Source organism: Arthrobacter sp. NPDC093139 (assembly GCF_044754165.1).
Taxonomy (GTDB): domain Bacteria; phylum Actinomycetota; class Actinomycetes; order Actinomycetales; family Micrococcaceae; genus Arthrobacter.
In genome coordinates, this window is sequence record NZ_JBIVOO010000006.1 from 161,921 (window position 1) to 217,587 (window position 55,667).

At 66.1% G+C, this 55,667-nt stretch carries 53 protein-coding genes, 6 tRNA genes and 1 riboswitch (2 of these 60 running past the window's edge); of the genes, 22 read left to right on the forward strand and 37 right to left on the reverse strand.

The window, feature by feature from the left end:
• The 9 genes from gltB to hisI all read right to left on the reverse strand — a co-directional run.
• On the reverse strand, positions 1-371 hold the 5' end (the start) of the coding sequence (gltB, locus tag ACIP90_RS11845) for a glutamate synthase large subunit (RefSeq protein ID WP_400579514.1). Its footprint begins 4,246 nt before the window's first position; 371 of the gene's 4,617 nt are visible here — the first part of the coding sequence; the start codon lies at positions 369-371; its stop codon lies off the left edge, out of view.
• Between the two features lie 265 nt (positions 372-636).
• A complete protein-coding gene (gene lgt / locus ACIP90_RS11850; protein WP_400579515.1) occupies positions 637-1,986 on the reverse strand; it encodes a prolipoprotein diacylglyceryl transferase in 1,350 nt (449 codons plus the stop codon).
• A 9-nt stretch (positions 1,987-1,995) separates the two neighbouring features.
• On the reverse strand, positions 1,996-2,784 hold the full coding sequence (trpA, locus tag ACIP90_RS11855) for a tryptophan synthase subunit alpha (RefSeq protein WP_400579607.1): 789 nt from the start codon (positions 2,782-2,784) through the stop codon (positions 1,996-1,998).
• Positions 2,785-2,795: 11 nt separating this feature from the next.
• Positions 2,796-4,121: a tryptophan synthase subunit beta gene (gene trpB, locus ACIP90_RS11860; protein ID WP_400579608.1), complete on the reverse strand. Its 1,326-nt coding sequence runs from the start codon at positions 4,119-4,121 to the stop codon at positions 2,796-2,798.
• Positions 4,122-4,225: 104 nt separating this feature from the next.
• The gene (gene trpC, locus ACIP90_RS11865) at positions 4,226-5,044 is read right to left on the reverse strand and encodes an indole-3-glycerol phosphate synthase TrpC (RefSeq protein WP_400579516.1); all 819 of its coding nucleotides are present in this window, start codon (positions 5,042-5,044) and stop codon (positions 4,226-4,228) included.
• A 2-nt stretch (positions 5,045-5,046) separates the two neighbouring features.
• The gene (locus ACIP90_RS11870) at positions 5,047-5,340 is read right to left on the reverse strand and encodes an HGxxPAAW family protein (protein WP_400579517.1); all 294 of its coding nucleotides are present in this window, start codon (positions 5,338-5,340) and stop codon (positions 5,047-5,049) included.
• Between the two features lie 96 nt (positions 5,341-5,436).
• Complete coding sequence (locus ACIP90_RS11875) at positions 5,437-6,072, reverse strand: Trp biosynthesis-associated membrane protein (RefSeq protein WP_400579518.1); 636 nt, start codon at positions 6,070-6,072, stop codon at positions 5,437-5,439.
• Entirely contained in the window at positions 6,072-7,703 is a 1,632-nt protein-coding gene (locus ACIP90_RS11880) for an anthranilate synthase component I (RefSeq protein ID WP_400579519.1), read from the reverse strand. Before ACIP90_RS11880 ends, ACIP90_RS11875 begins: the two co-directional genes overlap by 1 nt.
• A 66-nt stretch (positions 7,704-7,769) precedes the next feature.
• Positions 7,770-8,213: a phosphoribosyl-AMP cyclohydrolase gene (gene hisI / locus ACIP90_RS11885; RefSeq protein WP_400579520.1), complete on the reverse strand. Its 444-nt coding sequence runs from the start codon at positions 8,211-8,213 to the stop codon at positions 7,770-7,772.
• A 112-nt stretch (positions 8,214-8,325) separates the two neighbouring features.
• Here hisI and ACIP90_RS11890 point away from each other — a divergent pair, with 112 nt between their 5' ends.
• On the forward strand, positions 8,326-8,970 hold the full coding sequence (locus ACIP90_RS11890; RefSeq protein ID WP_400579609.1) for a TIGR03085 family metal-binding protein: 645 nt from the start codon (positions 8,326-8,328) through the stop codon (positions 8,968-8,970).
• Between the two features lie 31 nt (positions 8,971-9,001).
• Here ACIP90_RS11890 and hisF read toward each other — a convergent pair whose 3' ends face one another.
• The 14 genes from hisF to ACIP90_RS11960 all read right to left on the reverse strand — a co-directional run bounded on the left by hisF (position 9,002) and on the right by ACIP90_RS11960 (position 20,240).
• The gene (gene hisF / locus ACIP90_RS11895; RefSeq protein WP_400579521.1) at positions 9,002-9,778 is read right to left on the reverse strand and encodes an imidazole glycerol phosphate synthase subunit HisF; all 777 of its coding nucleotides are present in this window, start codon (positions 9,776-9,778) and stop codon (positions 9,002-9,004) included.
• Positions 9,779-9,854: 76 nt separating this feature from the next.
• Entirely contained in the window at positions 9,855-10,715 is an 861-nt protein-coding gene (gene hisG, locus ACIP90_RS11900) for an ATP phosphoribosyltransferase (RefSeq protein WP_400579522.1), read from the reverse strand.
• 61 nt (positions 10,716-10,776) lie between these two features.
• Complete coding sequence (locus ACIP90_RS11905; protein ID WP_003801526.1) at positions 10,777-11,040, reverse strand: phosphoribosyl-ATP diphosphatase; 264 nt, start codon at positions 11,038-11,040, stop codon at positions 10,777-10,779.
• Between the two features lie 131 nt (positions 11,041-11,171).
• Positions 11,172-11,654, reverse strand: coding sequence for a 6,7-dimethyl-8-ribityllumazine synthase (gene ribH, locus ACIP90_RS11910; RefSeq protein WP_400579523.1), 483 nt, complete (start codon positions 11,652-11,654; stop codon positions 11,172-11,174).
• Between the two features lie 19 nt (positions 11,655-11,673).
• Complete coding sequence (ribA, locus tag ACIP90_RS11915) at positions 11,674-12,375, reverse strand: GTP cyclohydrolase II (protein WP_400579524.1); 702 nt, start codon at positions 12,373-12,375, stop codon at positions 11,674-11,676.
• A gap of 2 nt (positions 12,376-12,377) precedes the next feature.
• The gene (gene ribB / locus ACIP90_RS11920) at positions 12,378-13,085 is read right to left on the reverse strand and encodes a 3,4-dihydroxy-2-butanone-4-phosphate synthase (protein ID WP_400579525.1); all 708 of its coding nucleotides are present in this window, start codon (positions 13,083-13,085) and stop codon (positions 12,378-12,380) included.
• The gene (locus ACIP90_RS11925; protein WP_400579526.1) at positions 13,082-13,756 is read right to left on the reverse strand and encodes a riboflavin synthase; all 675 of its coding nucleotides are present in this window, start codon (positions 13,754-13,756) and stop codon (positions 13,082-13,084) included. Before ACIP90_RS11925 ends, ribB begins: the two co-directional genes overlap by 4 nt.
• Positions 13,756-14,874, reverse strand: coding sequence for a bifunctional diaminohydroxyphosphoribosylaminopyrimidine deaminase/5-amino-6-(5-phosphoribosylamino)uracil reductase RibD (gene ribD / locus ACIP90_RS11930; RefSeq protein ID WP_400579610.1), 1,119 nt, complete (start codon positions 14,872-14,874; stop codon positions 13,756-13,758). The genes ACIP90_RS11925 and ribD overlap by 1 nt, the downstream gene beginning before the upstream one ends.
• A gap of 184 nt (positions 14,875-15,058) precedes the next feature.
• Positions 15,059-15,206: riboswitch (FMN riboswitch) on the reverse strand.
• A 90-nt stretch (positions 15,207-15,296) separates the two neighbouring features.
• Entirely contained in the window at positions 15,297-15,953 is a 657-nt protein-coding gene (rpe, locus tag ACIP90_RS11935) for a ribulose-phosphate 3-epimerase (protein WP_400579527.1), read from the reverse strand.
• A gap of 58 nt (positions 15,954-16,011) precedes the next feature.
• Positions 16,012-17,598, reverse strand: coding sequence for an RsmB/NOP family class I SAM-dependent RNA methyltransferase (locus ACIP90_RS11940; RefSeq protein WP_400579528.1), 1,587 nt, complete (start codon positions 17,596-17,598; stop codon positions 16,012-16,014).
• Entirely contained in the window at positions 17,595-18,515 is a 921-nt protein-coding gene (fmt, locus tag ACIP90_RS11945; RefSeq protein WP_400579529.1) for a methionyl-tRNA formyltransferase, read from the reverse strand. The genes ACIP90_RS11940 and fmt overlap by 4 nt, the downstream gene beginning before the upstream one ends.
• Entirely contained in the window at positions 18,512-19,114 is a 603-nt protein-coding gene (gene def, locus ACIP90_RS11950; RefSeq protein ID WP_400579530.1) for a peptide deformylase, read from the reverse strand. The genes fmt and def overlap by 4 nt, the downstream gene beginning before the upstream one ends.
• A 112-nt stretch (positions 19,115-19,226) precedes the next feature.
• Complete coding sequence (locus ACIP90_RS11955) at positions 19,227-20,072, reverse strand: cytochrome (RefSeq protein WP_400579531.1); 846 nt, start codon at positions 20,070-20,072, stop codon at positions 19,227-19,229.
• A 96-nt stretch (positions 20,073-20,168) separates the two neighbouring features.
• Positions 20,169-20,240 (reverse strand) — tRNA-Val (locus ACIP90_RS11960).
• 319 nt (positions 20,241-20,559) lie between these two features.
• On the opposite strand from ACIP90_RS11960, the gene ACIP90_RS11965 reads away from it, so the two are divergent.
• The 6 genes from ACIP90_RS11965 (at position 20,560) to ACIP90_RS11990 (ending at position 21,504) form a co-directional block, all read left to right on the forward strand.
• Positions 20,560-20,632: transfer RNA gene (locus ACIP90_RS11965), tRNA-Gly, on the forward strand.
• 46 nt (positions 20,633-20,678) lie between these two features.
• Positions 20,679-20,749: transfer RNA gene (locus tag ACIP90_RS11970), tRNA-Cys, on the forward strand.
• Between the two features lie 38 nt (positions 20,750-20,787).
• A tRNA-Val gene (locus tag ACIP90_RS11975) sits at positions 20,788-20,862 on the forward strand.
• A 57-nt stretch (positions 20,863-20,919) separates the two neighbouring features.
• A tRNA-Gly gene (locus ACIP90_RS11980) sits at positions 20,920-20,992 on the forward strand.
• A 52-nt stretch (positions 20,993-21,044) separates the two neighbouring features.
• A tRNA-Val gene (locus tag ACIP90_RS11985) sits at positions 21,045-21,119 on the forward strand.
• A 139-nt stretch (positions 21,120-21,258) separates the two neighbouring features.
• Positions 21,259-21,504: an antitoxin gene (locus ACIP90_RS11990; protein WP_400579532.1), complete on the forward strand. Its 246-nt coding sequence runs from the start codon at positions 21,259-21,261 to the stop codon at positions 21,502-21,504.
• A gap of 106 nt (positions 21,505-21,610) precedes the next feature.
• Here ACIP90_RS11990 and zapE read toward each other — a convergent pair whose 3' ends face one another.
• Positions 21,611-22,651 carry a cell division protein ZapE gene (zapE, locus tag ACIP90_RS11995; RefSeq protein WP_400579533.1) on the reverse strand — a complete coding sequence of 347 codons (1,041 nt, stop codon included), beginning with the start codon at positions 22,649-22,651 and terminating at the stop codon, positions 21,611-21,613.
• A gap of 222 nt (positions 22,652-22,873) precedes the next feature.
• Here zapE and ACIP90_RS12000 point away from each other — a divergent pair, with 222 nt between their 5' ends.
• Genes ACIP90_RS12000 through ybaK form a run of 3 tightly spaced genes read left to right on the forward strand, consistent with a single transcriptional unit; the run spans position 22,874 to position 24,856 of the window.
• Complete coding sequence (locus tag ACIP90_RS12000; RefSeq protein WP_400579534.1) at positions 22,874-23,803, forward strand: sulfurtransferase; 930 nt, start codon at positions 22,874-22,876, stop codon at positions 23,801-23,803.
• 41 nt (positions 23,804-23,844) lie between these two features.
• A complete protein-coding gene (locus tag ACIP90_RS12005; RefSeq protein WP_400579535.1) occupies positions 23,845-24,303 on the forward strand; it encodes a SufE family protein in 459 nt (152 codons plus the stop codon).
• 34 nt (positions 24,304-24,337) lie between these two features.
• Positions 24,338-24,856 carry a Cys-tRNA(Pro) deacylase gene (ybaK, locus tag ACIP90_RS12010; protein ID WP_400579536.1) on the forward strand — a complete coding sequence of 173 codons (519 nt, stop codon included), beginning with the start codon at positions 24,338-24,340 and terminating at the stop codon, positions 24,854-24,856.
• Here ybaK and ACIP90_RS12015 read toward each other — a convergent pair.
• Positions 24,853-26,109 (reverse strand): alpha/beta hydrolase family protein, encoded by a 1,257-nt coding sequence (locus ACIP90_RS12015; RefSeq protein ID WP_400579611.1) that lies wholly within the window; start codon positions 26,107-26,109, stop codon positions 24,853-24,855. The genes ybaK and ACIP90_RS12015 overlap by 4 nt on opposite strands.
• A gap of 251 nt (positions 26,110-26,360) precedes the next feature.
• Between ACIP90_RS12015 and ACIP90_RS12020 the strand changes: the two genes are divergently transcribed.
• The 9 genes from ACIP90_RS12020 (at position 26,361) to ACIP90_RS12060 (ending at position 36,520) form a co-directional block, all read left to right on the forward strand.
• Positions 26,361-26,852, forward strand: coding sequence for a hypothetical protein (locus ACIP90_RS12020; protein ID WP_400579537.1), 492 nt, complete (start codon positions 26,361-26,363; stop codon positions 26,850-26,852).
• Between the two features lie 14 nt (positions 26,853-26,866).
• Positions 26,867-27,328, forward strand: coding sequence for a peptide-methionine (R)-S-oxide reductase MsrB (gene msrB, locus ACIP90_RS12025; protein ID WP_400579538.1), 462 nt, complete (start codon positions 26,867-26,869; stop codon positions 27,326-27,328).
• A gap of 145 nt (positions 27,329-27,473) precedes the next feature.
• A complete protein-coding gene (locus tag ACIP90_RS12030; RefSeq protein WP_400579539.1) occupies positions 27,474-28,877 on the forward strand; it encodes a DUF6421 family protein in 1,404 nt (467 codons plus the stop codon).
• A complete protein-coding gene (locus ACIP90_RS12035; protein WP_400579540.1) occupies positions 28,877-29,668 on the forward strand; it encodes an SDR family oxidoreductase in 792 nt (263 codons plus the stop codon). The genes ACIP90_RS12030 and ACIP90_RS12035 overlap by 1 nt, the downstream gene beginning before the upstream one ends.
• 51 nt (positions 29,669-29,719) lie before the next feature.
• Complete coding sequence (locus ACIP90_RS12040) at positions 29,720-30,859, forward strand: threonine aldolase family protein (RefSeq protein ID WP_400579612.1); 1,140 nt, start codon at positions 29,720-29,722, stop codon at positions 30,857-30,859.
• 95 nt (positions 30,860-30,954) lie between these two features.
• A complete protein-coding gene (locus tag ACIP90_RS12045; RefSeq protein WP_400579613.1) occupies positions 30,955-31,611 on the forward strand; it encodes a DUF3000 domain-containing protein in 657 nt (218 codons plus the stop codon).
• A 59-nt stretch (positions 31,612-31,670) separates the two neighbouring features.
• A complete protein-coding gene (locus ACIP90_RS12050; RefSeq protein WP_400579541.1) occupies positions 31,671-32,993 on the forward strand; it encodes an HRDC domain-containing protein in 1,323 nt (440 codons plus the stop codon).
• 114 nt (positions 32,994-33,107) lie between these two features.
• Entirely contained in the window at positions 33,108-34,367 is a 1,260-nt protein-coding gene (locus ACIP90_RS12055) for a thiolase family protein (RefSeq protein WP_400579542.1), read from the forward strand.
• Positions 34,364-36,520, forward strand: a complete 2,157-nt coding sequence (locus ACIP90_RS12060) for a 3-hydroxyacyl-CoA dehydrogenase NAD-binding domain-containing protein (RefSeq protein ID WP_400579543.1) — start codon at positions 34,364-34,366, stop codon at positions 36,518-36,520. Before ACIP90_RS12055 ends, ACIP90_RS12060 begins: the two co-directional genes overlap by 4 nt.
• 181 nt (positions 36,521-36,701) lie before the next feature.
• On the opposite strand, the gene ACIP90_RS12065 is transcribed toward ACIP90_RS12060, so the two are convergent.
• Together ACIP90_RS12065 and ACIP90_RS12070 are read right to left on the reverse strand one after the other, a co-directional pair.
• Entirely contained in the window at positions 36,702-37,493 is a 792-nt protein-coding gene (locus tag ACIP90_RS12065; protein WP_400579544.1) for a TIM barrel protein, read from the reverse strand.
• Positions 37,490-38,611, reverse strand: coding sequence for a Gfo/Idh/MocA family oxidoreductase (locus tag ACIP90_RS12070; protein ID WP_400579545.1), 1,122 nt, complete (start codon positions 38,609-38,611; stop codon positions 37,490-37,492). Before ACIP90_RS12070 ends, ACIP90_RS12065 begins: the two co-directional genes overlap by 4 nt.
• Positions 38,612-38,737: 126 nt before the next feature.
• Between ACIP90_RS12070 and ACIP90_RS12075 the strand changes: the two genes are divergently transcribed.
• Positions 38,738-39,733 carry a LacI family DNA-binding transcriptional regulator gene (locus ACIP90_RS12075; RefSeq protein ID WP_400579546.1) on the forward strand — a complete coding sequence of 332 codons (996 nt, stop codon included), beginning with the start codon at positions 38,738-38,740 and terminating at the stop codon, positions 39,731-39,733.
• On the opposite strand, the gene ACIP90_RS12080 is transcribed toward ACIP90_RS12075, so the two are convergent.
• From ACIP90_RS12080 to ACIP90_RS12125, 10 genes are all read right to left on the reverse strand, one after another.
• Positions 39,730-41,361 carry an ABC transporter ATP-binding protein gene (locus ACIP90_RS12080; protein ID WP_400579547.1) on the reverse strand — a complete coding sequence of 544 codons (1,632 nt, stop codon included), beginning with the start codon at positions 41,359-41,361 and terminating at the stop codon, positions 39,730-39,732. The genes ACIP90_RS12075 and ACIP90_RS12080 overlap by 4 nt on opposite strands.
• Positions 41,358-42,116, reverse strand: coding sequence for an energy-coupling factor transporter transmembrane component T (locus ACIP90_RS12085; RefSeq protein WP_400579548.1), 759 nt, complete (start codon positions 42,114-42,116; stop codon positions 41,358-41,360). The genes ACIP90_RS12080 and ACIP90_RS12085 overlap by 4 nt, the downstream gene beginning before the upstream one ends.
• A gap of 3 nt (positions 42,117-42,119) precedes the next feature.
• Entirely contained in the window at positions 42,120-42,941 is an 822-nt protein-coding gene (locus ACIP90_RS12090; RefSeq protein ID WP_400579549.1) for an ECF transporter S component, read from the reverse strand.
• Between the two features lie 151 nt (positions 42,942-43,092).
• A complete protein-coding gene (locus ACIP90_RS12095) occupies positions 43,093-44,121 on the reverse strand; it encodes a nucleoside hydrolase (protein WP_400579614.1) in 1,029 nt (342 codons plus the stop codon).
• Between the two features lie 58 nt (positions 44,122-44,179).
• Positions 44,180-45,157: an aldo/keto reductase gene (locus ACIP90_RS12100; protein WP_400579550.1), complete on the reverse strand. Its 978-nt coding sequence runs from the start codon at positions 45,155-45,157 to the stop codon at positions 44,180-44,182.
• Between the two features lie 21 nt (positions 45,158-45,178).
• Positions 45,179-45,739: a hypothetical protein gene (locus tag ACIP90_RS12105; protein WP_400579551.1), complete on the reverse strand. Its 561-nt coding sequence runs from the start codon at positions 45,737-45,739 to the stop codon at positions 45,179-45,181.
• Positions 45,740-45,842: 103 nt separating this feature from the next.
• Positions 45,843-47,816, reverse strand: coding sequence for a 1-deoxy-D-xylulose-5-phosphate synthase (gene dxs, locus ACIP90_RS12110; RefSeq protein ID WP_400579552.1), 1,974 nt, complete (start codon positions 47,814-47,816; stop codon positions 45,843-45,845).
• A gap of 189 nt (positions 47,817-48,005) precedes the next feature.
• Positions 48,006-50,816, reverse strand: coding sequence for an aconitate hydratase AcnA (gene acnA / locus ACIP90_RS12115; RefSeq protein ID WP_400579553.1), 2,811 nt, complete (start codon positions 50,814-50,816; stop codon positions 48,006-48,008).
• Positions 50,817-50,972: 156 nt separating this feature from the next.
• Positions 50,973-52,355, reverse strand: coding sequence for a class I SAM-dependent RNA methyltransferase (locus ACIP90_RS12120; RefSeq protein WP_400579554.1), 1,383 nt, complete (start codon positions 52,353-52,355; stop codon positions 50,973-50,975).
• Positions 52,352-54,328, reverse strand: a complete 1,977-nt coding sequence (locus ACIP90_RS12125) for an APC family permease (protein ID WP_400579555.1) — start codon at positions 54,326-54,328, stop codon at positions 52,352-52,354. Before ACIP90_RS12125 ends, ACIP90_RS12120 begins: the two co-directional genes overlap by 4 nt.
• 92 nt (positions 54,329-54,420) lie before the next feature.
• Here ACIP90_RS12125 and ACIP90_RS12130 point away from each other — a divergent pair, with 92 nt between their 5' ends.
• Positions 54,421-55,092: a potassium channel family protein gene (locus tag ACIP90_RS12130; RefSeq protein WP_400579556.1), complete on the forward strand. Its 672-nt coding sequence runs from the start codon at positions 54,421-54,423 to the stop codon at positions 55,090-55,092.
• Positions 55,093-55,667 carry the 5' portion of a potassium channel family protein gene (locus ACIP90_RS12135; protein ID WP_400579557.1) on the forward strand. Its footprint extends 175 nt past the window's final position, so the window shows 575 of its 750 coding nt (coding positions 1-575); the start codon lies at positions 55,093-55,095; the stop codon falls past the right edge of the window.

Consider the following 55,667-nt stretch of genomic DNA (forward strand, 5'->3'; position numbering starts at 1 on the left):
TGCTCTGCGGGGAGGAAGGCGGTGCCCACGACGTACTGCCCGGGTGCCGGGAGTTCGAATTCGGTGACGGCCCGGAAGAACTCGTCCGGCACCTGCATCAGCAGTCCGGCGCCGTCGCCCGTTCCCTCATCTGCGCCCACAGCTCCGCGGTGCTCAAGGTTGCGCAGGGCCGTCAGCGCGGCGTCAACGATGTCGTAGCCGGGTTCCCCGCGCAGCGTGGCGATGATCGCAAGACCGCAGGCGTCCTTCTCCTGCTCCGGGTTGTAGAGCCCGGACGCCTCCGGGAGCGCCGCGAATCGCTTGAACGGCGACATGGCGGCGTCTGGCTGGTTCGGTTCAGACCAGCTGGGGCTGTGAAGAGTTTGGGTCATGGGAGACGTCCTTCCTCCTGATCGTGCGTATGGAAGGGACAACGTTGGCCCCACTCAGAGCGCCGGTGTGATGGGCACAACAAAGTGTTAATTTACTGGAAATTGTAGGGCAGAGAGGACTGCAGGACTAACAGTTACGCAGGCTCCCGGCCCGGGCTTGACCGGCTGGCAGCTCTGTGCTGACCGGCAGGGCCCTGATACCACGACGTTGTGGTCTTGGGCGCTCCAAGCGGTAGCTCTGGCTGCCCTGGTTGCCTGTGCTGAACTAGCGGGTGCCGTCAGCTTTCGGCACGGCTCCGGTTGCTGTTGCACCGGATTTTCCGGTGTCCGGCGAATCCGTGGCGGACGTGTCGCCGCGACTTGGCGCCGGCACTGCTTCCGTTGGGGCAGAAGAGTGGCCTGGACCGTTTTTGTTATTAGGGAGATTACCATGCCATTCACTATCTGAGACAGCCGGGTCCGGATCACGGACGGGATCGACGGCGGAGCGGCGGCCGCTTGCCGGCTTCCCTGCCTGCTCTGGCGAGCTCCCGACGTCGTCCGTTTTCTCGGCTACCGCAGCCGTCCCGACGGCGGATTCGTTGCCGGCCGGTTCGACGGCGGCTTCGTCCGCGGCCGCGTCCACGGCAGCTTTGTTACCGGCCGTGTCAGCGGCTGCCTCCTCAGCGGCATGTGCAGCGGCGGGCTCGCGGCCGGGAAGGTAGACGTTCTCGTCATCCGCCTTCTTGCGCAGCCCCAGCACGATGAACACTGCCAGCGCGGCGACGAACACGAAGATGCTGGTCCAGACGTTGAGCCGTGTGGTGATGCCGAAGAGGCTGATCTGTTCGGCGTCGTCAATCCGCATGGCTTCGATCCATACGCGGCCCAGTGTGTAATACATGGCGTACAGCCAGAAGAGCCGGCCGCGGCGGAAGTGGAAGCGCCGGTCCAATGCCAGCAGAATAAGCACGCCCGCGATGTTCCACAGCGACTCATAAAGGAATGTGGGGTGGAACAGCGTGTCAGCGGCGTAACCCGACGGGAAGTTCGCGTTGTCCGCGTCCACCTGAAGGCCCCACGGCAGGGTGGTGGGGCCGCCGAAAAGCTCCTGGTTGAAGTAGTTGCCCCACCGGCCCACGGCCTGCGCGAGAAGCAGTCCCGGCGCCGCGGCGTCCAGGAAGGCCGTCAGCTTCACGCCGGCCCGGCGGCAGCCGATCCAGGCACCGAAAGCACCCAGCACAACAGCGCCCCAGATTCCGAGGCCGCCGCGCTGGATCTGCGGGATTAGGGAGAGGTCGCCCGTGCCGTCGAACCCCGGGCCGAAGTAGGCGTCCGGGGACGAAAACACGTGGTAGAGCCGGCCGCCGATGATGCCGAACGGTATGGCCCAAATGGCGATGTCCCACACGCTGCCCTCTGGAGCCCCGCGCCTCGCCCACCGCACTGACGTCAGCCAGAGGCCGACGATGATGCCCGCGAGGATGCACAGGGCGTAGGCATGGATGCGCAGTGAGCCCCACGGCAGCGGAATGTCGAAGCCGGACCAGTCCGGGCTCGGAATGCTGGCCGGGATCATGTTCGCCGGAACAATGTTTGCCGGTAGCAGGGCGGCCGCGGAGTGGAACATCTGCATGATGGAGGGCTACTTCCTGGTCAGTCCGGTGCTGAGGTCTCTGGTGAGGCTGGCCACGGCGTCCGCGCCGCCATCGCGGATGGCGGCGACGAGGGCCGTTCCCACGATCACGCCGTCGGCATAGGCGGCGATTTCCGCGACGTGCTCCGCGTTCGATACCCCGAGGCCCACGCACACGCGTTCTGCGCCGGCTTCCTTGGCCGCAGCCACGACTCCCTCGGCCGCGGCGCTGACCGAGGACCGGGCACCTGTGACCCCCATGATGGAGACTGCGTAAACGAAGCCCCGGCTGGCTTCGACCGTGCGCCGCATGCGTTCGGTCGAGGAGGACGGCGCGACGAGGAACACACGGTCCAGGCCGTACTTGTCGGAGGCTTCCATCCACTCCGCGGCCTCGTCCGGAATGAGGTCCGGCGTGATGAGCCCCGCTCCCCCGGCTTCGGCCAGGCGGCGGGAGAATTCCTCCACGCCCATCCGGACCACCGGGTTCCAGTAGGTCATGACCAGGACGGCGGCGTCGGTTTCGGCCGTGATGCCCGCGACCACGTCGAAGACCTGGCGGACGGCGAAGCCCTTGGCCAGCGCCTCGGTGGTGGCGGCCTGGATCACCGGGCCGTCCATCACTGGATCGGAGTAGGGAATGCCGATCTCAATGAGGTCGGCGCCGTTGCGGGCCAGGGCAATGCCTGCCGCGATGGTCTCCTCGACGGTGGGAAAGCCGGCGGGCAGGTAGCCGATAAGGGCCGCCCGTCCTTCTGCGCGGGCCTTGTCGATGGCGATTGCGGATTTGCTGGTCATCTGCGCAGTGCTCACAGCTGTTCCCCTTCCTTGCCGATGGTTGCCTCTGCGGAATTCTTGTCCAGGAGGTCGAACCATTCGGCTGCTGTTGCCACGTCCTTATCGCCCCGGCCGGACAGGTTCACGATCACGATCTTGTCGCTCGCTTCTCCGGTTCCGCTTTCTGCAGCCAGCCGCTGGCCCACCTTGATGGCACCTGCCAGCGCGTGGGAGGACTCGATCGCGGGAATGATGCCCTCGGTGCGGCAGAGAAGCCGGAAGGCGTCCATGGCTTCACTGTCGGTGATGGGCTCATAGCTGACCCGTCCAATGTCCGCGAGGTAGGAGTGCTCCGGTCCGACTCCCGGGTAGTCCAGGCCTGCGGAGATGGAGTGGGACTCGATCGTCTGCCCGTCGTCATCCTGCATGAGGTACGACCGGGCGCCGTGCAGTACGCCGGGCTTGCCGAGCGTGATGGTGGCTGCGTGCCGGCCTGTGTCCACACCGTCGCCGCCTGCCTCGAAGCCGTAGATCTTGACCGAAGGGTCATCCAGGAAGCCGTGGAAGATGCCGATGGCGTTGGAGCCTCCGCCAATGCATGCGCAGACGGCATCCGGCAGGCGGCCGGCCTGCTCAAGGATCTGCGCGCGGGCCTCTTCGCCGATGACCTCGTGGAAGTAGCGGACCATCGCCGGGAAGGGGTGTGCGCCGGCAGCCGTTCCCAGCAGGTAGTGGGTATGTCCGACGTTCGCCACCCAGTCGCGGAGGGCCTCGTTGATGGCGTCCTTGAGGGTCTGCGAACCGTTGGTCACGGGTACGACGGTGGCCCCGAGGAGCTCCATCCGGGCCACGTTCAGGGCCTGGCGGCGGCAGTCCTCGGCGCCCATGTACACCACGCACTCGAGGCCTAGCAGTGCAGCGGCAGTAGCGCTGGCCACGCCGTGCTGGCCGGCACCGGTCTCGGCAATGACGCGGGTCTTGCCCATGCGCTTGGCGAGGAGCGCCTGGCCCAGCACGTTGTTGATCTTGTGCGAGCCGGTGTGGTTCAGGTCTTCGCGCTTAAGGAAGATCCGCACCCCGCCGGCATGCTCGGCGAACCGCTTCGCTTCGGTCAGGAGCGAGGGCCGGCCGGAGTAGTTTTTGTTCAGCTCGGCGATCTGGGCGGTGAATTCGGGGTCGGCCTTGGCCTTCTCGAAGGTGTCCTCAAGCTCGTCCAGGGCAGCGATCAGAGACTCGGGCATCCATCGGCCGCCGTACGAGCCGAAGTAGGGTCCCGGGGCGTGACGCAGCGATGTGCCTCCCTGCAGGAACGCATCCACCGAGCCTTCATCAGAGCCGGCTGTCGGCGCTTCGGCCATCAGTCTCACCATCCTGTTCACTTTTCACTGATTGATGTCAGGCGGCATCCCGTCCGCAACTGCCTGTGGCAGCTGCGGGATGGCGCCGTGGTTTTAGGCGGGGTTCAGACGCGGGCAGCGATCGCCGCTGCGCCGGCTGCGGTGAACTCCGCAATTCGTTCACGCGGCGTAGCGTCGCTGACCAGCGCCTCTCCCACGAGGATGGCGTTGGCGCCGTGCGCCGCGAAGTGTGTGACGTCGTCGGCATTCCGGACGCCCGACTCGGCCACCACGACGGCCCCGGCCGGAATGCTTCCGGCCAGGCTGCCGAAAACAGACCGGTCGACGTCGAGCGTCTTGAGGTTGCGTACGTTGACGCCGATGATGCGGGCATCTGCCGCCACGGCCCGTTCAACTTCCTCCGGCGTGTGCGTTTCCACCAGGACGTTCATGCCGAGCTCGCTGCTGAGGGCGCTGAACTCGCGCAGCTGCTGGTCGGACAGGGCCGCCACGATCAGCAGGATGAGGTCGGCGCCGTGGGCACGGGCTTCCCAGATCTGGTACTCGTCAAGCGTGAAGTCCTTGCGGAGCAGCGGGACGTCCACGCGGGCGCGGACCGCGTCCAGGTCCGCGAGGGAGCCATTGAAGCGGCGCTGTTCGGTGAGCACGCTGATCACGGCGGCACCGCCGTCGGCATACTGTTCCGCCAGCGACGCCGGGTCCACGATGCTCGCGAGGTCGCCCTTGGAGGGGCTGCGGCGCTTGATTTCCGCGATGACCTTGAGCTGGTCGCGGGTTGCGGACGGACCGCCCAGGGCTGCCCAGGCGTCGCGCGCCGGAGCGGCCGCCAGGGCGCGGTCCTTCAGTTCCGCGAGGGACACAAGGCGCTTGCGGGCCTCCATGTCCTCCCTGACACCGGCATTGATGTCATCGAGAACCGTCACGGTCAGTGGCCGGTGTTCTTAATCTTGCTGCCGCCCACGCCGTAACCCGCCTTGCGCATGATGTAGCCGGCGAGGAGGCCGACGAACATGACCGCGATGCCCGCCCAGAAGATCGGGGAGCTGGCGATGACAAACGCGATGGAGGCGATGAGGGCACCGATCAGCATGACGATGACGCAGGTCCATGCGGCCGGGCTGTTGCCGTGGCCCAGGTCGATGCTGTGATCGATGCCGTGGTGGGTCTTTCCGGTCTTTCCGGCCGCTGGCTGGGTGCCGGAAACTGTGGCTTTGCTCATGTGAATCTCCTCAGGATCAATACTGCTTACATTCTGCCATTTTTTGGCGCGGGCTTAGGCATCGGCAGCTTCGCCGCGCACCTCGAGGCTTCGCGCTCAGGTGGGATCGTCGCCGCGGGAGAGCCGGTCCCAGCTGTCGATCTCGTCCACCGGGCCTACCTTCGCCGCCGGTGTTCCAGGCGCCGCGGTGTCGTACTTAGTGCGGATCTTCCAGTGCCTTCCCGCGGGGATGACCAGCAGTCCGCCCAGTGCCAGGAGGGAACCGGCGACGACGGCGAGGACGGGGAACGCCGTAACGCTCACGTCCGCTGTGCTCCCCGAAACACCCGTAGCGGCCGCGATGGATCCCTGGGCAGCCGCAAGCGGGTCGGCGAGCACGGTCGCGGCAGCCGCGACAATACCCACGGCCGCCAGCACGATGATGGCCGTGATGACCCAGCGGGCGATCCTGCCGGCGATGGAAGCCGCCAGGCCGCCGGCCAGTGCGACGAGCGCAAGCGCCGTCACCGTCGTGGCCGCCTTGCTCCCCTGGACCTCGAGTCCGTCCTGGACGGCGGAGGTCTGTCCCAGCTGCTGCGGGTCCAGGTGGACGGTGAGCCAGGTCTGTGTGGTGGCGCCGAAAACTGCCAGCGCCAGCACAGCGATGAGCAGGACCACCGTGGATTTTCGGGCCCACGTTGGGGCGCTGCTGCGGGATTTGGCCGGGGTGGCCGAACCTGCCGGAACCGCCATCAGGACTCTGTTCCGGTTTCTGCTCCGGCGTTCGGTCCTGCCGCGGTTTGGGGGGCAGCGGGCTTGCGTGCAGCTGACTCTGCGGTGGCGACCGATTCGGGCGTGATGTTGTGGAGCGAGCCCGCGGTGTGCACGGCGCGCAGTGGAGCAGCTGCCTTGTTCACCGTTTCCAGCGCCTCGGTCGGGTTGACCGAGTCCGCCACGATGCCACCGCCGGCCTGCACATACGCCCGGCCTTCGCGCAGCAGTGCCGAGCGGATGGCGATGGCCATGTCCATGTCCCCGGCGAAGTCCAGGTAGCCCACCACGCCGCCGTAGATTCCACGGCGGTGGGGCTCCAGCTCATCGAGCAGGCGCAGGGCACGCGGCTTCGGCGCGCCCGAAAGTGTTCCTGCCGGGAAGGTGGCCTTCAGGACGTCGTAGGCCTTGGCCGTGGGGGCAAGCTGTCCGACGACGGTGGAGACCAGGTGCATGATGTGGCTGAACCGCTCCACCTCCATGAACTGCGTGACGTCCACCGATCCCGCGACGCAGACCTTGGACAGATCGTTGCGGGACAGGTCCACCAGCATCAGGTGCTCGGCGCGTTCCTTCTGGTCCGCGAGGAGTTCCTCGGCGAGGGCTTTGTCCGCCTCCACGGTCTTGCCGCGCGGACGGGAACCCGCGATGGGGTGGGTGATGACGTCGTCTCCGGTGACGGTGACCAGCGCCTCCGGGGACGAACCGACGATCGAATACTCCCGGCCGTCCGCATCCTCGAGGCTGAAGATGTACATGTAGGGGCTGGGATTCGTGTTGCGGAGCACCCGGTAGACGTCCAGCGGGGACGCCCCGCACTCCATTTCGAAGCGGCGGGAAATCACCACCTGGAAAACTTCCCCGTCCACGATCGCCTCCTTGCCGCGGTCAAGGGCGGCAAGGTACTCCGGTTCGTCCCAGCGTTCCTGGACACTGGATGCGAAATCGAGGGCTGCGGGTTCCAGCACAGACACCGGCTGGGTCACCGGGGTGCTGATGCGGGCCAGCAGTTCCTTCACACGGGCCACCGCGTCCTGCCAGGCCTCGTCCACGCGGTCGGGGCTGTTGTCGAAGTTGATGGCGTTGGCGATCAGCAGGACGGTGCCGTCCATGTTGTCATGGACTGCCATGTCCGTGACGAGGTTCAGGGCCATTTCGGGAAGCTGAAGGTCGTCCTCGGGAGGGCTGGTGAGCCGTTCCCAGTGCCGGACGGTCTCCCAGCCGAGGAAGCCAACGAGCCCCGACGTGAAGGGCGGCAGTCCGTCGAACCGGTCGGTGCGCAGGGCGGCGACGGTGTCCCGGATGGCGTCCACGGGGTTGCCGTCCACCGGAACGCCTGCCGGGGGTTGGCCGAGCCAGTGAGCCTGGCCGTCCTTGGTGGTCAGCGTGGCGCGGGACCGTGCGCCGATGAACGAATAACGGGACCAGGCGCCGCCGACGGCCGCCGACTCCATCAGGAAGGTGCCGGGCTGGCCCTGTGCGAGTTTCCGGTAGAGGCCGATGGGGGTTTCGGCGTCGGCCAAGACCTTGAGCCGGACGGGGATGACACGGCTATGGCCGGCGAGTTCCCGGAATTCTTCCAGGCTCGGGCTGATGATTCCGAGGTCCTGCATGGCTATTGGTTCTCCGTCTGTTCTGGGGTGTTGCCTAATTCAATAGACCTGTTCAGCGGGACGCGGCTATCCGGCTGTTCCGGTCACGACCTCGAGGTCGCGGCCGTCGAAGCACGTGCGCGTTCCGGTGTGGCACGCGGCGCCTACCTGGTCGACGCGCACCAGCAAGGCATCGCCGTCGCAGTCCATGGCCACCGACTTGACCCACTGCACGTGGCCCGAGGTGTCCCCCTTGCGCCAGTACTCCTGGCGGGACCGGGAGTAAAAGGTCACGCGCCCGGTGGTCATGGTGCGTTTCAGGGCTTCGTCGTCCATCCAGCCGAGCATGAGCACCTCATTGGTGTCGTGCTGCTGCACGATCGCGGCCACCAGGCCGGCGCCGTCCCGCTTCAGCGCGGAGGCAATCTCGGCGGGCAGCGGACTTTCGGAAACGGCTGTGTTGTCACCGGCGGAGCCGGGGGTTCCGGGGGTTCGGCCGGGAGTGGGGCTGGGGGCGGGCTGCTCAGACATCAGGTCAAGTCTAGTGCCTCGCCACAGCCCCTTGATCAGTGTGAAGAACGGCACGAAGTCACGGGCCGATACACTGCGCAACTCCCATGGCGACGTGCTAGTTTCACAAGTGATGCATTTCGTCGAACCGTCCCGAGAAGTCCTGGCCGAAACCCTGCTGGCGGCCGGTCCTGATTCCCCCACGCTCTGCCGCGGATGGAAGACCAGAGACCTGGCGGCGCACTTGTACCTGCGCGAAAGGAAGGCCGCGGTCGGCCTCGGGCTGATCATCAAGCGCCTGTCGAAGGCCTCGGACAAGGCGACGGCCAAGCTCGCATCCAAGCTCAAAACCGCCGACGACTACACCGAACTCGTGAAGGCCTTCCGCTCCGGGCCTCCGGCGCTGTCTCCAATGAAGATCAAGGCGCTGGACGAAAGCTCCAACCTGATCGAATACTTCGTCCATACCGAGGACATCCGTCGGGCCGTCGACCGCTGGGCACCCCGTGCGCTCGATGAGGAATACTCCGAAGCGCTCTGGGACGAATTGATCAAACGTGCTGCCATCCTGTACCGCGGGGTTGACCTTGGCATTGTCCTGGTCCGGCCCTCCGGCCCGAGGCACGTCGCACGGCGCGCACCCGTGTCCGTGGCCATCGTCGGCGAGCCGGGCGAGCTGCTGATGCACGCTCACGGCCGCACGCGCCATGCCCTCGTGACCTTCGAAGGCCAGGCGGACGCCGTCGCGCTTCTGCAGTCCGCCGAGGTCGGCCTGTAAGAAGCGGTGACCGGCCAAACCAGCGGTCTGGTCAGCGGACCTCGAAACCGGCTTCGCGGATGGCGGTTTTGACCTGGGACATCATGTCGTCCGGGCCCCAGTGGAAGATGGAGGCGGCCAGCACAGCGTCCGCTCCGGCCTCGACGGCGGGCGGGAAGTGGGCGGGTTCGCCGGCACCACCGGAAGCGATGATGGGCACCTTGACGGCCGCACGGACCAGCCTGATCAGCTCAAGGTCGAAGCCGTCCTTCGTGCCGTCGGCGTCGATCGAGTTGAGCAGGATTTCCCCCACTCCCCTGTCGGCGGCTTCCTTCGCCCACGCAACGGCATCGATTCCGGTGCCCTGGCGGCCTCCGTGCGTGGTGACCTCAAAGCCGGACGCTGTGGGCTCGGATCCTGGGCGGGTACGGCGCGCGTCAACTGACAGCACAAGCACCTGCGAGCCGAAGTGCCGGGTGATTTCGTCAATGACATCGGGGCGGGCCACCGCGGCCGTGTTGATGGACGCCTTGTCAGCGCCGTAGCGGAGCAGCTTGTCCACTTCGGCGACGCCGCGGACACCGCCGCCCACGGTCAACGGGATGAAGACTTCCTCGGCAGTGCGGCGGACGACGTCGAACGTCGTTTCCCGGTTGCCCGACGACGCCGTCACATCCAGAAAGGTAAGCTCGTCCGCGCCGGCGTTGTCGTAGCGGTGCGCCAGCTCCACCGGATCTCCGGCGTCGCGGAGCCCTTCGAAGTTGATGCCCTTGACCACGCGGCCGGCATCTACGTCCAGGCACGGAATGACGCGTACGGCTACAGCCATGATTCTCCTGATGTCCTGCAAAATGGTGCTGTGTGAAGGGGGCCCGCGTGGGGGGACGGGGCGTTGGAAGACCGGCTCAGATGCGGCAGGCGTGGATGCTGCTGACCAGGATGGCACGGGCGCCAAGGTCGTACAGCTCATCCATGATCCGGTTGGTTTCCTTCTTCGGCACCATGGAGCGGACGGCCACCCATTCGGAGTCACGAAGCGGTGACACCGTGGGCGACTCGAGTCCGGGGGTCAAGGCCGCGGCCTGTTCCACGAGATCCTTGCGGATGTCGTAGTCCATCAGCACGTACTGGCGCGCCACGAGGACGCCCTGCAGCCGGCGGATCAGGATCTCGATTTCCCTGGCGGTGCCGTTCGCGGCGCCGCCCTCACCGGTCCGTCGGATCAGGACGGCCTCGGACTTCAGAATAGGCTCGCCGAAGATCTCCATGCCGGCGGCCTTGAGCGTGTTCCCGGTTTCGACAACGTCGGCGATGGCGTCGGCCACACCGAGCCGCACGGACGATTCCACGGCGCCATCCAGGCGGACCACTTTCGCTTTGATGCCGCGCTCGGCGAGGTAGCCGCGGAGCAGGCCGTCGTAACTGGTGGCGAGGCGCTTGCCCTCAAGTTCTTCGACTTTGCTGAAATCGCCCACCGGACCTGCAAAGCGGAAGGTGGAAGCGGCAAAACCCAGCGGCAGCAGTTCCTCGGCCTCAACCTCGGCGTCCAGCAGCAGATCGCGGCCGGTGATGCCGACGTCGAGCGTTCCCTGCCCCACGTAAACGGCGATGTCGCGGGGACGAAGGAAGAAGAACTCGATCTCGTTGTCCGGGTCCACCATGACCAGTTCGCGGTTGTCCCGGCGCTGGCGGTAGCCCGCCTCGGAGAGCATGGCGGAGGCGGCTTCGGACAGGGATCCCTTATTGGGTACAGCTACTCGCAGCATTTGTGGGTCTTTCTGGGTGTGGAAGTCTTCAGTTTAGGCAAGCTGGGCCACGCGGACGCGGCTAGAGATGCTTGTAAACGTCTTCCAGGCTGAGTCCCTTGGCAAGCATCAGGACCTGCAGGTGGTACAGGAGCTGCGAGATTTCTTCGGCAGCCGCCTCGTCTGATTCGTACTCTGCAGCCATCCAGACTTCGGCGGCTTCCTCGACGACTTTTTTCCCGATGCCGTGGATCCCGGACTCCAATTCGGCGACGGTGCGGGAGCCCTCCGGACGGGTGGCTGCCTTCTCACTCAGTTCTGCGAACAGCGTCTCGAAATTCTTCACGCCCTCCAGCCTACTTGCTCGGGGCCGGACCTCGCCTTTCGGGCCCTTCCATGACGGCGGGGGTGTGACTGAATACACATGGTCTGCGGTCGGTCACATCCCCGCCCATCACCAACAAATAGCGGCAGGGATCAGTACTGCGCGAGCAACACCGCGGTGGCCAGCGCGGCCGTAACAGCCTCGTGCCCCTTGTCCTCCGAGGAGCCCGGCAGGCCGGCCCGGTCCAGGCCCTGCTCTTCGGTGTCGCAGGTCAGTACGCCAAAGCCAACCGGCACGCCGGTGTTGACGCTGACGTCCGTGAGCCCCGACGTTGCGGCATGGCAGACGTAGTCAAAATGCGGCGTGCCGCCGCGGATGACCACGCCGAGCGCCACGACGGCGTCAAAGTGCGGTGCCAGCCGCGCGGCCGCGACCGGGAGCTCAAAGCTGCCGGGTACGCGCAGCACGGTGGGCTCGCTGATGCCGGCGTCCTTGGCGGCGCGCAACGCACCGTCCAGGAGTCCGTCCATGATCTGGGTATGCCAGCTCGCCGCCACGATGGCAAGCCGCAGCTTTGAGGTCTCTGCGGGATTGAGTGTGGTGAGGTCGATCTGGGGTGCGCCGTGTCCGCTCATGAATTAGTTCCTGATCCGTTCAGTCTTGTTCGTGGTCAAAAGTGTCCGCGCCGCTTCCCGGCACGCCTGCACCCTGTGCATCCAGGGTCAGCATGTGGTCCATGCGGTCTTTCTTGGTCTGCAGGTAGCGGATGTTCTGTTCCCGGGAGGGCACCTCGGTGGGAACCATTTCCACGACCTTGACGCCCGCGTTCGCCAGGCGGTTCTGCTTGTCCGGGTTGTTGCTCAGCAGCCTGATCTCGTGCAGTCCCATTTCGGCAAGGATCTGGGCGGCGGCCTTGTAGCACCGGGCGTCCACAGGCAGGCCGAGCTGCTCGTTGGCCTCAACGGTGTCGAACCCGGCTTCCTGCAGGGCATAGGCCTTGATCTTGTTGGCCAGGCCGATGCCCCGGCCTTCCTGGCCGCGGAGGTACAGGAGTGTTCCGCCGTTTGCCTCGATCATTTCCAGGGCGTAGGCCAGCTGCTCGCCGCAGTCGCAGCGGTAGGATCCGAAGACGTCGCCGGTGAGGCATTCGGAGTGCAGCCGGACGAGCGGCGCCTGGCCATCCTTCGGAGGATTGGGCGAGCTGACAGCGAGGTGCTCGGCGCCCGTGATCAGATCGGTCCACGCCTGTGTCACGAAGTTTCCGAATGCGCCGGGCAGCTGCACCACAGGACCGCCGCTTACCGGGTGCGGCACCCGGCCGTTGCCGCTCGCCTGTGCAGCTTGAGATCCGCTCATTGTCATTTCCCTTCTCCAGCCGGACTGGGCTCCGGCCTGTTCTCCTGTGAAGATACACTGTCGCTCGCTTCCATATAGGCCACGAGATCCTCGATCGAAACCAAGGGGCAACCGTGCTCCGCAGCGAACACCCGCAGGCCGTCCAGCCGCATCATTTCACCGTCGTCGTACACAACTTCCGCGATCACGCCCACCGGCTGCAGACCGGCGAGCCGGCACAGGTCCACGGCCGCTTCAGTGTGGCCGGGGCGTTCACGCACTCCCCCATTAACTGCCCGCAATGGGAAAATATGCCCGGGCCGGGTCAGCGCAGCGGGTTCGCTGCGGGGATCCGCGAGGACCCTCGCCGTCAAAGCACGGTCTGTGGCGGAGATGCCGGTGCTGACGCCGGCGGCGGCGTCACAGGAGACGGTATAGGCGGTGCCCTTCGAATCCTGGTTGACCTCCACCATCGGAGGCAGGTCCAGGGCGTCGGCGCGGCCGCCGTCGAGCGGAACGCAGACGACGCCGGAACTGTAGCGGATGGTCCAGCCCATCAGCGCCGGGGTAGCATGCTCGGCCGCGAAGATGATGTCTCCTTCGTTCTCGCGGTCCTCATTGTCGACCACCAGGACGGGCCGCCCCGCCGCGATTGCACGGATAGCGTCCTCGATCGGATCGAGCGCCACGGTGGTGCCGGTTGCGGCCGGTTCCAGCTTTGCCGCGCTCATGCCTGGCCCTCCATTCCGGCGGCAGAGCCTGTTCCGGTTGGCGAGCCCGTTCCAGCAACAGGGCCGCTGAAGGCCAGCAGCCGTTCGGTGTACTTGGCCAACACGTCGACTTCGAGGTTCACATTTCCGCCGACCGGCTTCGCACCAAGTCCGGTCTCAGCCAGGGTGGTCGGGATGAGCCCCACTTCAAACCAAGGCGACGCTTCCGGCGCGGGGCTGACGGCCGTGACAGTGAGGGAGACGCCGTCGATGGCGATGGAGCCTTTTTCGGCGATGTAGCGTGCCAGCCGCTGCGGCACTCCGAAACGGAGCCGTTCCCAGTTGCCCTGGGCCTCGCGTTCCAGCAGCTCGCCGACGCCGTCCACGTGGCCCTGGACAACATGGCCGTCCAGCCGGCCGCCCGCCGGAACGCAGCGTTCCAGATTGACGGCGTCGCCGGCGGCGAGGTCGCCGATAGTGCTGCGAATGAGGGTTTCGCCCATGACGTCGACGCTGAAGTCCTTCCCGTCAATCGCGGTCGCCGTGAGGCATACGCCGTTGACGGCGATCGAGCCGCCCAAGGGCAGGCCGTCGGCCGTGCCGGGGGCGTGCAGGCGCAACGTTGCGCTCGTGTCCCCGTTCCGGTCCACGGAGAGGACCTTCCCTTGCTCGGCGATAATTCCGGTGAACATCAGTAGCCTCCCATGGCTGCGCCCGCTGCTGTGCGGGCTGGTTGTGAATCAATTGGCGTTGCTGAACGTGCCGCTGTGGACACGGGGTCTTCGTTTGCGGGCGGCCCGGACGGCCGTTCCGGCAGGAGGTGCAGCCGCAGGTCCCTGCCCAGGGTCTGGACGGCGCCGCCGGAGGCCGCATCCCACTCCCACCGCTGGGCATCGGCAAGGGTGGCGATGCCCAGGCCGTTGAGGGCCGGGGTTCCGGATCCGAGCAGCGTGGGCGCCAGGTAGACGACGAGTTCGTCCACCAGGCCTTCGGACAGAAAGGCACTCAGGATCCTCGAGCCGCCCTCCACCATGACGTGCCGTACCCCTGCCGAAAACAGCAGGTCCAGCGCTTCGCGCGGGTCACGGGTGGGAAGGTGGAGAACCTTGCCGTCGTCCCCGCGCACGGCGGCGTCTTCCGGGATTTCACGAAGGCCCATGACCGCCCGGAGCGGCTGCTCGCCGAAGGCGTCACCCTGTGCGTCCCTTGCCGTGAGCCGCGGGTTGTCCACCAAAACTGTCTGCGTGCCGACGAGGATGGCGTCGATCCGGCGCCGGATGGCGTGGTTGTCCGCCAGCGATTCCGGGCAGGAAATCCACTGGCTCGTGCCGTCTTCTGCGGCGATGCGGCTGTCCAGCGTCTGGGCGATGTGCAGCGTGACGAACGGGCGCTTGTCCCCGACAGCCTCGAACCAGCGGCGGTTGAGTTCCAGAGCGCGCTCGGCTGCCAGCCCGCTGCGGACGCTGACCCCTGCGGCGCGGAGAGTTGCTGCCCCGCCGGCCGCGGGATCGTGGGGGTCGTCAACGGCGTACACGACATTGGCTATTCCGGCCTCGATGATCGCCTGCGCGCACGGCCCGGTGCGTCCCACGTGATTGCAGGGTTCCAGCGTGACCACCATTGTGGCGCCATTGAGGTCCACCCCGGCGGCGGCGGCGGCCGCTATGGCATCGGCTTCTGCGTGCGCCGTTCCGGCGCCGCGGTGGTGGCCCGTCGCCAGCTGACGGCCGTCGGGGCCGACGACGACGGCACCCACCAAGGGATTGGCGCCTCGCGGTCCCTGCAGGGCAGCTTCCAGGGCAGCGTCCATTGCGAGGGTTTCGGAGGCACTGAAGGCGTGAATCGGCTGGATGGTCACGTGGCTACCGCCGGATCCGGCCACACGGTACGGGCGTCCATGCGTATGTGTCGTTCCTTCCCTCTAGAACCGCTAAGGCTCCGGGGGTATACGACAGTGCAATGCTGCGACGCTGGCAGGCGCCGCAGATACAGCCGTACGTGCTTCTCTCATCCAGACTTTAACTGTCGGTACCGGAATTTCACCAGTTCAACCGTCCGCCGGGTCCTCCTGGGAGAACACCGGCTCGCGGGTCGCGGACTGTCACCGCCGGTTCGGACTTACACCGACCCCGGAGCACGTATTGTGTGTTGCTATTCTGACACAACCCAGAGCATGCTCCGGGTATTCCCTGCCATGGACCGTCACGGAACGACCGTGGCGGGAGCTTGCGGCTACAGCGAGCCGGCCTTGCGCAGCCGGTCGATGGCATCGGCCGGATCGGCAGCGCCGTAGACGGCCGAGCCCGCGACAAACACGTTGGCTCCGGCCTCTGCCGCACGCAGGATGGTCTCCTCCGTGATGCCGCCGTCCACCTGGAGCGCCACTCCGACGCCGGAGCCGTCGATCGCCGCACGCGCGCGCCGGATCTTCGGGAGCGTAAGGTCCAGGAAGGACTGTCCGCCGAATCCGGGCTCCACGGTCATGATCAGCAGCATGTCCAGTTCAGGGAGCATGTCCAGGTACGGTTCCACGGCAGTTGCCGGCCGCAGCGCCATGCCGGCCTTCGATCCGCGGGCCCGAAGCTCACGGGCCAGTTTCACCGGCGCTATGGACGCCTCCGCGTGGAACGTCACCGAGGCGATGCCGGCGTCTGCGTAATCCGGAGCCCACCGGTCGGCGTCGGAAATCATCAGGTGCACATCCAACGGAACCGGGCTCACGGCCTGGATCCGCTGCACCACCGGGAGTCCGATGGTCAGGTTCGGAACGAAATGGTTGTCCATCACGTCCACGTGCACCGAGTCGGCGTTGCTGATGCGCTGCAGCTCGGCTTCGAGATTCACGAAATCTGCGGAGAGGATGCTCGGGTTGATGCAGCACTGGGGCATGCGGGTCCTTTCGCGGAGAGGGATTTAAACGCTCTGAGTGAATCGGGTTTCTTGCGGATCAGCGCTTTTTGCGGATCAGGGCCAGGAACATGGCGTCGGTGCGGTGGATATGGGGCCACAGCTGGGCCGTCTGTTCGTGGCCGGCGTTCAGCTGCCCGGTCAGGCTGACCGCATCCAGGGCGCTGCCGGCGTCCAGGAGCTCGAGGTCATCACGCTCGCGCAGCGCGTCACTGACCACCGCGGTGGTCTCCGCGGGGTGCGGCGAACAGGTCACGTACGCGACGACGCCGCCGGGCTTCACCGCGTTCAGGGCAGACTTGAGCAGGTCCCGCTGCAGCGGACCGAGGTCGGTCAGGTCTTTCGGCGTGCGGCGCCAGCGGGACTCGGGCCGGCGGCGCAAAGCGCCGAGTCCCGTGCAGGGGACGTCAACAAGCACACGGTCAAAGCGTTCCGCCTGCTCCTCGCCGACCTCCCTGCCGTCCCCGGTGCGCACCTGCCACACCTCCCTGGGAACGGCGCCCAGGGCTTGCCGGACAAGTTTGGCGCGGTGGGGTGCGGGCTCGTTGGCTAAAAGCGTGGCTCCGCGCTGGTGGGCAAGTGCGCCGAGGAGTGCAGCCTTGCCGCCTGGCCCGGCACACAGGTCAAGCCAGGATTCGCCTGACTCCGCAGCGGCTCCGCCCGCCTGGCTGCCGGTATTTCCAAGGTCGACGGCGGCGAGGGCGCGGGCCACGAGCTGCGAACCGACGTCCTGGACGCGCGTTGTTCCCTCCCGGACCGAGGACAGACGTCCGAGGTCACCGCCGCTGGACAGCGCGGAGCCTTCGACGAGTTCACCCGCCGCCGCACCGTTCTCGAGGGCCTCATCCAGGCTGCCGAGCCCGGGCAGCGCCACCAGGTTGACCACCGGGGCTGCGTTGTCCGCTTCGAGCAGATCGTCGATCTCGGTAACGGGCCTGCCGTGAGCCACCAGCGACTGCCTGAACGCACGCACAATCCACTCAGGATGGGCGTGGCGTACAGCCGCCACTTTGACGGCGTCCGTCTCGTTCACGACCAGCAGGTCCAGCCAATCCTCGAGTGTGTGGGCAGCGACCTTACGCAGCACGGCGTTGATGAGCGTGGACGGCCCGGCCCCGATCACGGCGCGTGCCAGTCCCACCGTCTGGTCCAGCGCCGCATGGGCGGGAACTCGCATGGCGAGCAGCTGGTGCGCACCAATCCGCAGGGCGTCGAGGACGGCGGGGTCGAGCTGGTCCAGCGGCCGGTCCACGCAGCGGGCCAGGACGGCGTCGTACGTCCCCTGGCCGCGCAGTGCGCCGTAGCTCAGTTCCGTGGCGAACCCGGCGTCCCGCTTGTCCAGCCCGTGGTGCCGGATCCGCGCCGGGAGGACCAGGTTGGCGTAGGCGTCCTCGGAAGCGACGGCGCGCAGCACTTCGAATGCGACAAGCCTGGCGGGGTCGGCGCGCCGGGTGCGCTGGGAGGGTGCGTTTTCGGTGTAGCTGCGCTGCGGGCCGCGGTTGCGCTCCCTGCCCTGGGCGTTCCGGCGGCTGCCGTCCCTGCCCCGCTGGATCCCGCGCTGGCCGCCTTGTCCGGCGCGTTGCGGGCCTTTCCCACGGCCGCTGCCGCTTGTTCCGGACTCGCTCATTCGAACACCACGCTTTCAAGGGAGGCCTGTCCGCGGGCCCAGTCGGCCGCAGACATCATTTTCTTGCCCGCAGGCTGGACACGGGTCAGCTGCACGGGGTGCGATCCGGTTCCCACCAGCACGCTTTTCCCGTCGAGCGCCACTGCTCCAGGTGCCAGCGCAGGACCCTCGGGCCGCGGCACCACGGGCTCGAGCTTCAGCCGCTGGCCGGCTAGGGTGGTCCACGCTCCCGGTTCCGGAGTGACCCCCCGCGCCCGCCGGCCGATGGCAAGGGCAGGCTCCGACCAGTTGATCCGGCCGTCCTCGATGGTCAGCTTCGGCGCCAGCGACACCTCACCCTGCTGCGGCCGCGGCGACGCGGCGCCGGAGCCGACGGCGGACAGGGTCTGGGCAAGCAGCACGGCTCCGCTGCGGGACAGCCGGTCCAGCAGCGTTCCGGAGGTGTCGTCGGACCGGACCGGTTCGGTGAGTGTTCCAATGACAGGACCAGTGTCGAGCCCCTCCTCAAGCTGGAAGGTCACGGCGCCGGTGATGTCGTCCCCGGCAATGACGGAGCGCTGCACGGGTGCAGCACCGCGCCAGGCAGGCAGAAGCGAGAAATGGAGGTTGATCCAGCCGTGTTGCGGGATGTCCAGGGCCGCGCGCGGCACCAGGCCGCCGTAGGCGACAATGGCCGCGACGTCAGGACGGACTGCCGCAATTCTGGCTGTGACCTCGGCGTCCACGCGGGCAGCGTGGATGACGTCGATCCCCAACTCCGCCGCGCGGGCGGCAACGGGCGACGGCGTGAGCACGCGTTTCCGGCCGATCGGCGCGTCCGGCCGGGTCAGCACCGCGACGACGTCGAATCCGGCATCGACCAGTGCATCCAGCGACGGCACGGCTACGGCCGGTGTTCCAGCGAAAAGGACCCTCATTCGGCGGCGCCGAAGCTGCCTGCACCGGAGGTTCCGGCCCCAAAACTGCCGCCCCCGAAACTGGAGCCGACAGTCTTGGCACGCTTCGCCGTCGTCCGCTCAGTAATGGCGTCATAGTTGGCGTTGCGGATGGAGCGCAGCGCAGCCTTGCGGTCCTCTCCTTCGAGCCGGTCGGTGAAGAGAATGCCGTCAAGGTGGTCGGTTTCGTGCTGGAAGCAGCGGGCCAGCATCCCCTCCCCCTCAAGCGAGACCGGGTTTCCGTTGATGTCGACCCCGGTTACACGGGTGGTCCGAAAGCGCCGGACGGGGAAGCCGAGGCCTGGAATGGACAGGCAGCCTTCCACTTCGTCGGGCTGGACGTCCTCACTGTTCTCCAGCACGGGGTTGATGACGTGGCCTTCGACGCCGCCAATCCGGTAGGTAAACACCCGGAGGCTGACGCCGATCTGCGGCGCGGCGAGGCCGGCGCCGTCCACGTCCTCCATGGTTTCGGTCATGTCGGCAACGAGCTTGGCCAGCTCCGGCCCGAATTCCGTGACAGGCTCAGCAACCGTGCGCAGCACGGGATCGCCGATGATACGGATATTCAGTATTGCCATCTGCAGTCATTTCCTCACGGTGAACGGTAACGGATCCAGACCAGTTTAGTTGCTGCCGCCCTGCCCGGGCCGCCCCGGCCCTGGTGGTCTACCGCAGCCGGTGAACTTCCGCTCAGACAAACACCGGCGGCGCCACCGGGAGCAGGGCGGGCCCGGCGCTCAGGGTGTCCGCGGACATCTCCCAGACACGGCGCAGCGCGCAGAACTTCCACCAGTGATGCCGCAGCACCTCGGGGTTCGCCCGCACCGGACGAACCTCGGTTTCGCCGATGGCGACCGCCAGCAGCACCGGAGAGTCGCCATGCCGCCACGGTTCCCACTCCCCCGCCACGGCGTCCACGAGGCTCTCCTCCGCCTTCATTCCGGCAACGAGCTGCATGACCACCTTGTCATCCAGCGGCTTAACCTGGCCGTCCCGGGTAGTCCCTTTGGTCTTGTAGTCAATGAGGCAGGTCCGCCCGTTGATTTTGGCCACGAGGTCCAGGGTTCCGGCGTATCCCACGGTCTTGTTCCATACTGTGATCTCCGGAGCCACGGGCTCCACACGGAACAGCTGCCACCACTCGTCGAAGCGGGCCGCGAAGGCCTCCTCGCCATTGGCCGCCAGGGCCTCCCGGGCTTCCTGCATCTGATGAGGACGGCCCAAGGCCCGCAGGGCCACCTGTTCGCAGTAGTTGTGGACGCGGTCGCCGCGCTGGGCAGCCTCGTCGCGGTAAGCCTCCGCCGCCTTGGCCGCCCGGTTCACGGCCTGCCGGACCTTGGCCGGACTCCCAAGGATCTCGGGCAGCGAAGGATCCTTCGCCAGGCTGCTCGCCCCCATGTACCCAAACCAGCCGTCCAGGCCGTGCGGCTGCTGACCGATCACCGTGGTGATGGAAGGAACTGAGAACGCCTCGGTGGTGGAGCGCGCGTACATCCGGCCATATTCCGTGGCGTGGGCGAGGAGTGGATCAGTCATGGCAAGACTCTTTCACAGGGGGCTGACAGTAAGGTCCGGAAACAGAAAAGTCCGCCCCGCGCAGGTTTTCCCTGTGCGGAACGGACCATCCATCGGTGGGCGATACTGGGTTCGAACCAGTGACCTCTTCGGTGTGAACGAAGCGCGCTACCACTGCGCCAATCGCCCCGATGCATTTGAATGCTAGCGGACGATGTGGCGTTTACGGAAATCGGACGGCACCCGCGGGGAAGAGCCGGCGATGACGGACGGAACAGCGAGCCAAGAGGCGGGGATATGGAAGGCAATCCCGCAGAAAGCCGTGGCGCAGGAACGCCGTGAACTACACCTCTGTAATTCAAAAATTTCCCTAGAATTCAGGGAAGTAGGCCGGTTGACGAAGCTGCAGTGGAGGACGATTTGGAGATTCCCTGAACCTCCTATAGAGTTTTTACTCGTTGGAACGCGAGGAAATGCCGCTTACGGCAAGGAATCACCGCTCCAAAATGCGGACGTAGCTCAGCTGGTAGAGCACCACCTTGCCAAGGTGGATGTCGCGAGTTCGAATCTCGTCGTCCGCTCGCAGGACACTGTCACGGCTGGATTCCGAGGAATTTATGCTTACACGGTGGGTTGGCCGAGAGGCGAGGCAGCGGCCTGCAAAGCCGTATACACGGGTTCGAATCCCGTACCCACCTCGGTGAAAACCATGGTTTCCGGTGCTGCCGGATTCAATGGGCGATTGGCGCAGCGGTAGCGCGCTTCCCTGACACGGAAGAGGTCACTGGTTCGATCCCAGTATCGCCCACCAGAGCAAGGAAACTTGCTTGTTGTTGAACGTCCGGATTTTCCGGATCGTGCTTCATGTGCGGACGTAGCTCAGCTGGTAGAGCACCACCTTGCCAAGGTGGATGTCGCGAGTTCGAATCTCGTCGTCCGCTCTCTTACATCCTTACGGATTCGAACCCCAGGATTAGCCGGTTATCCGGTTCCGGGCGATTGGCGCAGCGGTAGCGCGCTTCCCTGACACGGAAGAGGTCACTGGTTCGATCCCAGTATCGCCCACCATAAAGCAGCTCCCTCGGGAGCTGCTTTTTTCATGTCTTCATACCGTGTGACAAAAGTTGTCAACTGGACCTTGGCATATGTCCTCCCGAGGGCTAGGATCGACTGCGGAGGAGCGAACTGGCTCCGCGATTGAAGGGAGGTGCTCGTGGGATTAATTGACGATCTAAAGGGCAAGGCTCAGGGTCTGATCCGCGGCAACGAGCAGGCCATCAAGGACGGCATCCAAAAAGGCGGCGACTTCGTCGACTCGAAGACGGGCGGCAAGTATGCCGGTCATGTAGATAAAGTCCAGAATGGCGCTTCCAACTTCGTTGACAATGCAGACGGAAAGCCGAATGAGACCCAGGCACGCACTGCCGTGCCGCCGGTCGACAAGGCTCCGTAACAAAGGATTTGCCCGGGCATTTGCCCCGACACGTCAACCAGGGCACCGGTCCTGCCGAGAGGCGGCACCGGTGCCCTTGGCGTTTAAGGCCTGTGTCGAAGGTGCTCTAAAGAGCCGGTTCGTGGTTCTGGCCTTCGCGGGCCAGCGCGGTGAGGCGGGAGACCGCCCGGAAGTACTTCTTCATGTAGCCGCCGGTCATCATTTCCTCGGTGAACAGCTTGTCGAACGGAACCCCGCTGGCCAGGATCGGAACATCCTTGTCGTACAGCCGGTCGGCCAGAACCACGAACCGCAGCGCAACGGCCTGTTCGGTGATGGTTTCCACATCCCGCCAGACAACGCCGTCCACGCCGTCGATGAGCTTCCGGTAGCGGCTCGGGTGGACACCGGCCAGATGCGCGATGAGTGACTTGAAGTCGTCCTCGGCCACCGTCTGGCCATCGAACTCCGCCTTCATGTGGGCGTGGAGCTCGCTGTTCCGCAACGGAGAAGGCGCTGCGGGCAGGCCGCGGTGCCGGAAATCCTCTCCGTCGATCCTGATGACGTCGAACTGGTCGGCCAGGACCTGGATCTCCCGCTGGAAGTCGACGGCGGCGAACCGGCCGTCGCCCAAGGACCCCGGCAAGGTATTGGACGTGGCGGCCAGCTTGACGCCCGCATCCGCGAGTTCGCGCATGAGCCGTGACATGAGCACGGTGTCTCCCGGATCGTCCAGCTCGAACTCATCGATGCACACCAGTTTGTAGGAGCTCAGCGCCTCAACCGTTTTCCGGAAGGACAGGGCGCCCACGAGATTGGTGTACTCCACAAACGTGCCGAAGGCCTTCGGCCCGGGGGAAGCGTGCCACAGCGATGCCAGCAGGTGGGTCTTGCCGACGCCGAACCCGCCGTCGAGGTAGATTCCGGCCCTGGACACATCCTTCTTGGCGAAGAGCCTCTTGAAAAGTCCCGCCCCGTCGCCGGAGCCCACGCCGCCCGCGAACGATTCAAGTGCGCGCACTGCCGCCGCCTGGCTGGGCTGGGCAGGATCGGGCCGGTAGCTCGAGAACGACACCTGCCCGAACCTGGGCGACGGGTAGAAACCCTTGAGGAGTTCATCCACCGAGACTGCCGGCGTCCGGGTGGCAAGCTTTTCGATCTGTACCAAGGTGGTCCGTTCTGCTGGTGACTTATCCCCAGACAGGATACCGGCATTGGTACCGCCTCCATGAGCCCTGGACCATCCCTGCCCGCCGCGCGTGACTAAGCGCACATTTCGTCCTGTTAACGCAGGGGCAGCTTTCAGCACGGCCCGTGACTAGTGTTGAAACCAGTGACCGGCCGGTTCCCCGTCGGTCTGACGTGACACTTTCAGTGAAAGGCCATACGCATGTCCTACCCAGTTGAGCAGAATGACAAGTTCGCCGCCTACGCCCACCCCGAGCGGCTGGTTTCCACAGAGTGGCTCGCCGCAGCGATTGAAGGCGGTGCCCTCCGAGACGGCAAGCTCGTAGTCGTCGAGTCCGACGAAGATGTGTTGCTGTACGAGACCGGGCACATCCCCGGCGCGGTCAAGGTCGACTGGCACACGGACCTGAATGATGAAGTCACTCGGGACTACGTGGACGGCAAGGCCTTTGCCGCGCTGGCCGCCGCGAAGGGCATCTCGCGCGACAGCACCGTCGTGATTTACGGTGACAAGTCGAACTGGTGGGCGGCCTACGCGCTCTGGGTCTTCACCCTCTTCGGCCACGAGGACGTCCGCCTGCTCGACGGCGGGCGCGACAAGTGGATTGCGGAAGGCCGTGAGCTCACCACGGACGTGCCGTCGCCCGCCGTCGGCGACTACCCCGTCGTCGAACGCAACGACGCGCCGATCCGCGCCTTCAAGGAGGACGTGCTTGCCCACCTCGGCAAGCCGCTCATCGACGTCCGCTCCCCCGAGGAATACACCGGACAGCGTACCCACATGCCCGCCTACCCGGAGGAAGGCGCACTCCGCGGCGGGCACATCCCCACAGCAGCATCGATCCCGTGGGCGCGCGCGGCAGCCGAAGACGGCACGTACCGCAGCCGGCCGGAACTCGAGGCGCTGTACCTGGGCGAAGCAGGACTGTCCGAAGGCGATGACGTCGTGGCCTACTGCCGCATCGGTGAGCGTTCGAGCCACACGTGGTTTGCGCTCAAGTATCTTCTCGGCTTTGAGTCGGTACGGAACTACGACGGATCCTGGACGGAATGGGGCAACGCCGTCCGTGTACCGATCGTCAAGGGTGCCGAGCGCGGTTCCCTTCCCGTCGGTGTCACGCAGACAGCGTAAGAAACGGGCCGTGCGGGGGCAAACTGCGTAAGCTTGAAGTGATGAGTACTTATGCACTGCCCACCGCACTGGCGGAAATTGTCGATGACTTCCAGGCACTGAGCGAGCCGGAGCGGCTCCAGCTGCTGCTGGAGTTCTCCCGCGGCCTGCCCGAGCTGCCGGAGCGGCTCCAGGACCACCCCGAGCTTCTGGAGCAGGTGGTCGAGTGCCAGTCACCGCTGTTTCTCACCATTGAGACCGAGAAGAACGACGGCGGGCCCTCCGCCTTCCGGCTGTTCTTCAAGGCTCCTCCCGAAGCCCCCACAACGCGTGGGTTCGCGGGCGTGCTTCATGAGGGCCTGGATGGACTCACGGCAGAAGAAATCCTTGCCGTGCCCGACGATATGCCCGAGCTGCTCGGCCTGACCCGGGCCATCACGCCGCTGCGCATGCGCGGAATGACAGCCATGCTGGGGCGTATCAAGCGCAAGGTTGCCGCCTCCGCCCGGCTGCAAAGCTAGCCGCCTTACATCCACGGATTCGGTCCAGGGTCACATGGCGCGAAAGAACACGTCACAGGCAACGCCTGCCACAGCCGTCTTGGCTGCGGCAGGCGTTCCCTTTACCCTGCATCCCTACAGCCACGACCCGGCAGCTGCCAGCTACGGGCTGGAAGCCGCCGAAGTTCTGGGGATGGATCCGGTAAAGGTCTTCAAGACGCTCATGGTGGAGGTGGACGGAAGGCTCGCGGCCGGCGTCGTACCCGTGAGCGGAAGCCTGGACCTCAAGGCCCTGGCCGCCGCATTAGGAAGCAAGAAGGCAGTGATGGCCGATCCGGGGGCCGCCGAACGGCGGACGGGGTACGTCCTGGGCGGGATCTCCCCGCTGGGCCAGCGGCAGCCCTCCCCCACTGTGCTCGATGACAGCGCCCTGGCACTGCCCAGCATCCTGGTGTCCGGCGGGCGGCGGGGACTCGACATCGAGCTCGATCCCCGGGACCTGGTGCGCCTGACCGATGCCATCACGGCTCCGATCGGCACCGGCGCAGCCAGGACTGGCAACAGTCCGGGCTAATCGCGCAGGCGATTTTCCTCTTCCGCTTCCAGGTCCATGTCCGGGTCCGGACCGGAGGTTTGTCCAGGATTGAGCCGGGGAGCCAGCTGCTGCTGCAGCCACGCCTTGACCAGGCTCTCCCACCGGGCAGGATCGGCGTTCCATTCCTTGGCGTGCCGCGCCTTCTCGAACGCCTCGAAGGTGACCATTTCCGGATTCTTCTCTGCGAGGAGGGCGGACGGCCCGTAGGGGACGTATTCATCGTCAACACTGTGGACGATAAGCGTTGGGGTCCGGAGTTCCACGGCCCTGGCCACCCAGTCCATGGACTTCAGGTCAACAGGGGCTGCCAGCCCCGTGAGCCGGCGCCCGAGGCGGTGGCCCATCATCAGCTGGCCGTAACGGCCGACGGCGGACGGAATCCTGTTGAGTTCAGCATGGTGCGCCAGCACGTTGACCCAGTCGATGACGGGCGCGTCCAGAACCATGGCGCGGATGACGTTCCGGTGTTTCGAAAGGTCCGCGGTCTGCAGGCAGATGGCGCCGCCCATGGACCAGCCAAAGAGCACGACCTCCTTGGCGCCGCGGGCCAGCGCGAACTCGATCGCGGCATCGACGTCGCGCCACTCGGTCGAGCCCAGGCCATACCTGCCGTCGGGCGCAGAGGGCGCGAGCCCGTCGTTGCGGTAGGAAATGAGGAGTCCGGGCAGTCCCAGCTCGTGAGCAGCCCTGGCCGCCCGCAGGCTTTCCTGGCGGGTCGCACCGCGGCCATGGACCATGATGGCCCAGACTTCGGCGTCCGGCTCAGTGGGGATCAGCCAGGCAGGGGCCGTACCGCCCTCAACTTCAACAGCCACCTCCTCCGAGGCAAGCCCGACGGCGAAGGGATCAGGGTAGACAGCGCCTCCCCACCAGCCCCGGCGGGCGGTTTCCAGATTTCCTTGGTACACGGCCTCCACCTCGCGCAGGACAGTGCGCTCGGACGGCGAATAGGACAGGATCCGGCCGATGCGGGCATGGCCCTTGCCGCCGTCGAAAAAGAGGCTGTAGATGCCGTCCTGGATCGTCTCGGGCGTCGCCGCAAGGATGACCTGCAGTCCCCTGCCTTCCCTGATCACCGCAAGCACTTCCTGGTCGGCCGCCCGAGCCCGCGCGGGGGTGAGCACGCGCCGGGCAAAGTACAGGGCAAGGGCCGACGACCCGGCGCCCAGGAGGGCCGCTGCGGCGCTGCCCGCGATAATTCCGCCGAGGGTCCACTTGGCGCGCAGGCTCATGGTGGTGTCCTGCTGGCCCATGCCCTTCGAGAGATCTGTGCTGTTCAAGAGATCAGTGCTGCTCAGGATATGTGTGCTTTTCAAGAGGTGCGGAGCCTGGCGCTCACGGGCACCCGGAACCAGGTGGCGCAGCAGCTCTGTGCCGGGCCGGAAGGAGGAGTCCATTGCACCATTCTTGCCGGAGTCGGCGTCCAAGGCACATCCGGCCACAAAAGCATGCGGGCGCGGTGCCGCCGGGCTAGGCTGATGGCATGAGCGATCCAATCGTCATTCTCACAGAAGAGCCGCTGGGTGCGGACGACCGCCGCAACATCGAACGCCTCGTGAACGGAGGTGACATGCCCCTGGTCGTGCTGGTCCCCGCCAACACGGAGCGGCATCTGATCGTGGACTTCCTCGAGAACCTCTCGATGCTGGACATCGCCAAGGCCTTCCGCGAGCTGACCTCGCACGCACCGGACCCGGAGAAACAACGGGCCGCGGCGGCCGAGACCCTGTCCGTCTCGGTGGATGCGCTCCAAGGCATCGGCGGCGGAGTTTCGGGCGAGGTAGTGGACGGTGAGGCCGTCAACGGCCTCGTGGCCAAGGTGAAGGAGCTCGGCGCCGTACAGGCCGTCGTCGTCACCCGACCACACGCTGTGGCCGACACCTTCCACACTGACTGGGCCAACAAGGCGCAGGACCGCTTGGGCCTTCCCGTGCTGCATCTGTATGCAGGCTCGGGATTTATCGGGGACTCCTGAGCGTTGATTTGGCTATGAGCACTCCAGAAAAAGCTGAGAACACGGTGGGCGCCCCGGTCGTCCGGAGCGAAGACGAGTGGCGCCGGGAACTTACGCCTGAGGAATACCATGTGCTCCGCCAGGCGGGCACCGAACGGCCCTACACCGGTGAGTACTGGGACACCCATACGGCAGGCGTCTACCAGTGCAGGGCATGCGGTACCGAACTTTTCACGAGCAAAGAGAAGTTCGATTCGCACTGCGGCTGGCCGTCCTTCTGGGCTCCCTTGGCCGAAGGCAAAGTCCGCTACATCCACGACCGCACCCTCGGCATGGACCGTGTCGAGGTGCGGTGCTCGGCCTGCGATTCCCATTTGGGGCACGTCTTTGAGGGCGAGGGCTACGGAACGCCCACGGACCAGCGGTACTGCATCAACTCGGTTTCCCTGAGGCTGGTACCGGTGGAGGGCGCAGATGGCGGCCCTGCCGGTTCCTGAGACTGTTTGCCGCTGCTCCTGGCCTGCCCAAAGAGGCCACTGAGCCCCACAGTTTCTTATGCTAAGGCCTAAAATGGATTAGCAGATCTGGTTGCTTGTTACGCTCGGCGTAGAAGCTCAGGCAACCAGAAAGGCGACGCCGAACATGACCATCACCGTTACCACCGCCCCAGCCAGGATCTCCGCGGACCACCCCGAATGGCAGCGTCTCAAGACCGCCGCCACGGCATTGCGCGGCCTTCAGAGCCAGGACGGTTCCGTGCCGGAAAATGCGCATCATGCTGCTGCGCGCCGCCATGTCTTTGCCATCATCGAGGCCGTGGAAGCCCTCGCGCCATTCTTCCCGCACGACGCCCGCTACCTCGAACTCGTTTGCGTCGACTTCATGCGCTGGATGGAGGCGGGGTTCGGAGTCCCGGATTTCCTGGACTCGCTGCTGGCTTTCCAGCCCCAGGCGCACCGCGAAAACGGCCTCCAGCACCTCGTGGTCTTTCCCATGTACACGCAGAACGGCAGCACGAGCCGACTGGTTGAAGCCGTACTGATCGATGTGGTGTGGCCCGAATTCATCGCCGGGCTTGAAGCAGGCGACTTCTCCAACAAGCTGTTTGTCCCCATCCGCTTCATTGATTTCACACCCGGCTATGACACCAACGCCGCTGTGCTGTTTCCGGAGACCGTGGCCGTCCGTGAGACACCCCGGTTCACCTGGGGCGCCATCTTCGCCGACCGCGAGGCCGCCCGCTTCCGCCGGGTCCTCGGGGCTGCGGCGGAGATCACGTCCCTCGAACTGCCTGCCGGGGCCGCCGCGCTCCTGGAGGACCAGGAACTCACCGAGGAAACCTTCGTGATGTGGGACCTGATCCACGACCGGACCCACATGCGCGGCGACCTGCCCTTTGATCCCTTCATGATCAAACAGCGCATGCCGTACTTCCTGTACTCACTGGAGGAACTGCGCTGCGACCTGACGGCCTTCCGCGAATCCGTGAGGATCGAAAAGGACGAAGCGTCCGATCCGGAGGCCCGCCGGCATGCAAAACTCGTCCAGTACGCCGTCATTTTCGACCGGATCTTCCGGTTCGCCATCACGGGCAGCCGGATCCGCAACTACGACGGTCTGGGCGGCCAGCTGCTCTTCGCCTGGCTGCACCAGCACCGTGTGCTGCACTGGACCGACAGCCGGCTCAGCTTCGACTGGGACAACGTTGCCAGAGCGGTCATTGAACTCGGCGCCCGCATCGAAGAGCTGTACTGGCGTTCGATCGACCGGCCGAAGACGGCGCACTGGCTCGCCGCCTACGAGCTCGTCGCGGGAACGCTCACGCCGAACCCGGCCTCGGTATGGGCCAAGGGTCCCGGCGCCCTCCCGCTCGACGGGCCGCCGCGCGGACTCACCGACCAGGTGCTGGACGACGAATTCCCGCTGTCCATGTTCTACGAAGCACTGGAGAAGAAGATGCGTCCCGTGATCGAGTCGACGGCAGGCATCACCGGGGCACAGGATCCATCCAGCCCCGGTCCCACCGCGGAAGCGATGACGGCCTGATGACAGACCGTACCCTCACAGTCCTGGTCGCAGGCGGCAGCGGGCCATCGGGCATCGCCGTGGCACGCACCCTGGCCCACGCCGGCATGACCGTTTATACGGTGGGGTCGGACAGCACGCGGATCGCGGCCGCGGCGGAAACGGCCGGCAGCGGAGTCATTCCGCTCACGTGCGACCTGGCGGTCCTGCCCGCCGTCCGGGAACTCCACGACGAGCTGACAAGCAGGGCGGGCAGGATCGACGGCGTTATCCACCTCGTGGGCGGCTGGCGGGGCGCCCGGGGCATCGCCGACCAAAGCGACGAAGACTGGGACTTCCTGGAAACCAGTTCCCTGACGACGCTCCGGAATGTCACCCGCGTGTTCTACGGCGACCTCGTGGCATCCGACAACGGCCGGTTCGCCATGGTGTCGTCGACGGCGGTCACCGCACCTGCCGCGGCGGTCGCCAGTTACGTGGCAGCCAAGGCAGCCGCCGAGGCCTGGACCATGGCCGTGGCGGACGGGTTCCAGCGGGACCAGCTAAAGGGCACAGCGGGGCAGAGCTCTCCCGAACTGACGAGCCCGCCTGGGCTGCCCAGCGCACCTGAACTGCAGGATGGCCCTGAATTGCACAGCGCCGCCGTCGTCCTAGTGCTGAAGGCGCTGGTGGACCCCGCCATGCGCAGCCGCCACCCCGAACGCAGGTTCCCCGGCTTTACGGACGTCGAAGACCTGGCTGCGGCCGTCGTCGGGCTGTTCGAAAAGCCCGCCGCCGAACTGAACGGGCAGCGGATCCTGCTGACCCCGTGACCGCGGGCAGGCCCGGCGGCAACTCCCTAGACTGAAAGCGTGACCAAAGCGATGACAACCACCACAGTTGAAACGGCCGGCAACGGCACCATGGCGCGGCTGCACGACGCGTCCGTCCGGGGCTTCGCCTCGGACAACTACTCCGGCGTGCACCCCGAGGTGCTGGCCGCTTTGGCGGCCGCCAATGAAGGACACCAGGTGTCCTACGGCGAGGACGACTACACCGCCCGGCTGCAGGACCTCATGGAGCAGCACTTCGGAGAAGGCATCGAGTGCTTTCCTGTCTTCAACGGCACCGGCGCCAACGTGCTGTCGCTGCAGTCCCTGCTTCCCCGCTGGGGCGCCGTCATCTGCGCGTCAACAGCCCACATCAACATGGACGAAAACGGCGCGCCGGAGCGGATCGGCGGCATCAAGCTGTTGCAGGTGCCCACGCCGGACGGCAAACTTACCCCGGAGCTGATCGATCGCGAGGCGTGGGGCTGGGGCGACGAGCACCGCGCCCAGCCGCTTGCCGTCTCCATCACTCAGACCACGGAACTGGGCACGTGCTACACCCCGGATGAGGTGCGCGCGATCGCCCGGCACGTTCATGCCAAGGGCATGAAGCTGCACATGGACGGTGCCCGGCTGGCCAATGCCGCCGCGCACCTTGGCGTTCCCCTGCGGGCTTTCACCCGCGATGCAGGAGTGGACATTCTGTCGTTCGGCGGCACCAAGAACGGACTCCTGTTCGGCGAGTTGGTGGTGGCCCTCAATCCGGAAGCCGCCCACGGCTTGCTCTTCCTGCGGAAGATGAACATGCAGCTGGCCTCCAAGATGCGCTTCATGTCCGCCCAGTTCATCGCGCTGCTGGAGGGTGATCTGTGGCTGCGGTCGGCCGCGCACGCGAACGCCATGGCGGCCCGGCTGCGGGAGGCTGTGGACGCCATTGACGGTGTGGAACCCACGCAGAAAACCGAATCCAACGGCGTTTTCGCCATCCTGCCCGCAGGAGTGGCGGACAGGCTGCGGAAATCCTTCCGCTTCTACGACTGGAACGAAGCCCTCGGCGAGGTCCGCTGGATGTGCTCCTTCGACACAAGCGAGGATGACGTGGACGCCTTCGTCGAGGCCATCCGGACCGAAATGGCACAGCACGGGAAAGCCGCCGAAACCGGCTCCGGCGGGGCGGCGCAGGCCGTTGATTAGGAGCCCGGAATGCCCTGCTGTGGATTGAACCGGCCCGATTGCCCTGGTCGGCGGCGAGCCTGCCGTCCTTCGCCGGCTCCATTGCATACCCTGCGATTGTGAACGCACTTGCCCAGGTTCCCGCGGAATTTCTGTACGCCTTGGGGACCCTCCGGAAAGCACGATGCCGCAGTGAGCTGCATCTGAACGAGATCCCGGCGCCGTCGCGGCTGGCACCGTTCGCCGTTGCGCTCGGCGCCGAGGTCATCGGCGCCCACAGCCGCGGCAGTCAATCCGCTGCGGAGCACGGCCCTGCCGCCGTCGCTCTTGCCCGCTCGGCCGGCGGCAACGAGCCCGACGACGATGAGCTCGCCACCGGGCGGTTCATCCTGCTGCACGACCCTGACGGCTCCGCGGTCTGGGACGGAGAATTCCGCATCGTGACCTATATCCGGGCCCAGCTTGAGCCGGAGATGGGCAACGACGAAATGCTGGGTTCCGTTGCGTGGACCTGGCTCGTGGAAGCCCTCGAGACACACCAGGCGGCGTACAGGGCAGCCGGCGGAACCGCCACGCGCGTCCTTTCGGAAAGCTTCGGCACATTGGCCGACAGGCCGGGATCGATAGACATCGAACTCCGTGCCTCCTGGACCCCGGCGGGTGCCGACGTTCAGGCCCACCTGGAGGCGTGGTCCGATATGGTGTGTACCTTCGCGGGCCTGCCGCCGCTCCCCGACGGCGTGTCTGCGCTCCCCCGCAGGCGCCGGAACTAGTGCCCTCCGGCGGCAGGGACTCCGCCCGGCAGCGCGCTGCCGGTAAACTAGGGGCCATCATGACCCCTGAAAATTTGGAAAACACCACAGCTGGCGCTCCGGCTGCTGAAACCACACCCCATATCTCCGTCGAGGGCTTTGACAGCCGCGTTCCCGTTGTCATCGATCTCGATTCACCCCGAGACGGCGTTCCGCTGGTCATTGAAACGCAGTCAGGACTGGAGCGCTGTGCGGCAGCAATAGCCGCCGGAACCGGACCCGCCGGCGTCGATGCCGAACGGGCTTCGGGCTTCCGGTACGGCCAGCGGGCATTCCTGGTCCAGATCCGCCGCGAGGGGTCGGGTACCTGGCTCATCGATCCCGAACCCTTTGACAATCTGAGCATCATCAACGATGCGTTGCATGGCGTCGAATGGATCCTGCACGCGGCCAGCCAGGACCTCCCCTGCCTTTCCGAGCTCGGCATGTGGCCGGACAAGCTGTTCGACACCGAGCTCGCCGCCCGGCTCGCCGGGCTGCCGCGCGTGGGACTTGCCGCCGTCATCGAACAATTGCTGGGCTTCGGCCTGGCCAAGGAACACTCCGCGGCCGACTGGTCCACCCGCCCCCTGCCGGAACCCTGGCTCCGCTACGCTGCCCTCGACGTCGAAGTCCTGACCGAGCTCCGCGAGGAACTCATTGAGCTGCTCGAAGCGGACGGCAAACTTGAGTTCGCAGAGCAGGAATTCGCTGCCATCCTCGCAGCCGGACTGGCACCGCCAAGGATCGATCCCTGGCGCAAAACATCCGGGCTGCATCAGATCCGGGACCGCCGCCAGCTCGCCGCAGTCCGCGAAATGTGGCTTGAACGCGATGCCCTGGCGCAGAAGCGGGATGTGGCACCGGGCCGGCTTATTCCCGATTCATCCCTTGTGGCTGCCGCCAAAGCCATGCCGGCAACTGTGCCGCAGCTGCTGGGCACCAAGGGCTTCCATGGCCGGGCAGCGCAGCGCGAGGCCCCCCGCTGGCTTCGCTGCATCGCCACCGCCCGGGCCCTCGAGGACCTTCCGCCCCTGCACCTTCCCACCAACGCCCCGCCGCCGCCCCGGGTCTGGGCAGACCGCGATCCAGCCGCCGCGGAACGGCTCTCAACCGCACGGCCGCTTCTGCAGAAGAGGGCGGACGAGCTGCATCTCCCGCTGGAGAACCTGCTGACGCCCGACTATCTGCGCCGGATCGCCTGGCGCCCCCCGGCCGAGATCAGCGAAGCGTCCGTGGCCGAAGAACTGCGCGGGCTGGGAGCCAGGCCGTGGCAGATCGGGATCGTGGCACCTCTGATCACGGAAGCGTTCCTCAATCCACAGCCGCTGCCGCCGAAGGAAGCCAGGGACCAAAGCCCCTAGCAATCCGCTCCTTGCACGCTAAGTTACTGGCTAGTAACATTGGCCCCGGTGACGCCCGGATCCCTCGGGCACCCGGTCAGGATCCGGGACCACCGTCTCAATGAGGAGCAGCACGTGAGCCAACACCGAAGCAGCGGAAACCATCGAGCTGTCCGCGACGTCGTCTTCGTGGACGGTGTGCGTACACCGTTCGGCCGGGCCGGCGACAAGGGCATTTACGCCGGCACGCGGGCAGACGACCTAGTGGTTAAATGCATCCGCGAACTGATCCGCCGCAACCCGGGGCTGCCCGCCGGGCGCATCGACGAGGTAGCCGTGGCGGCAACCACACAGACAGGCGACCAGGGCCTCACCATCGGCCGGACTGCCGCCCTCCTGGCGGGACTCCCCCGAACGGTTCCCGGCTTTGCCATCGACCGCATGTGCGCAGGAGCCATGACGGCGGTCACCACCACCGCCGGCGGCATCGCCTTCGGCGCCTACGACGTCGTGATCGCCGGCGGCGTGGAACACATGGGCAACCACCCGATGGGTGACGGCGCCGACCCCAATCCGCGCTTCATGTCCGAGCGGCTTGTGGACCCGGCCGCCCTCAACATGGGCAACACCGCCGAAAACCTGCACGACCGCTTTCCAGCCATCACCAAGGACCGCACCGACGCGTACGCAGTCTCGTCCCAGGACAAGCTGCAGGCAGCCTACGGCGCGGGACTGATTCAGCCGGACCTGGTCCCCGTGGCAACCATGAAGCCTGGAGAGGGCTGGACCGTCAACACCGTGGACGAGCCGCCGCGCCCGGGAACAACGCTGGAAGACCTTGCCGCCCTTCGGACGCCGTTCCGTCCGCATGGCCGCGTCACGGCAGGCAACGCCGCCGGACTGAACGACGGCGCCACGGCGGCGCTGCTGGCATCCGCCGATGCCGCGGCAGAACTGGGGTTGGGCGTCAAGATGCGGCTGGTCAGTTATGCCTACGCGGGTGTTGAACCGGAAGTCATGGGCATCGGACCTGTCCCCTCGACCGAAAAGGCACTTGCCAAAGCGGGCCTGGAAATCGGGGACATTGGCCTGTTCGAAATCAACGAAGCGTTTGCTGTCCAGGTCCTGAGCTTCCTCGACCACTTTGGGATCGCCGACGACGACCACCGTGTCAACCGCTACGGCGGCGCCATTGCAGTGGGCCATCCCCTCGCATCCTCGGGCGTCCGGCTCATGAACCAGCTGGCCCGGCAGTTCGAGGAAGATCCCTCCGTCCGCTACGGAGTCACGGCCATGTGCGTCGGCCTCGGCATGGGTGCCACCGTCATCTGGGAAAACCCTCACCACGCCAATTACAGCGGTACCGACATCGAAACAGCAGGAGCCACAGCATGAGCGCCGCAGAATTCAGCAAGCTTGCCGACCTCTTCCCCGACGAGACCGTTACGCACTCGTACGTCCAGGACATCGAATTGCCTGCCGCGCCTGACAGTTCCGGCGGGGGCACGTTCGCGCTCATCACGCTGGACAACGGCCTGGACCATACCAAGCCGACCACACTGGGCCCCAACACGCTCGTTGAGCTCGGTACGGTGCTTGAAGGACTTCGGGATCGCGCAGCAAGAGGCGAGATCGTAGGCGTTGGAGTGACGGGCAAACCGCACTTCCTCGTGGCCGGCGCTGATCTGTCTTCCGTGAAGTCACTCAACAGCCGCGAGCACGGCCTGTGGATGGCCCAGCTGGGGCATGAGGTCTATGCCACGCTCGCCGACCTCGGCGTTCCCAGCTTCGCCTTCATCAACGGTGTGGCCCTCGGCGGCGGGCTGGAAATCGCCCTGCAGTCCACCTACCGCACAGTGTCATCCGGTGCCGGCGCTCTGGCGCTTCCCGAGGCCTTCATCGGGCTCGTCCCCGGCTGGGGCGGGGTCTACCTGCTGCCCCGGCTGATCGGCCCTGAAAACGCTGTCAAGGTCATGATTGAGAACCCGCTCAGCAACAACCGCACGCTGTCCGGGCCTGAGGCTTTCAAGCTGGGCATCGCCGATGCCATGTTCGAACCTGCCGACTTCGTGGAACAGTCCCTCGCATGGGCCGCAAAAGTCATCTCGGGCGAGGTCACCCCGGAGCGGCCGAACGCCGTCGACCCCTCCGCCCCTGGGGTGGCCGCCCGCTGGGCGGGTGCCGTGGCCGCCGGACGCGCCTTCGTGGAAAGCAAGACGTCGAACGCCTCGCCCGCGCCGGCCAAGGTTCTGGACATCATGGAAGCCAACCGGACCATGTCACAGGCGGAATCGGCGGCCATGGAGTGTGAAACCCTGGCGGGGCTCATGCAGACCGACGAGTTCCGTTCAACGGTCTATGCTTTCCTGGACCTCGTGCAGAAACGCTCCAAGCGCCCTGCCGGCGCACCCGACCGGAGCCTCGCCCGCCCCGTGACGAAGGTCGGCGTCGTCGGCGCGGGACTGATGGCCAGCCAGCTGGCCCTCCTGTTCGCGCGCCAGCTCAAGGTTCCTGTCGTCATGACCGACATCGACCAGGCCCGCGTGGACAAGGGAGTTGGCTACGTCCACGCCGAGGCCGACAAGCTGCTCGGCAAGAAACGGATCAGCCAGGACGCGGCGAACCGCATCAAGGCGCTTGTCACGGGGTCCGTCTCCAAGGACCTGTTTGGGGATGCCGACTTTGTCATCGAGGCCGTGTTCGAGGAACTGAACGTCAAGAAGCAGGTGTTCGCGGAGCTGGAGGCCGTGGTCTCCCCCGACTGCATCCTCGCCACCAACACGTCGTCGTTGTCCGTAACAGCCATGTCAGCGGATCTGAAGAACCCTGAGCGCCTGGTGGGGTTCCACTTCTTCAACCCGGTGGCCGTCATGCCGCTGCTGGAAGTTGTCCGGGCCCCCAAGACCGACGACGCCGTGCTGGCCACCGCTTTTGAACTGGCCAAAGGGCTGAAGAAAACCGCCGTCCTGGTTAAAGACGCCCCGGCCTTCGTGGTCAATCGCATCCTGCTGAGGCTTATGGGCGAAGTCACCGCCGCCTTCGATGAAGGCACCCCGGCGGACGTAGCGGACAACGCCCTGCGCCCGATGGGCCTGCCCATGACGCCGTTCACGCTGGGCGCGATGGTGGGGCTTCCCGTTGCACAGCACGTCCAGGAGTCACTCCACGCCGCATTTGGAGACCGCTTCAAGGTATCCCAGAACCTCCAGAAGCTGATCGACAACGGGGTGAAATCGCTCTGGGCTCCGGCAGCCGATGGTGGCCAGGAGATACCGCAGAGCACCATGGCACTGCTGTCGTTCGGCACGTCCCCCTCGAGCGGAGAGGAAGTCCTGCGCCGGACGCAGGATGCCTTGGCAGAGGAAATCGGGCTGATGCTCGACGAAGGCGTGGTGGCTGGTCCGGAGGACATCGACCTCTGCATGATCCTCGGCGCCGGCTGGCCCATGTTCCTGGGCGGCATCACCCCCTATCTGGATCGGGTGGGCGCATCAGAGCGCGTCAACGGCAGGCGGTTCCTTCCCCCGGGTGTTGCCTCCCGGCCGTAAGTCCAGAGGGAGCCGCGCCCGGACCCCTGCGACGGATCACGGGGTTCCGGAACCTAACGCAGCTCCGAGCCCGGCTCGGAGGCCGGGAGCCCGGCCTCGGCCTGCTCCCGGCGCTGCAGGACATCGAACGCCACGGCGATCCTGGCCTGCAGCGCGGAATATGGCGGCCGGCGCAGGGGGCTCAGACGTCGAAAGCGGCCCTGAACGCAGCGAGGGCGGTGTCCCCCGCTTCCACGCCTTGGCCGCCAGAGGCACCGGCCTCCAGTCCAACGATGCCGGAGTACCCGGCATCCGCCAGCGCCGAGGCGACGGCACGGTAGTTGATCTCCCCCGTGCCGGGTTCGAAGCGGCCAGGTACGTCAGCGACCTGGATCTCTCCTATCCAGGGCAGCGCTTCCCGTACCAGTTCGATGAGGTTCCCCTCCCCGATCTGGGCGTGGTAGAGGTCCAGCATCATTTTCACGTTCGGATGGTCAACGGCTGAGACCAGGGCCATGGTGTCCTTTGCGCGGGCCAGCGGTATGCCCGGATGGTCCACGATGGTGTTCAGATTCTCCAGCGCAAACGTCACGCCGTGCTTCTCGCCCAAGCTGCCCAGGCGTTCCAGAGTGCGCAGTCCGGTGAGCCACATCTGGCCCGTTGCACGGTGGGCTGGCCTGACCGCGTGACCCCCCTCGCCGAGTTCGGCCGGGTGAACCACCATCCGCTCGACGCCGAGTTCCAAAGCAGTCGGAATGAGCTTCTCGGCGGAGGCCAGCACCTCATGGGCGCTGTCAGGATCGATGAGGCTGCCTCCGAAGTAGCCGCTCATTGAGGAGAAACGGGCACCAGTCGCGGCCAGTGCAGCGATATCCCGGGCGCGGGTATCCCAGAGCTCCACCTCAAAGCCCTGCCCATGGATCCACTGAACCCGTTCGGCCAGGGGAAGTCCGCCGTAGAGCATCTCGGCGCAGACGGCCAGGCGGAAGCTCATACGGCGTCTCCCACCGCGTGCAGTTGCTGCCCGGCTGCCCGCAGCTCTGCAACCGACGAGACCTCGACAGGCAGTCCTGTGTCGGCCGACCGTGACGCCGCCAGCGCCACCGCGAGGGCATTACGGGCGTCGGCCCAGCCCGGGCCTTGTTTGGCTGAGGCCTCGACGCCGTCCCGGCGGACTTTCACCGCATCGGCGAACTCGTCCACCTCCAACGTGTAGGCATCGTGGAAGAGGTCCACATTCAGACGCACCGTCGCAGAGCTGATGCCGGCCGCGGTATAGCTCGTTGCACTGGAGGCTTGCGGTCCGCCCGCAGTCACCATGCCGGCCGAGCCGAACACCTCGCCGCGCACGTCATAGCCGTAGAGCGCGTTGAAGTTCGCTTCAGCCACCGCTATTGCCCCGTTGCTGTAGGTCACTGTCACCACCGCTGTGTCCAGCAGCCCTCTGTCTTTGGCCTCCGGAGCAACCAGGGCGTCCGCCACAGCGTGCACACGGACGGGAACGGCGCCAGGGTTCAGCCAGTTCAGCGTGTCAAAGTCATGGATCAGGGTCTCCAGGAAGATCGTTCCTGGCGGGATGCGCTCCGGGTTGGCGATGCCGGCCTCCGTACCCGGATCGCGCGTCAGCGACCGGAGGAGCTGGGGCGTTCCCACTGCGCCGTCGTCAAGGAGCTTTCGTGCCGCGGCAAAATCCGTTGCGTAGCGCCGGTTGAAGCCGAACTGAACCATGATTCCGGCGGCGTCCGCAGCCGCCATTGCACTGTCCAGTTCCTCGATCGTGCGCCCGCCGGGCTTTTCGCAGAACACGTCCTTTCCGGCACGGGCTGCCGCCGCGATCAGAGTCGAGTGGAACCGGGCCGGAGCCGCAATCAGCACGGCATCCACGTCCGGATCATTGAACACATCAGCAGGATCAGCGCTGATTTTGGCAACTCCCAACCTCCCGGCAAGGGCTTCCACAGCGGGCAGCGACGGATCCGCGATGGCTTCGAGTCGGGCGCCGGAGATACGGCGGGCAACAGATTCAGCGTGGAAACTTCCAATCCAGCCGGCTCCGATGAGGGCGATGCGGGCAGGCCGGTCCGCGCTGACCGGATGCTGAAGATAACTCATGGATACTCCCGGGATTTCTAGCCGATAATGGAAGACGCATATAGATCGTTCTAGTAGCCCAATATGGCATCCTTGTACCCGTCCTGTCTAGATCGTTCTATAGAATGATCCACACAGAGGAGGAATATGACGGAACAGCAGCGCCGCCCAACGCTGATGGACGTGGCCGCAGCGGCCGGCGTCTCGCGGGCACTGGTTTCCATCGTCATGCGCGGGGCGCCCGGCGCGGCGGAGTCGACCCGGCAAAAGGTGCTTGAGGCAGCACGGGAACTCGGCTACCGGCCCGACAGCCGGGCCCGCCTGCTGCGCAGCAGCCGCACCAGGCTCCTGGGCCTGAGTTTCTTCAGCGCCCAGCCCTTTCACGCGGAAATAGTGGATGCTGCCTATGCAGAGGCGGCGGCGCATGGCTACGAAATCGCGTTGAGCGCGGTTGCCCATGGCCGCCCCGAGACCCGGGCCATCGAATCCCTGCTCGATGTCGGTTCCGAGGCACTCATCATGATTGCTCCGACACTGGGGAGCCAGGAGCTGGAGCGGTTTGCCGGCCAGGTACCCGTCGTTAGCCTCCTCCGGGACGACGTGGGCGGCCTGGTGGACGCCGTAAGCAGCGACGACCAGGCAGGCATCCGCATGGCCGTTGAGCACCTCGCCGGCCTCGGTCACCGGAACATCGTGCATGTCGACGGCGGCACAGCAGTTTCCGCCGACCAGCGCCGGGTGGCCTTCCGAACTGAAATGGAGCGGCACGGCCTGGAGGCGAGGATAATCCCCGGCGGACCCACCGAAGAAGACGGCCTGACGGCCTTCCGGTCCCTGCGGGCGGATCTCCCGTCAGGCGTCGTCGCCTTCAATGACAGGACTGCCCTCGGCCTGATCGAAGGCTTGCGTGCCGACGGGCTGAAAGTTCCTGACGATGTCTCCGTGCTCGGATACGACGATAGCCAGTTTGCCCGGCTCAGCTACATGCAGCTGTCCTCGGTCAGCCAGGACGCGCCGCTACTCGCAGCAACAGCTGTCAAGCAGGCTGTGGACCGGATCGAACGGTCACAGGAACCCGCCCACGTGGTGAGGACGCCGCATTTGGTAGTGCGCAGAACCACGGCTCCTCCCAGGTTTTCCTAGTGGTCCACCAGGGCTCCGCCCTGAAGCGCCAGCGTCCGGTGGGCATGCGCCAATGCAAAGGGCAGGTCATGGGTGACCAGAACGACGGCGGCGCCACGGCCCGCTGCCGCTGTAATGGCCGCGGTCAGCCGATCCAAGCCACGGGCATCAAGCGCAACCGTAGGTTCATCCAGTGCCAGTACCGCCGGCTCCCGGGCCAGCACCGTCGCCAGCGCCAGCAGGCGCTGAGCCGAGCCGGAAAGTTCGTGCGGATGGACTGCGCCTGACCCGCCGAGACCCACGGCGTCCAGCGCTGCAGCGGCCTTCGCCGGTGCCTGCTGCCCGAAGAGCCGCTCCAGTCCGAACAGCACCTCGCGCTCTGCAGTCCGTTCGAACAACTGGTCGTGGGGATGCTGGAACAGCAGGCCGAGCCGGTCGGCGACGATGCCCGTGGGAGCACCCGCGATCGCCTTGCCGGCGACGCGGATGTCGCCACTCAGCGGCCGCAGCAGCCCGTTGAACAGCCGCAGCAGGGTCGATTTGCCGGCGCCGTTTGGACCGGTCAGCGCCACTATGTCCCCGGGCCGCACGTCCAGGTTGATGTCCTCCAGCAGGAGCGGGGAGCTGGAGTCCTTGGCGCCGAACCCGAAGGACACGCCTTCCAGTTCCAGTGAAGATGCCACGTCCAGGGCAGGCGGCAACTCCATGGCAGGTACTGGCGTGTACGCAGCAGCGGGCGCCGGCTCGGGGGTGGGCCTGTCCTGGACCGCGTGAACCGCCCGCGGCTCGCTGACAACAACACCGGAATTGGCCAGCAAGCCGCCGGCCAGCAACCGGTCGGGGGGCCCGGCCGCCTTGGCTGCTCCGTCTTCCAGGACCAGCCAGTGCACGGCCTGCCGCGTCAGCGCGTCGGCGTGCTGGCTGAGGACCACCACTGCTACTCCACGGGCCATCAGGTCCTTGACGAGCGCCATCACGGTCAGCTCTCCGGCGGAATCGAGGGATGACAGAGGTTCATCGAGAATCAGGACTCCCGGATCGCCGATGATGGCGCACCCGATGGCAAGGCGCCGCAGCTCTCCCCCGGAAAGGGTTGCGGGGTCACGTCCCAGGAGCGCGGTGAGGCCAGTGCGCCGGGCGGTTTCAGCCACAGCCGCGGTCATCTCGGACCGCGCCGTCCCGCGGTTCTCCAGCCCGAAGGCCAGCTCCTCCTCCACGGTGCCGCGCACGCCTGAGAGCATGGCGGCAGCATCCTGCGGCACGTAGCCCACCTGGTCAGCCCAGGCCGCGGAGTCGATCTGCGGGTCATCATCCAACCCGGAAAACACCAGGCGCCCGCCCTCCTGACCTCCTCCGGCCACCAGCTGCAGCGACCCCCTGAGCACGCCGTCGCGTCCTCCCGCCAGCCAGGCGGCGAGCAACCGTCCCAGGGTGGACTTCCCGCTCCCGGAACCCCCAAGCACTGCCGTCAGCGATCCCTGAGCAGCCTCGAACTCAATCGCCCGCAGCGCGGGCCCGGTATCGCCATGGAAAGTGAACGCCTCGATGGCCGCCCAGAGCGTCGTCGGGGCAAAGTACTGCCCGCCGGCGGCCCGCCCCCCGGCGCCCTCCCCACCGACGGCCCGCCCGCCAACATCCTGTCCGCTCATGCAGAGCCTCCGCCAGAGGTGGAAGCCACGATCCGCAGGGCCACCGCAGCCCCGGCGAGCAGGAGGACAGCCAGCCGGAAAACGCGCTGGGCTGTTGAATCGTGAACCTCCCGGTAACTGGTCCTCGGGCCCGCACGCCGGAAGCCTCTTGCATCAAGCGCCTGCGCGCGGATCCCGGCGTCGTGGACCAGGCCCAGCACCAGCGGCACCATCTGCAGCCGGACCGCCTTCAGGCGGCTCACGAGCCCCTGCTCCACCACCAGTCCGCGCGACTCCTGGGCCTGGCGCACCTTCTGGAGGCGGGCGGAGATGATGGGAGCCAGCATCAGAGTCGAGGCCAGGACGTAGCCGAACTGCGGCGGCAGACGGAGGGCGTCCAGTGACGCCACAAGGTCCGGCACCCTGATACTGAAGGAGAACAGCATCAGTACGAGGACGAAGGCTGAGGTGCGCAGCCCCATGTCAACGGCAAAGCCGAGGCCCTCGGCCGTGACTCTGGCCGGCCCCCATCCCGCCAGTACTGTGCGGCCCTCGGGGTAGAAAAGGCCATGCATCACCAGCAAGGAGAGCCAGAACGGCGCCAGGATGGCGCCGCCGGCGAGCAGCACGCGGCGGGTGCGGCCGAAGGCCGCCGCCAGCGCCACGGCACCGGCGGCAACGGTGAGGGACACCGCCCAGTTGGCGGCCGCCGTCGTGATCACCAGTACTGCTGCGGCCGCGGCCAGCAGGGTCAGGGGGTTGAGCCGCGGCGCCACCGTTCAGGCGTCCTTCTGGACCGGTTCCTTGCCTGCCAGCACGTTGAAGCGGCGCACGAACGGGAACTGGAAGGTGGTGCGGCGGGGAAGGGCGTACACGAGCATGGCCGCAATGGCGAACACGATGGCCTTGTCCATGGGGTCCGAGATCAGCGCCTGCTTGGTGATGGCGGCAAGCAGGGTGTCGCCCATGGCGCGGAAGGCGCTGACAATCGCGCCGGTTCCGGCCCCGGAGGTTCCACCGAAAACAAAGGCAGCGACGGGGGCCGACACCACACCGGCCAGGATTCCGGTGAGGAAGCCGGCCACCGGGGCGAGGTAAAAGCGGCGGAAGAGACCGTAGCGTGCAGCAGTGCCTGCGAGGAACCCGATGAGCGCGGCGCCGGCGGCGAAGGGCAGGACAGTGGGGTTGATGAAGGACCAGACGATGCTGCTCAGGGCGCCCGTCGCCGCGCCGGCTGCGGGGCCCGCCAGGACGGCGATCAGAACGGTGCCGATGGCGTCGAAGTAGAAGGGCAGTCCGCTGGTCCCCATGAGCTGGCCGAGAACGATGTTCAGGACCAGCGCCACGGGGATGAGAACTACCGTCGAGGTGGGAAGCGTAGGCAGCACGCCCACGACCAGCAGAGCCGCACCGAGCAGGAACCCGCCCAAGGCAACCAGCGCGGAGACGCTTCCAAGTCCGTTGGCGATGTCGGCAGGCTGGGTGAGGACGAGGTAGATGAAGGTGCCCGCGATCGCGGCGGCGCCGAGCAGTTCGAGCAGCCGGCGGTTTCGTCCCTCCTGCTGTCCGGAGCTGGGGAGGGTGAGGGAAAGCTGTGACATTGTGGATCCTTAGGCTGATGACGGCAGGCCCCGCCCCGTGGCGTGATCCTCCGCGTACGCGAAATGTGGCGCCTATGTCACCTCGACGCGGCTACCATCCTACCGATCCGTGGTGGTGCGGTGCTACGGATTCACTGGGGGCAGTCCGCGCTTATGGCCGAAGGGTGCGGGCCAGTGCCGCCACGGAGGAAATGAGCTCGTCAAAGCACTGCGGGGGGTCGTTCGTCGTCACGATCCGGGCGTTGGGCGGTTCATTCCAGATGCCGCGGAAGTCAGCCACCGTGGTGCCAATAAGCCGGGGCGACCCGGTTTCCACATGCACGGTGGCCGGCCGCGTCTGGATGGGCGTGCGGCCGATGGCGGCCGCGGCCGCGAAAGCGTCGTGCATGTGGGCGACGTAGCCTTGGCCGTACAGCCGGTGGAATTCCAGGTAAAAGCGGACGGCGTCAGAGATGCAGGCCACTAGTGGATTGTCCGAGGCGCTGCGCTGGCCTTCTGGCTGTTCCGGAAGCACGAGCTCCGGTTCCTGCGCGCCGGAGGCCTCCCCCAGCCTTTGCAGGTGCTCGGGCCGCAGCTCTATCCGTTCGGTGGTCTCGAGCGCGCACACAACGGGCAGGCTGTCCGCGGGAAGGCCGCTGTAGGCAGCGAAGACCTCCTGGGCGGCGTGGGGATCAACGGACACGTTCCATTCCGCCGTGGGCGTGGTGTTCCCCTGGTAGTTGAAGCACCCACCCATGATCACGAGGCCCTTCAGCAGCTTAGGCAGAGCAGGTTCGCGGCGCAGGGCCAGTGCGAAGTTGGTCAGCGGTCCGGTGATGAGGCCCGTGATCTCCCCCGGATTCGCCCGGACGGTGTCCACCCATACGTCCACAGCATGCCGCGGGGAAATCTGCTGCGCCGGAAACGGCAGCTCCGCATAGCCGATGCCCTGCGGGCCGTGGGTTTCCTCGGTGGTGACCAACGGAATCTCAAGCGGCACCTCGGCACCAATGGCCACTTCCACACCGGATCGGCCGCAAAGCTGCAGCAGTGCGAGGTTGTTCAGCGCCACCTGCCGGGCGCCCACGTTGCCCGCCGTGCACGTGATGGCCTCGATCCGGACCTCCGGGCGGGACAGCAGGTAAACCAGCGCCAGGGCGTCGTCGATCCCGGTATCGACGTCCATCAGGACGGAGTGCATCACGCCAGCGTCCATCACGTCAGCGTCCATCGGGGCAGCGTCCATCAGAACAGGTCCATTAGAACAGGGCCACCTTGGGGGTCCGCGGGAAAATGGCGTCCAGCTCTTCCAGCTCCGCCTTGTCCGGGACCCAGGCCACCGCCTCCGCATTCTGCCGGACCTGTTCGGGCCGCGTGGCTCCGGCAATGACGCTGCTGACGGCTGGCTGCGCCGCCAGCCAGGAGAACGCCACCTGCACTTCGCTGAGGCCGCGGTCCGCGGCAAAGGCGCTGAACTGTTTCAACTGCTGCCAGTCGGCTTCGTCCACCAGGTGGGTCCGCGTGTGGCTGAGGCGCGAGCCTTCGGGCGCCTGGTGCGGTGCGTATTTTCCTGTCAGCAGTCCGTTCGCCAGCGGGAAGTACGGCAGCACACCGATGCCATAGGCCTCAGCGGCCGGAATGACCTCCAGCTCGGCGCGGCGGTCCAGCAGGTTGTAGTGGTTCTGCGCCGAAATGAAGCGGGCACCGCCCCTGGCCCGGGCCACGAATTCGGCCTCGGCGATTTGCCAGCCTGCCCGGTTGGAATGGCCGATGTAGCGGACCTTGCCGCTGGCCACCAGCTCGTTCAGGGCATCCAGCGTCTCTTCGATCGGCGTCAGCGGATCCGGCGTATGGAACTGGTACAGGTCGATCCAGTCCGTGCCCAGCCGCCGCAGGGAAGCCTCGGCGGCGCGGATGATGTAGCTCCGCGAACCGCGGGCACCGTAATCCTTGCCGTTGGTCCCGCGCATATCCAGGCCGAATTTGGTCGCCACCACAGCTTCGTCGCGCCTGCGTCCAAGCGCCTTGCCGAGCATGGTTTCACTCAGGCCGGGTTCCCGGCCGTAGGAATCCGCGACGTCGAACAACGTCACGCCCGCGTCAAGGGCGGCATGGACGACGGCGTCAGCCCCCTCCTGTGACTCTGTCACCGTATTTGCCCGGCCCAGGTTGTTGCAGCCGAGTCCCACCACAGAGACAGTCAGTCCGGATTTTCCCAGGCGGCGATATTCAGTCATGAAAACACCCTATAACGGCCGCTACAACGCGAACCCGGCGGCCTGCTTCGGTGAGTGCTTGAGTTTCAGGGCAGTTGGATCACTGAACGGGGCGGCACCGATGCTCAGCTTGGTGAAGTCCAGGTCCTCGCCGCGGATGCAGACCTTGATGGCGTTCACGGCCTTGTTCACATCCGGACACAGGCAGAAAATGTTGAGTTTGGAGTCGCTGAACTCCGAGCGCTCAACCGTGCCCAGCCCGCGCCATGCAAGGTGGCTGGTCAGGGCGTCCTTGGCTTTCTCCTCAAGATACCGGTCCCGGCTGGTACCTTCCCGGGTCTTCAGGGCGTACTGCGCCACCACCCAGTACTGCTCTTCGTCGGGAATCTCGGCATAGCCGTCCTCGGCGCACTGCGCGGCGAAGGCATCCATCAGCCGCTCGGCCGCCTCGCTGTCAGCGACGTCCGTTTCATCGGTCTTGCTCTGGTGCCCTACAGTCCCGTGGTTAGTGACGAACTGGCTATAGTCCTCGTCAAACCAAGCCTCCCTGAACTGGAGGACCCCTTCTTCGTCACGCTTGTAAACCCGGATGATTCCGCTCATGCCCGTCCTTTGGATCGCCCGCGGCCTGCGCCGCCGAACGGTGGGAGTTATGCCTCTACGGCCTGGTAATTCTCGTGGGACGCCAGCCGGCGCTGAACCGACCCTACAGCTTGGGCAGGCTTCCTGTGGTGGGGTGCTCCTGCCCCGGCAGGGGACGGGCGAAGGGCACCTTGGTGCCCAGAACCTGTGCGACAACGTCGTGGGTGATCTGCTGCGCGGTGAGGCCTACGCGTTCCAGAACCTGGCTGCGGGAGCCGTGATCCAGGAACTCCACGGGCAGGCCCACTTCATTCAGCGCCGTGTCCACGCCAGCCGCCCGCATCTCCTGGCGGATCCTGGACCCCACGCCTCCGGCACGGACCCCGTCTTCTATGCAGATCACCAGGCGGTGCCGGGCGGCCAGGGCGATGATCGATTTCCGGACCGGAAGCACCCAGCGCGGATCGACGACAGTGGAGCTGATGCCCTGCGCGCCGAGCCGGTTTGAGACGTTGAGGGCGAGTTCGGACATGGCGCCCACGCTGACGATGAGGACGTCGTTTTCGGTGGAACCGGAGGGACGCCGGGCAAGCACGTCCACGCCGTCACTCAGCCGCTCGATGGCTTCGATCTCCGCCCCGACTGTGCCCTTTGAGTAGCGGACCACTGTGGGGGCATCCTTGATGGCCACGGCCCCGCGCAGTTCTTCACGGAGCCTTGTGGCGTCGCGCGGCGCCGCCAGGTGCAGCCCGGGCACGATCTGGACCATCGCCATGTCCCACATGCCGTGGTGACTCGCGCCGTCGGGGCCCGTGACACCGGCGCGGTCCAGCACAATGGTGACGCCCGCCTTGTGCAGGGCAACATCCATGAGCAGCTGGTCGAAGGCGCGGTTGAGGAAGGTGGCATATACGGCGACGACGGGGTGCAGTCCGCCGAAGGCCATGCCGGCGGCGGAGGTGAGGGCGTGCTGTTCGGCGATGCCGACGTCAAACACCCGCTCCGGGTGGCGGGCGGCAAACTTGTGCAGGCCCACGGGGATGAGCATCGCGCCGGTGATCCCCACGATGTCCTTGCGCTCGTCGGCGATGTCGGCGATTTCATCCGCAAAGACGGAGGTCCAGGACTTCGCACCCCCGGCATCGGCGGGCTCGCCGGTTTCGGGGTCGATGATCCCGACCGCGTGGAACTGGTCGGCTTCGTGCGCACGTGCGGGCGCGTAGCCGTGGCCCTTCTCCGTCATGGCGTGCACAATCACCGGGCCGGCATAGTTCTTGGCGGTGGAGAGGGCATGCTCCAGGGCCTGGAGGTTGTGGCCGTCCACCGGGCCGATGTACTTCATGCCGAGGTCCTCGAACATGCCTTGGGGAGCCCACCAGTCCTTGATGCCCTTTTTCATCGCATGGAGGCTTTTGTACGTGAACTGGCCCACGGGTCCGCCGCTCTGGAGCTTCTTCTTCCACCAGTCGAGGGCGACTTCGTAGGCGGGGGCAGCCCGGAGCGAGTCGATGGTGGGGCGAAGGGACGCAAGGTAATCGGCAAATCCGCCAACGGTGGGGGCATAGGATCGGCCGTTGTCGTTGACCACGATGACGACGCGGCGCCGCTTGTCGGCGGCGATGTTGTTGATGGCTTCCCAGGCCATGCCGCCCGTGAGGGCGCCGTCCCCGACGATGGCGATAACGTAACGGTCGCCGTCGCCCGTCAGCTGGCGGGCACGGGAAATCCCGTCGGCCCAGGACAGGGAGGACGAGGCGTGCGAGCTTTCGACAATGTCGTGCTCGGATTCAGCGCGGTCAGGATATCCGGACAGCCCGCCCTGCTGGCGGAGGGTGCTGAAATCCTGGCGTCCGGTAAGGAGTTTGTGCACGTACGACTGGTGGCCCGTGTCAAAGACGATGCTGTCGCGGGGCGAATCAAAGATCCGGTGCACCGCCATGGTCAGCTCGACAACGCCGAGGTTGGGGCCAAGGTGCCCGCCCGTCTGGGAGACGTTGCCGATCAGGAATTCCCTGACCTCGCCGGCCAGCTGATCCAGCTGCGCCGCAGACAACTTGCTCAGGTCCTGCGGATTCCGGATGGTCTCCAAGAGTCCCAACGGCCCCTCCTTCAGGTGGTAGACATGCCTTTTAACTCTAACGCCTCCGGACGGGCCCCGGCGCCGGGCAGGACTACGCGTCAGCGCCGGCAGGGGCAGCATGCCGCGTGAAAAGGAACGCCAAAGGCCCCGGCCGGTCAGTGACTGGCCGGGGCCTTCCCGCCTTATTCGCCCTAAGGCAGGTTCCGCTTAGTTCGCGGAAATCTGCCGAAGCACGTACTGCAGGATGCCGCCGTTGCGGTAGTAATCCGCTTCACCCGGCGTATCGATGCGGAGGACCGCATCGAACGACTTGGCGGTGCCGTCTTCGGCGGTGGCCGTGACCTTGAGGGTCTTCGGAGTGGTGCCTTCGTTGAGCGCGGTGACACCCTCAACAGCGAAGGATTCCGTACCGGTCAGTCCCAGGGTGGCAGCGGACTCGCCGGCCGGGAACTGCAACGGAAGGACGCCCATGCCGATCAGGTTGGAGCGGTGGATGCGCTCGTAGCTCTCGGCAATGACGGCCTTGACACCCAGCAGCGCGGTGCCCTTGGCTGCCCAGTCGCGCGATGAACCGGAGCCGTACTCCTTGCCTGCCAGGACAACCAGCGGGGTGCCGGCGGCCTGGTAGTTCTGTGCGGCGTCGTAGACATAGGCCTGCGGGCCGCCGGCCTGGGTGAAGTCGCGCGTGAAGCCGCCCTCCACGCCGTCCAGCAGCTGGTTCTTGATGCGGATGTTGGCGAAGGTGCCGCGGATCATCACTTCGTGGTTGCCGCGGCGCGAGCCGTAGGAGTTGAAGTCCTTGCGCTCCACGCCGTTGGCCAGCAGGTACTGGCCAGCCGGGGTGTCCGACTTGAAGGAACCGGCCGGGGAGATGTGGTCGGTGGTGACCGAGTCGCCCAGCTTCAGCAGGACCCGGGCGCCAGTGATGTCCTGGACGGGGTCCGGCTGCGCCTTCATGCCCTCGAAGTACGGGGGCTTCCGGACGTACGTGGACTTCTCGTCCCATGCGAACGTGTCGCCAGCGGGGGTGTCGAGGGCCTTCCAGCGCTCGTCGCCTTCGAAGACGCCCTCGTAGCCGCGGGCGAACATTTCCTTGTCGATGGAGGAATCGATGACCTGCTGGACCTCGACCGGGTTCGGCCAGATGTCCTTCAGGAAGACGGGGTTGCCGGCTTCGTCCTGGCCCAGGGCGTCGGTGTCGAAGTCGAAGTCCATGGTTCCGGCGAGGGCGTAGGCGATGACCAGCGGCGGCGACGCCAGGTAGTTCATCTTCACGTCCGGGTTAATCCGGCCCTCGAAGTTGCGGTTGCCGGACAGGACAGCGGTGACGGAAAGGTCATTGGCCTGGATGGCCTCCGAGATCTCAGCGTCCAGCGGCCCGGAGTTACCGATACAGGTGGCGCAGCCGTAACCCACGATGTAGAAGCCAAGCTTCTCCAGGTACGGGGTCAGCCCGGACTTCTCGTAGTAGTCGGTGACAACCTTGGAGCCCGGTGCGACGGACGTCTTGACCCACGGCTTGGCGGTCAGGCCCTTGTCGACGGCATTGCGGGCCAGCAGCGCGGCGGCCAGCATCACCGAAGGGTTGGACGTGTTGGTGCAGGAGGTGATCGACGCGATGGACACCGCGCCGTGGTCAAGTTCGAACTCGCGGCCGTCCTCCATCTCGATGTGGACGGGGCTGGACGGGCGGCCCTCGGCACCGTTGGCAGCGGAAACAACACGTGCCGAATCAGTCGTGTGGGAGTCGGCGTGCGTGAACGACGGCGAGTCCGACGCGGGGAAGGACTCGTCCAGCGACTCGTCCACGCTGCCGTCTTCGAGCGTGACGTAGTTGTGGATGTCCTTGCGGAACTGCTCCTTGGCGTCCGTCAGTTCGATGCGGTCCTGGGGACGCTTCGGGCCGGAGATGGACGGAACCACCGTGGACAGGTCCAGCTCGAGGTACTCGGAGAACTTGATCTCCTTCGACGGGTCGTGCCAAAGGCCCTGTTCCTTGGCGTAGGCCTCCACGAGGGCAACGTTCTCTTCCGAGCGGCCGGTGAGGCGCAGGTACTCGATTGTGACGTCGTCGATCGGGAACATTGCGGCAGTGGAGCCGAACTCCGGGCTCATGTTGCCGATGGTCGCGCGGTTGGCGAGCGGAACCTCGGCCACGCCTTCGCCGTAGAACTCGACGAACTTGCCCACCACACCGTGCTTGCGCAGCTGTTCGGTGATGGTCAGTACGACGTCGGTGGCGGTGGCGCCGGCGGGAATGGACCCGGTCAGCTTGAAGCCGACGACGCGCGGGATCAGCATGGAAACAGGCTGGCCCAGCATGGCCGCCTCGGCTTCGATGCCGCCAACGCCCCAGCCGAGCACACCCAGTCCGTTGACCATGGTGGTGTGCGAGTCCGTGCCGACGCAGGTGTCGGGGTAGGCGCGGAGAGCGCCGTCAACTTCGCGTGTCATGACGGTGCGGGCCAGGTATTCGATGTTGACCTGGTGCACGATGCCGGTTCCCGGCGGGACGACCTTGAAGTCGTCGAAGGCCGTCTGTCCCCAGCGCAGGAACTGGTAGCGCTCACCATTGCGCTGGTATTCGATCTCCATATTGCGCTCCAGCGCACCGGAGTTACCGAAAGCATCAATCTGGACGGAGTGGTCGATGACCATTTCCGCAGGTGCCAGCGGGTTCACCCTCTTCGGGTCGCCGCCAAGCTCCTTCACCGCCTCGCGCATGGTGGCAAGGTCCACCACGCAGGGAACGCCGGTGAAATCCTGCATGATCACGCGTGCAGGCGTGAACTGGATTTCAGTGTCGGGCTGGGCATTCGGATCCCACCCAGCGAGGGCGCGAACGTGATCGGCAGTGATGTTCGCGCCGTCCTCGGTCCTCAACAGGTTTTCAAGCAATACCTTGAGGCTGAACGGAAGGTTTTCTGAACCTTCAACGGAGTTCAACCGGAAAATTTCGTATTCGGTTCCGGCTACATTAAGTTTGCCTTTTGAACCGAAGCTGTCCACAGTGCTCATCGCAGGACTCCTCTCGCAACAGTTTCATCTTTGTCGCGCGGTAGACCGCTTGCTAGTTAGGTCAGCCTAATTAGTAGATGGTCCTACAAAAAGAGCATGGGGCCAGCCGTGATATACGGTGCGCGACGTGGGACTACTCCGCCCATCCTAGTGGCATCAGCCGCGGGGCGTCAGCAGTGCCACCGTCTCCAGGTGATGTGTGTGCGGGTACAGATCGAACGCCCGAAGCTGTGCCAGAGACCAGCCGCCCTGCTGGAAGTAACCGATGTCGCGCGCAAACGATGCGGGGTCACAGGAAACGTACGCAATGGCCCGCGGGCCGGCGGCGATGAGCTGGTTCACCACGGCCTTGCCGGCGCCGGCGCGCGGCGGATCCAGCACCAGCGCATCGAAGTTCCGGGGCCGCTGGCGCAACACACGCTCCACGCGGCCCTGCACGATTTCCACCTGCGGCGCTCCGTGGAGGTTCTTCCGGGCGTCCCTGCTTGTTCCGGGAGCACCTTCCACTGACAGCACGGAGCCCGTTTCGCCAACGGCGTCGGCGAGCGGAGCGGTGAACAGTCCGGCACCGGCATAGAGATCGGCCACTGCCGCGCCCGGCCCCAGGAACCCGCCGTCGTGCAGGAAAGCGGTGACGGCACCGACCAGTGTTTCCGGGGCGTCCCGGTGGATTTGCCAGAATCCGGCACCGGTAACCCGGTAATCGTGACCCGCAGCGGACTCCTGCACCCAGGTCCGGCCGCGCAGCTGCAGCGTCTCCTCCTTGAGCGGATCGAAACTGGCCACCGAAATGTCCGCGGGGAGCTGGGCCAGGATGGAGCTGAGGCGTTTGGCGCGGGTGCCGGGCGAAGGGGCAAGGAGGACGAGGGGGCGGGAACCGTTCGCAGGGGCCGCAACCTCCACCCTGTCGATGCCCTGCAGGTCCGCGTCCCAGAGCCGGAGATCGTTGATGGCCGCGACCGCGAGCGGCATTTCCCGGACAGGAATGACCTGGTCCGAACGGTGAGCGTGCATGCCGAGCTTTCCGCCCGGGGTGACCGCAAACCCGGCCCGGGTCCGCCACGCGAGGCCGGCCCCGCCGTCGTGCGTTCCGCCGCTCTGCGTTTCGCCGTCCTCGGCGGTGGCGGCGCCCACTGCTTCCACCTCAGGTGAAAGCTCGACGCCGGCCAGCCGCCTGAGCTGTTCGGCCAGCACCTCGGACTTGAGGCGCCGTTGCCGGGACAGGGAGATGTGTCCTAGTTCGGCGCCGCCGACCGGCGGCCGCCCGTGCGCCCACGAAGCGGGCGAATCAGCGACACGCCAGAAGTGCGGGACACGGTCCGGCGACGGGTCCAGCACCTCTACGACGTCGCCGCGCCAGAATTTGGCGGACTCCCCCGCATCCGTCAGTCGGATCCGGGCCTTCTCCCCGGGGATGCCGTGGCGGACGAATACCACCCGGCCCTCGTGCCGGGCCACGCAGTGCCCGCCGTGGGCCACGGGGCCGATGTCCACCACCAGTTCTGTGCCGGCGGAGGACGTCAGGGATTCGGGGTTCATTGGATGTCCTGCAGTTTCTTTGCTTCTTCGGATGATTTGAGCTGCCACGGAACACTGGCCACCATGACGCCGGGTTCGAAGTGGAGCCGCGTTTTGATGCGCAGGGCTGTCTGGTTGTGCACCAGCTGCTCCCACCATTTGCCGACCACGTATTCCGGTATGTAAACAACGATCAGGTCGCGGGGAGAATCCCGGCGCATGTTCTTGATGTACTCCATGATGGGAGTGACGGTCTCGCGGTAGGGGCTCGCCAGGACGGTCAGCGGCACGGGGATGTCCAGCTTTTCCCAGTCCGCCAGCGTGTGGGCCGTCTCTTCCTCGTTGATATCCACGGTGACCGCATCCAGCCGGGACGGCCTGGAGGCCCGCGCATACGCCAGGGCACGCAGGACGGGCTTGCGGACGTGCGAGACGAGCAGCACGGCGTGGACCCGGGTGGGCAGGGCCCGCGGCGAGGAGTCCTCGTCCACGGCGAGTTCCCTGGCCACGTTGTCGTAGTGCGCCCGGATGCTCCACATGATGAGGAACAGGACAAACATGGCCAGGAGCGCGATCCAGGCGCCCTGCTCAAACTTGGTGATGAGGACGATCACCAGCACCAGCGCCGTCATTCCGAAGCCAATCATGTTGATGGTCCGGGACTTGAAGATCCGGAGGCGCACGGCTTTGTCCCGGGCCAGCTTCAGCTCGCGGCCCCAGTGGCGGACCATGCCAAGCTGGCTGGCGGTGAAGGAGATGAACACCCCCACGATGTACAGCTGGATGAGCTTGGTGACATCGGCGTTGAAGGAAATGATCAGCACGAGCGCCCCGGCGGCCAACGCGAGCACGCCGTTGCTGAAGGCCAGCCGGTCACCCCGGGTACGGAGCTGGCGGGGCAGGTAACCGTCCTGCGCAAGGATGGAACCCAGCACAGGGAAGCCGTTGAAGGCAGTATTGGAGGCGAACACCAGGATCACGCCGGTGGCCGCAACCACGATATAGAAGAGGATGGATCCCGGCCCGAAGACGGTCTGTGCAATCTGGCTAATCGCCGGGCTCTGGATGTAGCCCTCAGGAAGCGGACTCCCGTTCAGGAGGAACTCCGTTGCCGGGTCCAGCACGATGTGCACTTTGGTCGCATTGGCCAGGTAGATGATCCCGGCCAGCATGGCTGAGGCAATGATGCCCAGGAGCAGCAGTGTGGTGGCGGCGTTCTTGCTCTTCGGCTTCCGGAAATTGGGCACGCCGTTGCTGATGGCCTCCACACCGGTCAGGGCGGCTGCGCCCGAGGAGAAGGCCCGGAGCAGCAAAAATGCGCCGGCGAGACCCACGAGACCTTCATCGAAGCCCGGGGCCGGGACGATCGTAAACGCTGCCGACGGCGCCTGGCCCAGTTGCCCTGTCATGGCCTGGAAAATCCCGACGGCGGTCATGCCCAGAATCGAGGCCATGAAGATGTAGGTGGGCACGGCAAAGACGCTTCCGGCTTCCTTGATCCCGCGCAGGTTCACGAGGGCCAGGATCACTACGCCGACGGTGGCGAATGCGGCCTGCTGGCCGTGGAGGGACGGAATTGCGGTGGTCAGGTAGGTGGCTGCCGACGACATGGAAACGGCGACTGTCAGCACGTAGTCAACGAGCAGGGCGGATGCCACGGTCAGCCCGGCATGCTTCCCCAGGTTCACACTGGCGATTTCGTAGTCGCCGCCGCCTGACGGGTAGGCGTGGACGTTCTGCCGGTAGGAGGCGACGACCGTCAGCAGCACCACCATGACCGCGAGCCCCACCAGAGGAGAGAATGCCACGGCGCTCACTCCCGCCAGCGCCAGTGTGAGGAGAATCTCGTCGGGCGCGTAGGCAACGGACGAAAGCGCATCCGAAGCGAAGACGGGAAGCGCGATCCGCTTCGGCAGGAGAGTATGGGCCATCCGGTCAGTCCGGAAGGGCCTCCCCACCAGCACCCGCTTCGCGGCATTCAGAATTGTCAGCACCAGACAAAGTTAGTCTGATTCACGCGCGATGTCATGGCGGGAATCCGGCGGTAGAGTCTTACGGAGCAGCAGGACAACTGGAGGAGACACGGGTGGCGCACTTCGTGATCATGGGCTGTGGACGCGTCGGGGCAACCCTGGCCCACACGCTCGAGGACGCAGGCCATTCGGTGGCCATCATCGACCAGGACGACCGCGCCTTCCGCCGGCTCCGTTCCGGCTTCACCGGGCGCAAAGTCACCGGCGTGGGCTTCGACCGGGACACTCTGAAGCAGGCCGGGGTCGCCGAGGCATATGCATTCGCCGCTGTTTCCAGCGGCGACAACTCCAACATTCTGGCCACGCGTGTGGCCCGCGAAACCTTCCATGTGCAGCACGTCGTCGCCAGGATCTACGATCCCGGCCGCGCCGAGATCTATCAGCGGCTTGGCATCCCCACCGTGGCCGCCGTGCGGTGGAGCGCAGACCAGGTCCTGCGTCGCATCCTCCCTGAACAGCATCTGGCCGGTGACTTCCGGGAACCATCCGGCCGGCTTGTCCTGGGCGAACTCGCCATCGACCCCGCCTGGATCGGCCATTCCGTGTCCTCGATCGAAAAGGCGGCTGATGTCCGCGTCGCGTACCTGACCCGGTTCGGTGAAGGGATGCTTCCCACCGCCGCCACGGCGTACCAGGACGGCGACACCGTCCACGCCATGATGCGCCTGGACCGCAGCGCAGAAGTGGCCCACATTCTCGCCAAAGCACCCGCCAAGGAGTCCTAAGTGAAAGTCGTCATCGTCGGAGCCGGAAGCGTCGGTTCCTCGATCGCCCGTGAGCTGCTGGCACATAAGCATGAGATCCTGCTCATCGATCTCAAGCCCGAGGTCATCGGCCGCAGCGGGCTGCGGGGGGCGCACTGGCTGGTTGGCGATGCCTGCGAACTGAGCACCCTGCAGGACGCAAAGCTCGAAGACGCCGACGTGGTGGTCTCTGCCACGGGTGATGACAAAGTGAACCTCGTCGTCTCGCTTCTGGCAAAGACCGAATTCGGGGTCGGGCGCACGGTGGGTCGCGTAAACAACCCGAAGAATGACTGGATGTTCAATGATTCCTGGGGAGTGGACGTCGCCGTCAACACTCCCCAGCTCATGACCGCCCTGGTCGAGGAAGCCGTGGAAATCGGTGACCTCGTCCGGCTGCTCACGCTTCAGACCGGTGTGTCATCCCTCGTGGAGTTCACTGTGCCGCATGACTCGCACGCCATCGGGCTCACCGTGGGAAGCATCGACTGGCCGGAGGACTCGACCCTCGTGGCGATCCTCCGCGACCAGGCACCGATCACGCCCAGCCGGGATGA

Coding starts and splice junctions, on each gene's coding strand:
- lgt (WP_400579515.1), bottom strand. CDS start 1,986: ATGCAGATGTTCCACTCCGCGGCCGCCCTGCTACCGGCAAACATTGTT.
- trpA (WP_400579607.1), bottom strand. CDS start 2,784: ATGACCAGCAAATCCGCAATCGCCATCGACAAGGCCCGCGCAGAAGGA.
- trpB (WP_400579608.1), bottom strand. CDS start 4,121: ATGGCCGAAGCGCCGACAGCCGGCTCTGATGAAGGCTCGGTGGATGCG.
- ACIP90_RS11870 (WP_400579517.1), bottom strand. CDS start 5,340: ATGAGCAAAGCCACAGTTTCCGGCACCCAGCCAGCGGCCGGAAAGACC.
- ACIP90_RS11875 (WP_400579518.1), bottom strand. CDS start 6,072: ATGGCGGTTCCGGCAGGTTCGGCCACCCCGGCCAAATCCCGCAGCAGC.
- ACIP90_RS11880 (WP_400579519.1), bottom strand. CDS start 7,703: ATGCAGGACCTCGGAATCATCAGCCCGAGCCTGGAAGAATTCCGGGAA.
- hisI (WP_400579520.1), bottom strand. CDS start 8,213: ATGTCTGAGCAGCCCGCCCCCAGCCCCACTCCCGGCCGAACCCCCGGA.
- ACIP90_RS11890 (WP_400579609.1), top strand. CDS start 8,326: ATGCATTTCGTCGAACCGTCCCGAGAAGTCCTGGCCGAAACCCTGCTG.
- hisF (WP_400579521.1), bottom strand. CDS start 9,778: ATGGCTGTAGCCGTACGCGTCATTCCGTGCCTGGACGTAGATGCCGGC.
- hisG (WP_400579522.1), bottom strand. CDS start 10,715: ATGCTGCGAGTAGCTGTACCCAATAAGGGATCCCTGTCCGAAGCCGCC.
- ribH (WP_400579523.1), bottom strand. CDS start 11,654: ATGAGCGGACACGGCGCACCCCAGATCGACCTCACCACACTCAATCCC.
- ribA (WP_400579524.1), bottom strand. CDS start 12,375: ATGAGCGGATCTCAAGCTGCACAGGCGAGCGGCAACGGCCGGGTGCCG.
- ribB (WP_400579525.1), bottom strand. CDS start 13,085: ATGAGCGCGGCAAAGCTGGAACCGGCCGCAACCGGCACCACCGTGGCG.
- ACIP90_RS11925 (WP_400579526.1), bottom strand. CDS start 13,756: ATGTTCACCGGAATTATCGCCGAGCAAGGGAAGGTCCTCTCCGTGGAC.
- ribD (WP_400579610.1), bottom strand. CDS start 14,874: ATGGACGCTGCCCTGGAAGCTGCCCTGCAGGGACCGCGAGGCGCCAAT.
- rpe (WP_400579527.1), bottom strand. CDS start 15,953: ATGCCCCAGTGCTGCATCAACCCGAGCATCCTCTCCGCAGATTTCGTG.
- ACIP90_RS11940 (WP_400579528.1), bottom strand. CDS start 17,598: ATGAGCGAGTCCGGAACAAGCGGCAGCGGCCGTGGGAAAGGCCCGCAA.
- fmt (WP_400579529.1), bottom strand. CDS start 18,515: ATGAGGGTCCTTTTCGCTGGAACACCGGCCGTAGCCGTGCCGTCGCTG.
- def (WP_400579530.1), bottom strand. CDS start 19,114: ATGGCAATACTGAATATCCGTATCATCGGCGATCCCGTGCTGCGCACG.
- ACIP90_RS11955 (WP_400579531.1), bottom strand. CDS start 20,072: ATGACTGATCCACTCCTCGCCCACGCCACGGAATATGGCCGGATGTAC.
- ACIP90_RS12000 (WP_400579534.1), top strand. CDS start 22,874: ATGTCCTACCCAGTTGAGCAGAATGACAAGTTCGCCGCCTACGCCCAC.
- ACIP90_RS12005 (WP_400579535.1), top strand. CDS start 23,845: ATGAGTACTTATGCACTGCCCACCGCACTGGCGGAAATTGTCGATGAC.
- ybaK (WP_400579536.1), top strand. CDS start 24,338: ATGGCGCGAAAGAACACGTCACAGGCAACGCCTGCCACAGCCGTCTTG.
- ACIP90_RS12015 (WP_400579611.1), bottom strand. CDS start 26,109: ATGAGCCTGCGCGCCAAGTGGACCCTCGGCGGAATTATCGCGGGCAGC.
- ACIP90_RS12020 (WP_400579537.1), top strand. CDS start 26,361: ATGAGCGATCCAATCGTCATTCTCACAGAAGAGCCGCTGGGTGCGGAC.
- msrB (WP_400579538.1), top strand. CDS start 26,867: ATGAGCACTCCAGAAAAAGCTGAGAACACGGTGGGCGCCCCGGTCGTC.
- ACIP90_RS12030 (WP_400579539.1), top strand. CDS start 27,474: ATGACCATCACCGTTACCACCGCCCCAGCCAGGATCTCCGCGGACCAC.
- ACIP90_RS12035 (WP_400579540.1), top strand. CDS start 28,877: ATGACAGACCGTACCCTCACAGTCCTGGTCGCAGGCGGCAGCGGGCCA.
- ACIP90_RS12040 (WP_400579612.1), top strand. CDS start 29,720: ATGACAACCACCACAGTTGAAACGGCCGGCAACGGCACCATGGCGCGG.
- ACIP90_RS12050 (WP_400579541.1), top strand. CDS start 31,671: ATGACCCCTGAAAATTTGGAAAACACCACAGCTGGCGCTCCGGCTGCT.
- ACIP90_RS12060 (WP_400579543.1), top strand. CDS start 34,364: ATGAGCGCCGCAGAATTCAGCAAGCTTGCCGACCTCTTCCCCGACGAG.
- ACIP90_RS12065 (WP_400579544.1), bottom strand. CDS start 37,493: ATGAGCTTCCGCCTGGCCGTCTGCGCCGAGATGCTCTACGGCGGACTT.
- ACIP90_RS12070 (WP_400579545.1), bottom strand. CDS start 38,611: ATGAGTTATCTTCAGCATCCGGTCAGCGCGGACCGGCCTGCCCGCATC.
- ACIP90_RS12075 (WP_400579546.1), top strand. CDS start 38,738: ATGACGGAACAGCAGCGCCGCCCAACGCTGATGGACGTGGCCGCAGCG.
- ACIP90_RS12080 (WP_400579547.1), bottom strand. CDS start 41,361: ATGAGCGGACAGGATGTTGGCGGGCGGGCCGTCGGTGGGGAGGGCGCC.
- ACIP90_RS12090 (WP_400579549.1), bottom strand. CDS start 42,941: ATGTCACAGCTTTCCCTCACCCTCCCCAGCTCCGGACAGCAGGAGGGA.
- ACIP90_RS12095 (WP_400579614.1), bottom strand. CDS start 44,121: ATGCACTCCGTCCTGATGGACGTCGATACCGGGATCGACGACGCCCTG.
- ACIP90_RS12100 (WP_400579550.1), bottom strand. CDS start 45,157: ATGACTGAATATCGCCGCCTGGGAAAATCCGGACTGACTGTCTCTGTG.
- ACIP90_RS12105 (WP_400579551.1), bottom strand. CDS start 45,739: ATGAGCGGAATCATCCGGGTTTACAAGCGTGACGAAGAAGGGGTCCTC.
- acnA (WP_400579553.1), bottom strand. CDS start 50,816: ATGAGCACTGTGGACAGCTTCGGTTCAAAAGGCAAACTTAATGTAGCC.
- ACIP90_RS12120 (WP_400579554.1), bottom strand. CDS start 52,355: ATGAACCCCGAATCCCTGACGTCCTCCGCCGGCACAGAACTGGTGGTG.